Origin of the sequence: Micromonospora sp. CB01531, assembly GCF_001905095.1 — a bacterium.
Taxonomy (GTDB): domain Bacteria; phylum Actinomycetota; class Actinomycetes; order Mycobacteriales; family Micromonosporaceae; genus Micromonospora.
In genome coordinates, this window is the sequence record NZ_LWLS01000067.1 from 1 (window position 1) to 57,671 (window position 57,671).

At 72.8% G+C, this 57,671-nt stretch carries 44 protein-coding genes, 1 tRNA gene and 2 pseudogenes (1 of these 47 running past the window's edge); 32 read left to right on the forward strand and 15 right to left on the reverse strand.

Features of this window, described 5'->3' with window-relative positions:
• Nucleotides 1-1,254: 1,254 nt before the first annotated feature.
• Entirely contained in the window at nt 1,255-2,967 is a 1,713-nt protein-coding gene (locus A6A27_RS16775) for a beta-N-acetylhexosaminidase (RefSeq protein WP_241825304.1), read from the reverse strand.
• A 372-nt stretch (nt 2,968-3,339) separates the two neighbouring features.
• Between A6A27_RS16775 and ppdK the strand changes: the two genes are divergently transcribed.
• The 4 genes from ppdK to A6A27_RS16795 all read left to right on the forward strand — a co-directional run bounded on the left by ppdK (nt 3,340) and on the right by A6A27_RS16795 (nt 8,853).
• Nucleotides 3,340-6,048, forward strand: a complete 2,709-nt coding sequence (gene ppdK, locus A6A27_RS16780; protein WP_073835557.1) for a pyruvate, phosphate dikinase — start codon at nt 3,340-3,342, stop codon at nt 6,046-6,048.
• A gap of 131 nt (nt 6,049-6,179) precedes the next feature.
• Nucleotides 6,180-6,533 (forward strand): VOC family protein, encoded by a 354-nt coding sequence (locus A6A27_RS16785; protein ID WP_073835558.1) that lies wholly within the window; start codon nt 6,180-6,182, stop codon nt 6,531-6,533.
• Between the two features lie 57 nt (nt 6,534-6,590).
• Complete coding sequence (locus A6A27_RS16790; RefSeq protein ID WP_073835559.1) at nt 6,591-7,832, forward strand: deoxyguanosinetriphosphate triphosphohydrolase; 1,242 nt, start codon at nt 6,591-6,593, stop codon at nt 7,830-7,832.
• Between the two features lie 181 nt (nt 7,833-8,013).
• Nucleotides 8,014-8,853: a siderophore-interacting protein gene (locus tag A6A27_RS16795; RefSeq protein ID WP_073835560.1), complete on the forward strand. Its 840-nt coding sequence runs from the start codon at nt 8,014-8,016 to the stop codon at nt 8,851-8,853.
• A 61-nt stretch (nt 8,854-8,914) separates the two neighbouring features.
• On the opposite strand, the gene A6A27_RS16800 is transcribed toward A6A27_RS16795, so the two are convergent.
• The gene (locus A6A27_RS16800) at nt 8,915-9,571 is read right to left on the reverse strand and encodes a hypothetical protein (RefSeq protein ID WP_073835561.1); all 657 of its coding nucleotides are present in this window, start codon (nt 9,569-9,571) and stop codon (nt 8,915-8,917) included.
• 135 nt (nt 9,572-9,706) lie between these two features.
• Between A6A27_RS16800 and A6A27_RS16805 the strand changes: the two genes are divergently transcribed.
• Genes A6A27_RS16805 through A6A27_RS16815 form a run of 3 tightly spaced genes read left to right on the forward strand, consistent with a single transcriptional unit; the run spans nt 9,707 to nt 11,818 of the window.
• Nucleotides 9,707-10,684 (forward strand): ABC transporter ATP-binding protein, encoded by a 978-nt coding sequence (locus tag A6A27_RS16805; RefSeq protein WP_073835562.1) that lies wholly within the window; start codon nt 9,707-9,709, stop codon nt 10,682-10,684.
• Nucleotides 10,681-11,532 (forward strand): ABC transporter permease, encoded by an 852-nt coding sequence (locus A6A27_RS16810; RefSeq protein WP_073835563.1) that lies wholly within the window; start codon nt 10,681-10,683, stop codon nt 11,530-11,532. Before A6A27_RS16805 ends, A6A27_RS16810 begins: the two co-directional genes overlap by 4 nt.
• A gap of 10 nt (nt 11,533-11,542) precedes the next feature.
• Entirely contained in the window at nt 11,543-11,818 is a 276-nt protein-coding gene (locus A6A27_RS16815; RefSeq protein WP_073835564.1) for a helix-turn-helix transcriptional regulator, read from the forward strand.
• 49 nt (nt 11,819-11,867) lie between these two features.
• Here A6A27_RS16815 and A6A27_RS47495 read toward each other — a convergent pair.
• Nucleotides 11,868-13,267, reverse strand: a pseudogene (locus A6A27_RS47495) (low temperature requirement protein A).
• Between A6A27_RS47495 and dnaG the strand changes: the two are divergent.
• Nucleotides 13,176-15,071, forward strand: a complete 1,896-nt coding sequence (gene dnaG, locus A6A27_RS16830; protein ID WP_073835566.1) for a DNA primase — start codon at nt 13,176-13,178, stop codon at nt 15,069-15,071. The pseudogene A6A27_RS47495 and the gene dnaG overlap by 92 nt on opposite strands.
• Nucleotides 15,072-15,608: a hypothetical protein gene (locus A6A27_RS16835; protein WP_073835567.1), complete on the forward strand. Its 537-nt coding sequence runs from the start codon at nt 15,072-15,074 to the stop codon at nt 15,606-15,608.
• A 3-nt stretch (nt 15,609-15,611) separates the two neighbouring features.
• On the opposite strand, the gene A6A27_RS16840 is transcribed toward A6A27_RS16835, so the two are convergent.
• From A6A27_RS16840 to A6A27_RS16860, 6 genes and pseudogenes are all read right to left on the reverse strand, one after another.
• Nucleotides 15,612-16,580 (reverse strand): TAXI family TRAP transporter solute-binding subunit, encoded by a 969-nt coding sequence (locus tag A6A27_RS16840; RefSeq protein ID WP_073835568.1) that lies wholly within the window; start codon nt 16,578-16,580, stop codon nt 15,612-15,614.
• Nucleotides 16,577-16,969: a roadblock/LC7 domain-containing protein gene (locus tag A6A27_RS16845; protein WP_073835569.1), complete on the reverse strand. Its 393-nt coding sequence runs from the start codon at nt 16,967-16,969 to the stop codon at nt 16,577-16,579. The genes A6A27_RS16840 and A6A27_RS16845 overlap by 4 nt, the downstream gene beginning before the upstream one ends.
• The gene (locus A6A27_RS16850; protein WP_443189976.1) at nt 16,966-18,300 is read right to left on the reverse strand and encodes an ATP-binding protein; all 1,335 of its coding nucleotides are present in this window, start codon (nt 18,298-18,300) and stop codon (nt 16,966-16,968) included. The genes A6A27_RS16845 and A6A27_RS16850 overlap by 4 nt, the downstream gene beginning before the upstream one ends.
• Before the next feature lie 222 nt (nt 18,301-18,522).
• Nucleotides 18,523-19,376: pseudogene (locus A6A27_RS47500) on the reverse strand (nitrate- and nitrite sensing domain-containing protein); the annotation flags it as partial.
• Between the two features lie 64 nt (nt 19,377-19,440).
• The gene (locus tag A6A27_RS16855) at nt 19,441-20,460 is read right to left on the reverse strand and encodes a TAXI family TRAP transporter solute-binding subunit (protein ID WP_073835570.1); all 1,020 of its coding nucleotides are present in this window, start codon (nt 20,458-20,460) and stop codon (nt 19,441-19,443) included.
• Nucleotides 20,457-22,649: a TRAP transporter permease gene (locus A6A27_RS16860; protein ID WP_073835631.1), complete on the reverse strand. Its 2,193-nt coding sequence runs from the start codon at nt 22,647-22,649 to the stop codon at nt 20,457-20,459. Before A6A27_RS16860 ends, A6A27_RS16855 begins: the two co-directional genes overlap by 4 nt.
• A 406-nt stretch (nt 22,650-23,055) precedes the next feature.
• Between A6A27_RS16860 and A6A27_RS16865 the strand changes: the two genes are divergently transcribed.
• On the forward strand, nt 23,056-23,988 hold the full coding sequence (locus tag A6A27_RS16865) for an ABC transporter ATP-binding protein (protein ID WP_073835571.1): 933 nt from the start codon (nt 23,056-23,058) through the stop codon (nt 23,986-23,988).
• Between the two features lie 84 nt (nt 23,989-24,072).
• Here A6A27_RS16865 and A6A27_RS16870 read toward each other — a convergent pair whose 3' ends face one another.
• Nucleotides 24,073-24,309, reverse strand: a complete 237-nt coding sequence (locus A6A27_RS16870) for a flavin reductase (protein WP_073835572.1) — start codon at nt 24,307-24,309, stop codon at nt 24,073-24,075.
• A 428-nt stretch (nt 24,310-24,737) separates the two neighbouring features.
• On the opposite strand from A6A27_RS16870, the gene A6A27_RS16880 reads away from it, so the two are divergent.
• From A6A27_RS16880 to A6A27_RS16970, 19 genes are all read left to right on the forward strand, one after another.
• Complete coding sequence (locus A6A27_RS16880) at nt 24,738-25,541, forward strand: helix-turn-helix domain-containing protein (protein ID WP_241825295.1); 804 nt, start codon at nt 24,738-24,740, stop codon at nt 25,539-25,541.
• Entirely contained in the window at nt 25,532-25,723 is a 192-nt protein-coding gene (locus tag A6A27_RS16885; protein ID WP_073835574.1) for a DUF397 domain-containing protein, read from the forward strand. The genes A6A27_RS16880 and A6A27_RS16885 overlap by 10 nt, the downstream gene beginning before the upstream one ends.
• Nucleotides 25,724-26,506: 783 nt before the next feature.
• The gene (locus A6A27_RS16890; RefSeq protein ID WP_073835633.1) at nt 26,507-27,301 is read left to right on the forward strand and encodes an ABC transporter permease; all 795 of its coding nucleotides are present in this window, start codon (nt 26,507-26,509) and stop codon (nt 27,299-27,301) included.
• Between the two features lie 11 nt (nt 27,302-27,312).
• Complete coding sequence (locus tag A6A27_RS16895) at nt 27,313-28,122, forward strand: ABC transporter permease (RefSeq protein WP_073835575.1); 810 nt, start codon at nt 27,313-27,315, stop codon at nt 28,120-28,122.
• A gap of 61 nt (nt 28,123-28,183) precedes the next feature.
• On the forward strand, nt 28,184-29,245 hold the full coding sequence (locus A6A27_RS16900; RefSeq protein WP_073835576.1) for a YihY/virulence factor BrkB family protein: 1,062 nt from the start codon (nt 28,184-28,186) through the stop codon (nt 29,243-29,245).
• Between the two features lie 306 nt (nt 29,246-29,551).
• On the forward strand, nt 29,552-30,730 hold the full coding sequence (locus A6A27_RS16905; RefSeq protein ID WP_073835634.1) for an ROK family protein: 1,179 nt from the start codon (nt 29,552-29,554) through the stop codon (nt 30,728-30,730).
• Between the two features lie 118 nt (nt 30,731-30,848).
• A complete protein-coding gene (locus A6A27_RS16910) occupies nt 30,849-32,462 on the forward strand; it encodes a sugar ABC transporter ATP-binding protein (protein WP_073835577.1) in 1,614 nt (537 codons plus the stop codon).
• Nucleotides 32,459-33,571 carry an ABC transporter permease gene (locus tag A6A27_RS16915; protein WP_073835578.1) on the forward strand — a complete coding sequence of 371 codons (1,113 nt, stop codon included), beginning with the start codon at nt 32,459-32,461 and terminating at the stop codon, nt 33,569-33,571. Before A6A27_RS16910 ends, A6A27_RS16915 begins: the two co-directional genes overlap by 4 nt.
• Before the next feature lie 92 nt (nt 33,572-33,663).
• Nucleotides 33,664-34,716 (forward strand): substrate-binding domain-containing protein, encoded by a 1,053-nt coding sequence (locus tag A6A27_RS16920; protein WP_073835579.1) that lies wholly within the window; start codon nt 33,664-33,666, stop codon nt 34,714-34,716.
• Nucleotides 34,717-34,769: 53 nt separating this feature from the next.
• Nucleotides 34,770-35,942 carry a Gfo/Idh/MocA family protein gene (locus A6A27_RS16925; protein WP_198940339.1) on the forward strand — a complete coding sequence of 391 codons (1,173 nt, stop codon included), beginning with the start codon at nt 34,770-34,772 and terminating at the stop codon, nt 35,940-35,942.
• 262 nt (nt 35,943-36,204) lie between these two features.
• Nucleotides 36,205-37,353, forward strand: coding sequence for an inositol-3-phosphate synthase (locus tag A6A27_RS16930; protein WP_073835581.1), 1,149 nt, complete (start codon nt 36,205-36,207; stop codon nt 37,351-37,353).
• Nucleotides 37,350-38,243: an SCO3242 family prenyltransferase gene (locus tag A6A27_RS16935; protein ID WP_073835582.1), complete on the forward strand. Its 894-nt coding sequence runs from the start codon at nt 37,350-37,352 to the stop codon at nt 38,241-38,243. The genes A6A27_RS16930 and A6A27_RS16935 overlap by 4 nt, the downstream gene beginning before the upstream one ends.
• Nucleotides 38,240-39,289 (forward strand): sugar phosphate isomerase/epimerase family protein, encoded by a 1,050-nt coding sequence (locus A6A27_RS16940; protein ID WP_083672647.1) that lies wholly within the window; start codon nt 38,240-38,242, stop codon nt 39,287-39,289. The genes A6A27_RS16935 and A6A27_RS16940 overlap by 4 nt, the downstream gene beginning before the upstream one ends.
• Before the next feature lie 32 nt (nt 39,290-39,321).
• Nucleotides 39,322-39,942, forward strand: a complete 621-nt coding sequence (locus A6A27_RS16945) for an EboA domain-containing protein (protein ID WP_073835583.1) — start codon at nt 39,322-39,324, stop codon at nt 39,940-39,942.
• Nucleotides 39,942-40,793 (forward strand): TatD family hydrolase, encoded by an 852-nt coding sequence (locus A6A27_RS16950; protein WP_073835584.1) that lies wholly within the window; start codon nt 39,942-39,944, stop codon nt 40,791-40,793. Before A6A27_RS16945 ends, A6A27_RS16950 begins: the two co-directional genes overlap by 1 nt.
• On the forward strand, nt 40,793-41,980 hold the full coding sequence (gene eboE / locus A6A27_RS16955) for a metabolite traffic protein EboE (protein WP_073835585.1): 1,188 nt from the start codon (nt 40,793-40,795) through the stop codon (nt 41,978-41,980). The genes A6A27_RS16950 and eboE overlap by 1 nt, the downstream gene beginning before the upstream one ends.
• A gap of 76 nt (nt 41,981-42,056) precedes the next feature.
• Nucleotides 42,057-43,451, forward strand: coding sequence for an alkaline phosphatase family protein (locus tag A6A27_RS16960; RefSeq protein WP_073835586.1), 1,395 nt, complete (start codon nt 42,057-42,059; stop codon nt 43,449-43,451).
• Entirely contained in the window at nt 43,448-44,515 is a 1,068-nt protein-coding gene (locus A6A27_RS16965; RefSeq protein WP_073835587.1) for a polyprenyl synthetase family protein, read from the forward strand. Before A6A27_RS16960 ends, A6A27_RS16965 begins: the two co-directional genes overlap by 4 nt.
• 234 nt (nt 44,516-44,749) lie before the next feature.
• The gene (locus A6A27_RS16970; RefSeq protein WP_073835588.1) at nt 44,750-45,760 is read left to right on the forward strand and encodes a sugar phosphate isomerase/epimerase family protein; all 1,011 of its coding nucleotides are present in this window, start codon (nt 44,750-44,752) and stop codon (nt 45,758-45,760) included.
• 86 nt (nt 45,761-45,846) lie between these two features.
• On the opposite strand, the gene A6A27_RS16975 is transcribed toward A6A27_RS16970, so the two are convergent.
• The 5 genes from A6A27_RS16975 to A6A27_RS16995 all read right to left on the reverse strand — a co-directional run bounded on the left by A6A27_RS16975 (nt 45,847) and on the right by A6A27_RS16995 (nt 53,984).
• Complete coding sequence (locus A6A27_RS16975) at nt 45,847-47,388, reverse strand: M28 family metallopeptidase (RefSeq protein ID WP_143194034.1); 1,542 nt, start codon at nt 47,386-47,388, stop codon at nt 45,847-45,849.
• Nucleotides 47,389-47,542: 154 nt separating this feature from the next.
• The gene (locus A6A27_RS16980) at nt 47,543-48,724 is read right to left on the reverse strand and encodes an ROK family transcriptional regulator (protein WP_073835635.1); all 1,182 of its coding nucleotides are present in this window, start codon (nt 48,722-48,724) and stop codon (nt 47,543-47,545) included.
• Nucleotides 48,725-48,835: 111 nt separating this feature from the next.
• A complete protein-coding gene (locus A6A27_RS16985) occupies nt 48,836-49,909 on the reverse strand; it encodes a sugar phosphate isomerase/epimerase family protein (RefSeq protein ID WP_073835590.1) in 1,074 nt (357 codons plus the stop codon).
• 87 nt (nt 49,910-49,996) lie between these two features.
• A complete protein-coding gene (locus A6A27_RS16990; RefSeq protein WP_073835591.1) occupies nt 49,997-53,332 on the reverse strand; it encodes a ThuA domain-containing protein in 3,336 nt (1,111 codons plus the stop codon).
• A gap of 265 nt (nt 53,333-53,597) precedes the next feature.
• A complete protein-coding gene (locus tag A6A27_RS16995) occupies nt 53,598-53,984 on the reverse strand; it encodes a hypothetical protein (protein ID WP_073835592.1) in 387 nt (128 codons plus the stop codon).
• Nucleotides 53,985-54,268: 284 nt separating this feature from the next.
• Between A6A27_RS16995 and A6A27_RS17000 the strand changes: the two genes are divergently transcribed.
• The 3 genes from A6A27_RS17000 to A6A27_RS17010 form a co-directional block, all read left to right on the forward strand.
• Nucleotides 54,269-54,341: transfer RNA gene (locus A6A27_RS17000), tRNA-Asn, on the forward strand.
• A gap of 168 nt (nt 54,342-54,509) precedes the next feature.
• Complete coding sequence (locus tag A6A27_RS17005) at nt 54,510-56,648, forward strand: MMPL family transporter (protein ID WP_073835593.1); 2,139 nt, start codon at nt 54,510-54,512, stop codon at nt 56,646-56,648.
• Nucleotides 56,638-57,671 carry the 5' portion of an NAD(P)/FAD-dependent oxidoreductase gene (locus A6A27_RS17010; protein ID WP_073835594.1) on the forward strand. Its footprint extends 208 nt past the window's final position, so the window shows 1,034 of its 1,242 coding nt (coding positions 1-1,034); it begins with the start codon at nt 56,638-56,640; the stop codon falls past the right edge of the window. The genes A6A27_RS17005 and A6A27_RS17010 overlap by 11 nt, the downstream gene beginning before the upstream one ends.

Genomic DNA, 57,671 nt, shown 5'->3' on the forward strand with positions numbered 1-57,671 from the left:
GCAACTGGTGAAGTTCCCGGACGCTCACTAAGAAACTTAGGGAGTCGGGGCAGGATGATCTTGTCGATGGGGCTTCATCGGATCGCGATCCCGCAGCTCAGCCACCTGACAACGCATGTCAGCAAGGCTCGTTTGGGGCCTCGAATCGCCGACACCCCCAACCGAGCACCCAATGCCGTACCCAGCCGAGCCCCCACACGCGAGCAGACAACCACAGGGCCGGCTCGGCCGCGACGAGCGCCCAGGACAGACCCTTTTCGACCCGGCTCGCAGGGGTCGCCGCATAGCCGCAGGCCACCGCGACGGTCCGGGATTCCACACCGCTGATGCACCCTTGTCAGCCTTCGTCAGGGCCGACGGCGCCGCCGACCTGAACTGCCCCGGGTTCCATGGAAACCAGCTGCTGGCCCACCCGTCGGGTCAGGTCCTGTGAGGTCGCGTCAGGTTCTGTCAGACAGCGGCTTGCTGACAGCAGCGCTCGCTCGCCTCACAGAGACGGCGCACTCTGACCGGAATCGCGGGCCGTGGTCCCGTCACGCGGAATCCTGCCCGTCAGCGCGTAGCTGTCAGGCGAGGGCCATACGGGACAGCGGCATCCATGAGCGGTCAAGGCTTGGGCGGCGGTCCGGGCGGCCGGGACCAGACCGACGATCTGCAGGCCTCGGTCCCGGACCGGTGTGTGTCGCCCGCCCGCCCGTCCGGGACCGTCGAACGCCGTCCGGGACCGCCGAGCGCTGGTCCGCCGAGGCGGGACCGCGACGGTGGTGTCCCGGACTGCGGGCGTGTCTGCGCGGACCCGCAGAGCCGGTCCGGGGACCGGCCCGCTACAGCCCAAGATCGACTGCCAACGATGAGCGCCCGGTCTCCCCGGGTAGACCGAGCCGTAGCTCTGCATGCCGGCGCAGCCTGCGGACCTTGCTGTCGCATACGGCGACGGTCTCGGGCAGGTTGTCGGCCACCTCGACGCTGTTGCCACCGTCGTCGCTGCTGCGGGCGCAGGTCCACCCGGTGCACGTCAGCTCAACTCAGGGCACTGTTCAGGCACCTAACGGCGCCGGCCGACGAACTAAGCCAGACTGCTCCGGAAGCAGTGCCAATTCCGCAAAGTCTTCCCGTGCCCTCCGATAGTCGCCTGTGAGCATGAGCAGATTCGCCGGGTCGAGGCGGGATCGCCACGACCCGGCGATCTTGGGCGCGGCTGCCCGATCGCCGGCGCCCGCCAGGGGCGGGCGCGGCGTGGGTGGGTGTGGCGGGTCAGCTGGAATGGGGCGCCTCGTCCCGGGAGTGCTGGGTCGGGATCGGGTGGGTGGACGTCGCCGGCCAGGGGATCTCCGGGGCGGGATGGAAGGCGATCCCGGCGGCGGTCCAGCGCGGGCCGTGACCGGCCAGCCGGTCCCGGAACGCGGCCCAGTCGTGCGTCGACCGGGGGGACCAGCCCAGCTCGGCGATGGCGGGCAGGCGCGGGAAGAGCATGAACTCCACCTCGGCCAGCGTGGTGACCGTCTCCGTCCAGAGCGGTGCCTCCACCCCGAGCACGGCCTCGGCCGGTACGCCGGTCAGGTGCGTCCCCGGATCCCAGTCGTACGCCCGCCGCACGTCGATCAGGCCGGCCCAGTCGTGCCCGATGGGAGTGTCCGGGGCGTACTTCATGTCCAGGTAGACGCGGTTGCCGGGGGAGAGGATCACGCGGGCGCCGCGGCGTACCGCGTCGGCGGTCTCGGGGTCGTCGCCGTTGGTGCCCCACCACTGGAGTACCCGCCCGTCGGCGTGCCCGGTCGGGGCGAGCTGGTGCCAACCGACCACGGTCTTCCCGGTCGCCGCCACCAGCGTCTGCGCCCGCTCGATGAAGCCGCGGTAGGTGTCGGCCGGCACCTTGAACGCCTCGTCGCCGCCGAGGTGCAGCCACGGCCCGGGGGTGAGCGCGGCCACCTCGCCGACCACATCGGCGACGAAGGCGTACGTCCGCTCGTCGGCGGGGTCGACGTAGCTGAAGCCGACCTCGGTGCCGGTGTACGGCGGCGGCGGGGTCTTGCCGGGCGCCAGCTCGGGGTATGCGACCAGCGCCGCGTTGGTGTGCCCGGGCAGGTCGATCTCCGGCACCACGGTGACGTGGCGGCGGGCGGCGTACGCGACGATCCGCCGGTAGTCGTCCTTGGTGTACCAGCCGCCGGGCCCGCCGCCCACCTCGGTGCTCCCGCCGACCTCGGTGAGTCGCGGCCAGGAGTCGACCGTGATCCGCCACCCCTGGTCGTCGGTGAGGTGCAGGTGCAGGTGGTTGAGCTTGTACCGGGCCAGGTGGTCGACCACCCGCAGCACGTCGTTGGCGGGGAAGAAGTGTCGGGCCACGTCGAGCATCGCCCCTCGGTACGCGAACTGCGGCCGGTCGACGATGGTGCCGCCGGGCACCACCCAGCGCTCGGCGACCGGGGTGGCGCTCTCCACCGCCGCCGGAAGGAGCTGCCGGAGGGTCTGCACGCCGTGGAACAGGCCGGCTGCGCTGCCGGCGGTGATCCGGACCTCGGCGCCGGTCACGTCGAGCCGGTAGCCCTCGTCGCCGAGCGCCTCGGCAGCCGCGCGGCCCGTCCCGGCAGCGTTCGCGCCAGCCGGCGCCGATGCCGCTGCGCCGACGGGGCCCGCCGCGTCGGTGGACGTCGCCACGCTGGTCAGGGTGAGCACGAGCGAACCGTCGGCCCGAGCGGCGGAGTCGGTGACCGGGAGCGGGTAGCCGGTCGCCGGGCGGAGCAGCTCGGCGAGCTGTTCGGCGACGTCCCGGGCGGCCGGGTCGGCGTCGACGCGGATCACCGCGTCCTCGGCGAGCCCGAAGTCGGCCGCCGGGTCTGGCGTGACCAGCTCGGGGGCGGGCACCACGTCGGCCAGCCGTACCTGCGCGGGTGGGGCGAGCAGCTCGCCGGCCGCGCGGGCCGCGGTCCGGGCCAGGTCGGCGGCGGCCGGCTGGCGGGAGGACAGGCCGACCGGGTCGAGCGGCTCGGGACCGGTCTCGGACGGGGCGGCGGGGGTGGTCGGCACGGTGACGGCTCCCGGGTGTATTTGCGCGGGATATGGCAAAGGCGAGGTTCGGCGGAACCAGTGCCGTCAAGAGTACGAGAGGAATTGGAATTGCGTGATCCTGCGCATGGAAGCGTTCCCAAAAGCCGGTACGGACGCGGATAGTGGTGACGGCTGTGCCGATTGTCACCGAACGGTCCCAGCCCCCTCGATGTTCGCTTAACCTTCGCCCACCGGCCGCTGACCACACCGGGATTACCGGTGGTCGGTCTCGGGGTATGTCCGAACTGAACCTTCGTTAAGTGTCAATTCCGGCGCGCGTGGGAGGCTCTGGTGGCAGCGCAAGAGACGGTCGATCACAAGTACGTCTACGACTTCGCCGAGGGCAACAAGGACCTCAAGGATCTGCTCGGCGGCAAAGGGGCCAACCTGGCCGAGATGACCAATCTCGGGCTGCCGGTGCCGCCCGGCTTCACCATCACCACCGAGGCCTGCAAGGCGTACCTGGCGACCGGCCGGGAGCCGGACGGGCTGGCTGGCCAGGTCGAGGCGCACCTGGAGGCACTGGAGCGGGAGATGGGCCGCCGGCTCGGCGACGCGGACGACCCGCTGCTGGTCTCGGTCCGCTCCGGGGCCAAGTTCTCCATGCCCGGCATGATGGAGACCGTCCTGAACGTCGGCCTCAACGACCGCAGTGTCATCGGACTCGCCACCCGGGCCGGCGGCAACGACCGGTTCGCCTGGGACTCCTACCGCCGCCTGATCCAGATGTTCGGCAAGACCGTCTGCGACGTGCCGGGCGAGGAGTTCGAGCACGCCATCGACGACGCCAAGCGCGCCAAGGGTACGGACAACGACCTGGACCTGGACGCGGACGACCTGCGCGGGCTGGTCGACACGTTCAAGAGAATCTTCGCCAAGCACACCGGCCGGGAGTTCCCGCAGGAGCCCCGGGAGCAGCTCGACCTGGCCATCCACGCGGTCTTCGAGTCGTGGAACGCCGAACGCGCGGTGGTCTACCGGCGGCAGGAGCGCATCCCGGCCGACCTGGGCACCGCGGTCAACGTGGTGGCCATGGTCTTCGGCAACCTCGGCGCCGACTCGGGCACCGGCGTCGCCTTCACCCGCGACCCGGGCAGCGGCGCCCAGGGCATCTACGGCGACTACCTGGCCAACGCGCAGGGTGAGGACGTGGTCGCCGGCATCCGCAACACCGTGCCGCTGGAAGAGCTGGAGCGGATCGACAAGAAGTCCTACGACGAGCTGCTCGACTACATGGCCCGGTTGGAGGAGCACTACAAGGACCTCTGCGACATCGAGTTCACCATCGAGCGCGGCAAGCTCTGGATGCTCCAGACCCGGGTCGGCAAGCGCACCGCGGCGGCGGCCTTCGTCATCGCCGGCCAGCTCGTCGACGAGGGTCTGATCGACCTGGACGAGGCGCTGCACCGGGTCAACGGCGCGCAGCTCGCCCAGCTGATGTTCCCCCGGTTCCAGCTCGACCACGATTACGAGCCGGTGGCCAAGGGCATCGGGGCCTCACCCGGCGCGGCGGTCGGCAAGGCGGTCTTCACCTCCGCCCGGGCGGTCGAGCTGGCGGCCGAGGGCGAGGCGGTGATCCTGGTCCGCCGGGAGACCAACCCCGACGACCTGAACGGGATGATCGCCGCCAAGGGCATCCTCACCTCGCGCGGCGGCAAGACCAGCCACGCGGCCGTGGTGGCCCGGGGCATGGGCAAGACCTGCGTGTCCGGCGCGGACGAACTCCAGGTCGACATCCCGGCGAAGCGGTTCACCGTCGCCGGGCAGACCGTCAGCGAGGGGGACGTCGTCTCCATCGACGGCACCACCGGCAAGGTCTACCTCGGCGAGGTGCCGGTCATGCCGTCCGAGGTGGTGCAGTACTTCGAGGGCACCCTCGACGCGGAGCGGACCGACCACCCGCTGGTCCGGGCCGTACACCGGATCATGACCCACGCCGACGCCAGGCGGCGGCTGGCGGTCCGGGCGAACGCCGACACCGGTGCGGATGCGGCCCGGGCCCGGCGGTTCGGTGCCCAGGGCATCGGCCTGTGCCGCACCGAGCACATGTTCCTCGGCGACCGGCGGGAGCTGGTGGAGCGGCTGATCCTGGCCTCCGGTGACCAGGAACGGCAGCAGGCGCTGGCCGCGCTGCTGCCGTTGCAGCGGGAGGACTTCGTCGAGATCTTCCGCGAGATGGACGGCCTGCCGGTCACCGTGCGGCTGATCGACCCGCCGCTGCACGAGTTCCTGCCCCCGCTGGAGCAGCTCGCGGTCAACGTCGCCGTCGCTCAGGAGCGTGGCGAGGACGTGGCCAAGGAGGAGGCGCTGCTCGCCGCCGTCCGGCGGATGCACGAGGAGAACCCGATGCTGGGCCTGCGCGGCGTACGGCTGGGTCTGGTCATCCCCGGCCTGTTCGCCATGCAGGTCCGCGCGATCGCCGAGGCCGCCGTGACGGTCGTTCGGGCCGGCGGGTCGGCCTGCCCGGAGATCATGGTCCCGCTGGTCGGCGCCGTGCAGGAGCTGGAGACGGTACGCGCTGAGGCCGAGAAGATCATCGCCGAGGTGGTCGGCGACAGCGGCGTCGAGGTGCTGATCGGCACGATGATCGAGGTGCCCCGGGCGGCGCTGACCGCCGGGCAGATCGCCGAGGCGGCGCAGTTCTTCTCGTTCGGCACCAACGACCTGACCCAGATGGGCTGGGGCTTCTCGCGGGACGACGTGGAGGGCGCCTTCTTCTGGCGCTACCTGGAGCTGGGCATCTTCGGCATCTCGCCGTTCGAGTCGATCGATCGGGAGGGCGTCGGCCGGCTGGTCCGGATCGCGGCCGAGGAGGGGCGGGCCGCCCGGCCCGGGCTGAAGCTCGGCGTCTGCGGCGAGCATGGCGGCGACCCCGACTCGGTGCACTTCTTCCACGAGGTCGGGCTTGACTACGTCTCCTGCTCCCCCTTCCGCGTCCCGGTGGCCCGCCTGGAGGCTGGCCGAGCCGCCGTGGAAACCCAGGGCTCCGACTCCCGCTGAGCCCGGTCGGGGGGCCGCCGGCGCGCCGGTCGGCGGCCCCCCGACGGGTTCCCCGCCTCGCCCGGCGCGCCGTCCGGCGGCTCCGGGCGTAACCTGGGCTCGCTCGTGTCGATCAGCAGAAGGGTGGCCGCATGACCAGCGTCTGGGAGAACCTGACCGTGGACGCCCAGGACCCGTCGCGGCTCGCCCACTGGTGGGCCGAGGCGCTCGGCTACCAGGTGGTGAGCGAGAAGCCGGACGAGGTGGAGATCCGCCGGGCGCCGGACCAGCTCCCCGGCATCGTCTTCGTCCCGGTCACCCAGGCGAAGGAGACCAAGAACCGGCTGCACCTCGACCTGCGCCCGGCGAACCAGGAGGCGGAGGTCGAGCGGCTGGTCGACATGGGAGCCCGGCACGTGGACATCGGCCAGGGCGACGTCGGGTGGACCGTGCTGGCCGACCCGGAGGGCAACGAGTTCTGCGTGCTCCGTGAGCGCGAGGAGTGAGCCGGTTTTGCGAGCCCGCAGTCGCGAACAGAGGTGGCGCGGGCGAGAGGATGACGGTTGAGCGCGCGTCCCGGCGCTGAGGACGGGGCGCGCTTCGTCGTCGAGCCGCCCAAGGACACCGGGTACGGGCGGTCGCCGTACGAGCGGGACCGGGCGCGGGTGCTGCACTCGGCGGCGTTCCGCCGGCTCGCCGCGAAGACCCAGGTGCACACCGCGGGCACTGACGACTTCCTGCGTACCCGGCTGACCCACTCGCTCGAGGTGGCGCAGATCGCCCGGGAGATGGGCGCCCGGCTCGGCTGCGACCCGGACGTGGTGGACACCGCGGGACTGGCCCACGACCTGGGGCATCCGCCTTTCGGGCACAACGGCGAGGATGCCCTGGACGTCATCGCCGCCGGCTGCGGCGGCTTCGAGGGCAACGCGCAGACGCTGCGGGTGCTCACCCGGCTGGAGGCCAAGGTGCTCGGGCCGGACGGCCGTTCCGCCGGGCTCAACCTGACCCGGGCCTCCCTCGACGCGGTCAGCAAGTATCCCTGGGAGCGCCGGCCGGGTGAGCGCAAGTTCGGCGTGTATGCCGACGACCGCCCGGTCTTCGACTGGCTGCGCGCCGGGGCTCCGCCCGGCGGTCGGCGCTGCCTGGAGGCGCAGGTGATGGACTGGGCCGACGACGTGGCGTACTCGGTCCACGACGTCGAGGACGGCATCCACGGCGGGTACGTCAGCCTGCGGCCGCTGCTGGCCGACCCCGAGGAGCGGCGGGCGCTCTGCGCCGACGTGGCGGCGACGTACTCCGGGGAGGCCCCCGAGGACCTGCACGAGGTCCTGGTCGAACTGCTCGCCGAGCCGGCGCTCGCCCCGCTCGCCGCGTACGACGGCAGCCATGGGGCCCTGGCGGCGTTGAAGGCGACCACCAGCGTGCTCACCGGTCGCTTCGTCGCCACCGTGGTGGCCGCCACCGAGGACCGGCACAGCCCCGGCCCGCACCGCCGGTACGCGGCCGATCTGGTGGTGCCGCGTCGGATCCGGGCGCAGTGCGCGCTGCTCAAGGGCATCGCGTTGCGCTACGTCATGCGCCGCCCCGGCGCCGGCACCCGGTACGCCCAGCAGCGGGAGATCCTCGCCGAGCTGGTCGCCGTCCTGGTCGACCGGGCGCCGGACGCGCTTGACCCGGTCTTCGCGCCGCTGTGGCGGGAGGCGCCCGATGACCTCGCGCGGCAGCGCGTGGTGATCGACCAGGTGGCCTCGCTCACCGACCCGGCCGCCCTGGCCTGGCACGTCCGCCTGGTCCGCCGCTGACCCGCGCCGCGCCCGCGGCCCGCGGCCCGCGGCGAGATCCGCGCAACATGCCGGAAGTTGCTGCCTTTCCGTGTCGGCAAGTGCGCACATCCCCGATCCTGTCCGGATCCCGCCGGCCCCGGCCTGGGCAGGGGCACGGGCGGAGGTGGCGGGGCCGGGGACTTAGGCTAGCCTAAGTGGCATGACGCAGCGCCCGAAGAAGGTCACCGCCGCCACGGTCGTACGGACCGAGCGGCCCACCCCGCACCTGGTCCGGCTGGTGCTGGGCGGGGAGGAACTGGCCGGCCTGCCGGTGGGCGCGTACACCGATCACTACGTCAAGTTCGTCTTCCCGCCGGCCGGGGTGAGCTATCCGCACCCGACGGACCTGGCCACCATCAAGCGGGAGTTCCCGGCCGCGCAGTGGCCGCGGCTACGGGCGTACACGGTGCGGGCCTGGGACGCGGCGGCCGGCGAACTCACCGTTGACGTGGTGTACCACGGCGACCAGGGGCTGGCCGGGCCGTGGGCGGCCGGCCTGCGCCCCGGCGACCGGGTGCTGTTCACCGGCCCCGGCGGGGCGTACGCCCCAGACCCGACGGCCGACTGGCACCTGTTGGTGGGGGACGAGAGCGCGCTGCCGGCGATCGCCGCCGCCCTGGAGCGGCTGCCGGCCGGCGCGCCCGCGAAGGTCTACCTCGAGGTCGGCGGCCCGGCCGACGAGCTTCCGCTGACCAGCCTGGGTGCGGTCGAGCTGTGCTGGCTGCACCGCGCCGGCCGCCCGGTGGGCGAGGCGCTGGTCGAGGCGGTCCGGGCGCTGGACTTCCCGTCCGGCCGGGTGCACGCCTTCGTCCACGGTGAGGCCACCGCCGTCAAGGAGTTGCGCCGGCTGCTGCGCGTCGAGCGCGGGGTGCCCCGGGAGGCGTTGTCCATCTCCGGCTACTGGCGGCGCGGCATGGACGACGAGGGCTGGCGCTCCACCAAGGCCGCCTGGAACGCTCAGGTGGAAGCCGAGGAAGTCACCGTCGCCCTGCCCGCCTGAGTCCGCGTCGCGCCGCGTGGGGGCCGTCGTCGATCAGGTGGGCCGCGGTCAACGCTCGTGATCAACCAGCCACCCGCGAGGGCGAGGTGAGCGAGCGGGTGGTGAGGACGGTGTCCACCTGGGCGGCGGAGCGGGCGATGCGGCGGCGGATTGCGCGCAGGTGCCCGGCGACCGAGGCGGCCGCGACCACCATCGCGACCAGTGCCGCCACCCAGACCGGCACGCCGAGCAGCAGCACCGCCATGGTGGCGGCGAGGGCGACCAGCACGCTGTTCACCAGCGCGATCATGCCGGCCTGGCTGACCAGGTCGCGGAACCAGTGCCGGTGGAACGGCTCGGGCGCGAACGGACCCGCGTCGTCCAACGTCGGCATGATGATGAACGGGATCAGGCTGGGCGCGCGGCGGGCCAGGTAGGTGCGGAGCACGGTGGCCGCGACCGCGTACCGGCGGCCCCGGTCGTTCAGCTCGACCTGGCGGGCGAAGACGAAGACCCCGAGCAGCAGGACCAGCAGGCCGAGCCCGGCCAGCACCGCCGGGCGGATCTGGCCGTCGGGCCGGCCGGTGCTGATCAGCCCGGCCGATATGGCGGTTGCTCCCGACGCCACCGCCAGGAAGAAGGTGAACCGGGCGGTGGACTGGTCGTGCACCGTGCGGCTCAGCTCGCGCAGGTGCTCGTACTCGGCGAGCGCGATGCTCAGCTCCGTGTCGTCGGCCATCTGGCGCTCCCCTCCCCGATCGATCGCGGGTATCACCGTAGCCAAGATCGGCGAGAGTGGTGGCGGTGACCTGTCGCGCTTCCGACGGGGAGCGGGTGTGCCTCGATATATAGTAGGGATGCTACATTTCGCGGTATGACTGCGGTCGAACTGCCGGGAGTCGCCCCGACTCCCCACCCGCCCGACGAGGAACTGGTCCTCGACGTCCGCGACCTGCGCATGCGGTACGGCACCGTCGACGTGCTGCACGGGGTCGATCTCACCGCTCGGCGCGGCGAGGTGCTCGCCCTGCTCGGGCCCAACGGCGCCGGCAAGACCACCACCATCGAGATCCTCGAGGGCTTCCGGATGCGCTCGGCGGGAGAGGTCCGCGTCCTCGGCGTCGACCCCGGCCGGGGCGACGAACGCTGGCGGGCCCGGATGGGGGTGGTGCTCCAGTCCTGGCGGGACCACGGCAAGTGGCGGGTCCGGGACCTGCTGGCCCACCTGGGCACCTTCTACGCGCCGTACGCCACCGACCGGATCATCCGGCCCTGGCCCGTCGACGAGTTGCTGGACGCCGTCGGCCTCACGCCGCACGCGAGCAAGCGGGTGCACCAGCTCTCCGGCGGCCAGCGCCGCCGGCTGGACGTGGCGGTCGGCATCGTCGGCCGCCCGGAGCTGCTCTTCCTGGACGAGCCGACGGTCGGCTTCGACCCGGCCGCCCGGCGCGAGTTCCACGACCTGGTGCACCGCCTCGCCGACCTGGACGAGACCACCATCCTGCTCACCACGCACGACCTGGACGAGGCGGAGAAGCTCGCCGACCGGATCCTCATCCTGGCCGGCGGCCGGATCATCGCCGACGGCTCGCCCGACGAGCTGGCCCGCCGGGTGGCCGGGGACGCGGAGATTCGGTGGACCCGGGACGGCGAGCGCTTCGTGCACGTCGCGGCCGACGCCACCGGCTTCGTCCGCGACCTGCTGAACGAGCACGGCGACGGCGTGCAGGAGCTGGAGATCCGCCGGGCCAGCCTGGAGGACGCGTACATGGCACTGGTCTACGAAGAGGAATCCGGGGTCCGGGCCGGCACGGCGGCGGCCTCGGTGTGGCGGCAGGGGAGTACGTCATGAACCCGACCACGGCGGCCGTCCGGGCCGGCGTCCAGCGCGGCGCGATCGAGCTGCGCAACAGCTTCACCAACGCGCAGGACCTGTGGAACTACTTCTTCCCGACCATCATCCTGCTGGTCACCATGTTCTTCATGCGCGGGGCCTCCGTGCCCGGCACCTCCTTCTCCCTCGGCGCGCGTACGCTGCCCAGCGCGCTCGGCATGGGGCTCGCGTTCGGCGGGCTGCTCGGGCTGTCCCAGCAGCTCATCGTCGACCGGGAGGACGGCACGCTGCTGCGGGCCAAGGCGACGCCGAACGGCATGCTCGGCTACCTGATCGGCAAGATCGTCATGCTCTCGGCGGTGGCGATGATCGGGTTCGCCCTCCAGCTCACTCCGGCGCTGTTCTTCCTGGACGGGATCCGGCTCACCGATGGCGGCGCCTGGCTCACGATGGCCTGGGTGGTGCCGCTCGGGCTGGTGGCGACCCTGCCGCTGGGCGCGGTGATCGGCTCGCTGATCGAGAACCCCCGAAACATGGGCCTGGTGGTGCTGCCGATCTTCGGCCTCATCGCACTCTCCGGCATCTTCTACCCGGTCAACGGCTACCCGGGCTGGCTCCAGGCCGTCGCCCAGGCCTTTCCGATCTACTGGCTAGGGTTGGGGATGCGCTCGGCATTGCTGCCGCCGGAGTTGGCCGCCGTCGAGCTGGGCGGGTCCTGGCGGCACGTGGAGACGTTTGGCGTGCTGGGTCTCTGGGCCGTGCTCGGGCTGACCCTGGCCCCGGTCGTGCTGCGCCGGATGGCCCGCCGCGAGTCCGGTTCCCGGGTCGCGGCCCGCCGGGAGAAGGCCATGCAGCGGGTGGTGTGAGAGGGCATCGATGAGTGAGACCGTGCACAACCGGATCGCCGTGCTGCGCGCCGAGCGGGGCATCTCCCGGCGGCAGCTCGCCGACGCGCTGGGCGTGCACTACCAGACGGTGGGCTACCTGGAACGGGGCGAGTTCCGGCCCAGCCTGCACCTGGCACTGCGGATCGCCGCGTACTTCGAGGTGCCGGTCGAGGTGGTCTTCTCCATCGAGCCGTTCCCGCGGATCGGGGAGGGCGCGGGGGCGGGCCGGTCGGCCCGACCCGCCCGCTCCGGCCCGGCCGGCTGACGGACACCGGCGCAGCGGCCGACGAGATCGCCGACGCCGGGCCGTCCGGTCACGACGCCTTCGCCATGCCGGTGAGGTGCCGGGTGAGCAGCACCGCGTAACCGCCGAGCGTCGCGGCGACCAGCAGCAGCATGGGGAGCGGGCTGGCCACGGCGGCGGCGATGGCGGTGACCGACCCGATCCCGCCGCCGGTCAGGGCGAGCCGGCGGGCGCCCAGCCGCCGCAGCGACAGCCAGTGCAGCCCGAGGCCGCAGAGCATCCACCCCACCAACGAGCCGGCCAGGATCAGCCGCAGCGCCGGCGGGATCGTCGGCGCCTCCGCGTCGATCTGCCGGATCACCTCCCCCAGCGACCAGCCGAGCAGCAGCAGCGCGCTGCTCATCGGGAGGTGCAGGTAGGCGTACGCCTGCCCGCCGCGCAGCCGGGCCAGCGCCAGTCCGGTGTTGACGAAGGTGGTGTAGACCCACCACACGGCCGCCGGTACGGCGAACGCGGCGGCCGCGGCGACGGCCAGCCGCGGCCCGGGGTGGATCGGGACCGCGGCAAGCACGTTCGCCAGGGCGCTGCCGAGCACGATGATGGAGAACTGGCCCATCCGCTCGGGGAGGTGCACCACGTCGACCGGAGACCGGCTGAGCCGGCGCAGCCCCAGCCAGGGAGTGGCCAGCTCGACGGTCATCGCCACCGCCCAGACCGCAGGCCGGACGGGCGCCGGTACGGCCAGCGAGGCGAGCCAAACCACCCAGCCCGCGCCGAAACCGGTGAGGTAGACGTTCGTCACCTCGCGGGCCGCGTCACTGCTCGGCCGGACCCGGAGTAGAGCAGCAGCAGGACGCCGCGGACCACAAGGTAACCGACCGGCAGCAGGACGGAGTGTGGCGCCCCGGCCACGCCCAGAGTGAGCGCCCCGGCGCCGGCCACGGCCACCAGCACCAGCAGCCGGTGCTGGGTGTCGTCCGGGTCGTACCGGGTGTCGTAGAAGACCTGGCCCGCCCAGGCGAACTGCAGCACCACGAAGAGCCCGCCGGCGGCCAGCAGTGCCGTGGGGCTGGGCACGAGCCGGTGGCCGAGCCGGCCGACCACGGCGGCCGTCGCCAGGACGAAGACCAGGTCGAAGAAGAGCTCCAGCCAGGTTGCGTGCCGCTGGCCGGCTTCGTCCGGTGCACGGCGCGAGGGCCGGAGGACGAACCGGGCGGCCAACCGGCCCCGGCCACGGCGCACCGTGGGCGCGTACCCGTCGCACGTCTTCGATGATCGCGGACGCGGAGCGGCCCGCGGGACGTAACCGCCGAGCCCACGCGGCATTCGCCACACCTGCCGTCCCCCGGTCGCCGGATCGTCGGTCCCGCAGGGCAGGATGTACGCCGAGGGGGTGGCGGAGATGGCGGGGCGGATCCGGGACGAGGACATAGCGCTGGTCCGCGAGCGCACCTCGATCGCCGAGGTCATCTCCGACACGGTGACCCTCAAGTCGGCCGGCGGCGGCAACCTGAAGGGGCTGTGCCCGTTCCACGACGAGAAGAGCCCGTCGTTCAACGTCTCGCCCGCCCGCAACGTCTGGTACTGCTTCGGCTGCGGGGCAGGCGGCGACGCCATCAAGTTCCTGATGGACGCCGAGCACCTGAGCTTCGTGGAGTCCGTCGAGCGGCTGGCCGACCGCGCCGGCATCCAGCTCCGCTACGTGGAGGACGACCGGTCGGCCCCGCGACGTGACCGGTCGCAGCAGGGGCAGCGGCAGCGGCTGGTCGCCGCGCACGCCGCCGCCGTCGACTTCTACCGCGCCCAGCTCAGCACCGCCGGCGCCCGCCCGGCCCGGGAGTTCCTGGCCCGGCGCGGCTTCGACCGGGCCGCCGCCGAGCGCTACGGCTGCGGCTTCGCCCCCGACGCCTGGGACCTGCTCACCAAGCACCTGCGGCAGCAGGGCTTCACCCACGACGAGCTGGTCACCGCCGGGCTGTCCCGCCCGGCCCGCTCGGGCTCCCTGATCGACCGGTTCCGCCGCCGGCTGCTCTGGCCGATCCGCGACCTCACCGGCGACGTGATCGGCTTCGGCGCCCGCAAGCTGTTCGACGACGACGACGGCCCGAAATACCTCAACACCCCCGAGACGCCGATCTACAAGAAGTCGCACGTCCTCTACGGCATCGATCAGGCCAAGCGGGAGATCGCCAAGCAGGGCAAGGTGGTCGTGGTCGAGGGCTACACCGACGTGATGGCCTGTCACCTGGCCGGGGTGAGCACCGCCGTGGCGACCTGCGGCACGGCGTTCGGCGCCGACCACATCGGCGTGCTGCGCCGGCTGCTGCTGGACACCGACGCGGTGGCCGGCGAGATCATCTTCACCTTCGACGGGGACGCCGCCGGTCAGAAGGCCGCGCTGCGCGCCTTCGAGGACGACCAGCGCTTCGTCGGCCGGACCTTCATCGCGGTCAGCCCCGACAACATGGACCCGTGCGAGCTGCGCCTGGCCAAGGGGGATCTGGCGGTCCGCGATCTGGTGGCCCGCCGCGAGCCGCTGGTCGACTTCGCGCTCCGCCACGTGATCAACCGGTACGACCTGGACACCGTCGACGGCCGGGTGGAGGCGATGCGCCGGGCCGCCCCGCTGGTCGCCAAGATCAAGGACCGGGAGAAGCGCCCCGAGTACGTCCGCAAGCTCGCCGGCGACCTCGGCATGGAGATCGAGCCGGTGCAACGCGCGGTGCTGACCGCCGCGTCCGGGCACCCGGCCGGGGAGCCTGCCGCTCCGGCCCGCTCCGGCCCGGCCGCGCCGACGGTGGACAGCCCGCAGTCGATGGTCGAACGGGAGGCGCTGAAGCTCGCCCTCCAGGAGCCGGTGCTGGCCGGCCCGATGTTCGACGCGGTGGAGGCTGGCGAATACCGGCACCCGGTGCACGTGGCGGTGCGGGCGGCCATCGCCGCGGCCGGCGGGGCGGCGGCGGCCACCGGCGGCGCGGTCTGGATCGAGCAGGTCCGGGACGCCTGCGACGACCTGGCGGGCCAGGCGCTCGTCGGCGAGCTGGCCGTCGAGCCGTTGCGCATCGACGGCGAGCCCGACCCGCGCTATGTCACGGTGACCCTGGCCCAGCTCCAGTGGGGCTCGGTGACCGGCCGGATCAAGGACCTCAAGTCGAAGATCCAGCGGATCAACCCGGTGAGCAACAAGGACGAGTACTTCGCGCTTTTCGGTGAACTGCTCTCGCTGGAGCAGCACGCGCGGGCGCTACGCGAGCAGGCCGCCGGAGGGCTGTGAATGGGACTGTTCAACCGCAAGCCGAAGCTGCCGCCCGCCGCCCGCCCGCCGCTGGCCGCCGAGGAGCGGGTGCTCGCCTGGGCCGCCGCCGGCAACGGCGAGGGCGACGGCGTGCTGGTCGCCAGCAACCTCGGGCTCTGGCTGCCCGGCCGGGGGCACCGGATCGGCTGGCACGACATCCTCAAGGCGGTCTGGTCGGGGCGCGAGCTCACCGTCACCCTGGCCGAGCGGGTCGCCGAGCGGGACGGCTACCTGGTGGTGGCGGACTGCCCCGCCGAGACCTACCTGCTGCTCGACCCGGGCGACCTGCCGCACCAGGTGCGGGCCCGGGTCACCCGCTCGGTGGCGTACACCAGTCACCACCCGGTGCCTGGCGGCGCCGGCCGGATCGCCGCCCGCCGGGTGCCCGGGGTGGACGGGCTGACCTGGACGGTCCGCTACGACCCGGGCACGCCCGCCGACGACGAGGCGGTGGCCGTCGAGACCGACCGGCTGGTCGCCGCCGCCCGGTCGGCCACCGCCCCCGCCGACGTCTGAGCCTCACCCGGTGCGGTAGTAGCGGGCCGCGCCCGGATGCAGCGGGATCGGGTCGGTGCCCGCCGCGCTCTCTCGGGTGAAGTTGGCCGCCTCGGGATGCACCATGATCAGCTCGTCCTGGTGCGCGAAGAGCACCCGGGTCAGGTCGTACGCGAGCTGGTCCGGCATGTCCGCGGCGACCAGGATCACGTTCGACACGGTGATGGTCGGGGTGGCCGCCGGGGTGCCGTAGGCCTCCTTCGGCAGGGTCGCCGTGGTGTAGACCGAGCCGTACCGGGCGGCGAGCGGCTGGACCAGGTCGGTGAGCGGGAGCAGTTGGAACGTCCCCGGCGCGCCGGCGAGCAGATCCTTGATGCCCGGCGTGGGCAGGCCGCCGGAGAAGAACATCGCGTCCAGGGTGCCCGCCCGCATCCGCTTCACCGTCTCCGGCAGCGACAGGTTGGCCCGCTGGATGTCCCGGTCCGGGTCGATCCCGGCGGCGGCCAGCAGCCGCCCGGCGATGATGTCGGTGCCGGACTTCGGCGAGCCGGTGGAGACCCGCTTGCCGCGCAGTTGGGCGAAGCGGTCGATCTTCCCGCCGGTCCGGACGATCACGTGGGTGTAGTTGCGGTAGACCCGGGCCAGCGCCCGTACCGGCAGCGGTTGGCCGTCGAACACGCCCCGCCCGTTGACCGCGTCCGCCGCCGTGTCGGCCAGGCTGAAGGCGATCTCCATGTCGCCGCCGGCGAGCCGGTTGATGTTCTCCACCGAGGCGCCGGTGGGTTCCGCCCATGCCTCGTAGCCGGGCAGGTGCCGGCTGATCATGTCCGCGTAGCCGCCGCCGAGCTGGTAGTAGACGCCGGTGGTGTTGCCGGTGGCGAGGAAGATCCGCCCGCCGTGCCACGCCCGCGGCCCGGGGTCGGCCGTACCGCAGCCGGCGACCAGAGCCGCCAGCAGCAGGGCGGCCGCCAGCCGAAGCGGGCGGCCGGTCACGGGCGGGCCGCCGGTTCCAGCGCCTCCGCCACCCGCTGGACCAGTATCGCCGTCTCGTAGCCGACCTGGCCCAGGTCGCAGCCGGGCGCCGCGAGCACGCCGAGCAACGCCCGCTCGCCGACCGCCATCACCAGCAGCACCCCGCCGTCCATGTCGAGGATCTGCTGGCGTACCCGGCCGGCGGACATCAGCCGGGCGGCGCCCACGCCCAGGCTCGCCAGCCCGCTGATCACGGCGGAGAGCTGGTCCACCTGCTCGACGGAGAGGTCGGGGGAGGCGGCCAGCCGCAGCCCGTCCTGGGACACCGCGAGGGCGTGCGACACGTCCGGCACCCGCTCGGCGAAGTTCGCCAGCAGCCAGTCGAGTCCGGCGGTCACGGATGAGGTCATGGGTTTCTCCCGGTGGGTGTGGTGTTCGGGGTACGCCGCATCGCGCTGGCCACGCCCTCGGCGAGCGCGGACAGGCGGGCCCGCACCACCTCCGGGTCGAGCAGGTCGTCGGCGGGCCGGGGCGGCGGGCTGGTGGCGGGCAGGGCTACGGGCAGCTGACCGCCCCGGGTCCGGCGCGGCAGCGCGGCCCCGGTGGCCGGTGGCGGCGCCGGCGAGCCGCCGGCCGGGCGGACCGGGGTGGCGCCGGGCGCCAGGATGGCGGCGCCGGGCGGTGGCACGGCGGCGACACCGCGCGCGGCCGGCGGGCGGGCCCCGCTCACCGGTACGGCGATGGTGGGCGCGTCGGGCGGGCCGGCCGGATGCGGCGGGAGGGTGACCAGATCGCGGGCGTCGGTCACCGGCGTGGAGCCGGCGGGCTCGGACCGGAACCAGGGCGCGTCGCGGCCGGCGGTCGGCCGGCGGTCGGCCCGCCGGGTCGCCGACTCGACCCGGGTCAACGCGGACTCGGGCACCTCCACCTGGGCGACCGTGCCGGTGTCGGTGTGGTGCAGCTGCACCCGGATCCCGTGCCGGGCGGCCAGGTGGGCCACCACGTGCAGGCCCATGCTGCCGGCCGCGGCGCTGGAGAGCGTGGCCGGCGCGGCGAGCCGTTCGTTGATCTCGGCCAGCCGGCTCTCGCCGATGCCGATGCCCTGGTCGTGCACCCGCAGCGTGACCCCGTCGACGGTGCGCCGCCCGTCCACCAGCACGGGCGCGTCCGGCGGGGAGCAGACGGTGGCGTTCTCCAGCAGCTCGGCGAGCAGGTGCACCAGATTGCCGACCGCCGCGCCGTGCACCGCCGCGGTCGGCACGTCCACCTCCACCCGGGGGTAGTCCTCGATCTCGGAGGCCGCCGCCCGGACCGCGTCGTCGAGGAGCAGCGCCCCCTCGTGGCCGCGGCCCGGCTCGCCCCCGGCGAGGACCAGCAGGTTCTCCCCGTTGCGGCGCAGGCGGGCGGCGAGGTGGTCCAGCGCGAAGAACCGGGCCAGCGCGTCCGGGTCGGTCTCCTCGCGTTCGAACTCGTCGAGCAGCCGCAGCTGGCGGGTGATCAGCGTACGGATCCGGCGGGCCAGCGCCTCGGCCATCCGGGTCACGTCCAGCCGCAGCTCGGCCTGCTCGCCGGCGAGCCGCAGGGCGGCCTTGTTCACCGTGTCGAACGCCTCGGCCACCTGGGCCACCTCGTCGCGGCCCCGGCGGATGCCGGCGGTCAGCCGGGTCGCTGTGCCGTCGCCCGGGCAGCCGTCGCCCGCGGCGATCGCGGTGATCCGTTCCGGCAGTTCCCGGTTCGCCATGGTGAGCGCGGCGACCCGCAGCCGGCGCAGCCGGCGGCTGGTGCGTACCGCCAGCAGCACGGCGGTGAGCAGCGAGGCGAGCGCGACGGCGGTGCTCCCCCCAGCGGTGAGCAGGGCGCGCTGCCGGGCGGTCCGGGCCAGCGCGGCGGCGTCCCGGTCGAGGCCCTCGGAGAGTTCCCGGCCGAGCAGGTTGTACCGGCGGATCGTGCCGCTCTGCGCCACGTACCAGGCGTCGCCGTCGGTCTTCAGCGCCTCCGGCCCGCCGTCGGTGTCCAGCACCTCGTCCCGCATCCGGCGGGCCGTCTCGACGTCGCCGCCGGCCAGGCGGTACCAGGCGGCGCGTGCCGGGCCGGTGGCGATCCGGAGGAACTCGGCCTGGCGCTGCTCCCGGGCGCCGCGCAACCGGCCGAGCCGGACCAGCTCGCCCCGGGCCAGGACGCCCCGGACGAAGACACCGCGCAGCAGGTCGCGTTCCAGGGCCGCCAGGTGCTCCTGGGTGGCCATCGCGGCCACCTCCCGGGCGCCGTTGGCCAGCTGGCGTCGCGCAGCTGGGCCGGCAGGGCGTCGGCGACGGCGAGCAGCGAATCCACCAGCGTCACGTACGCCGGGTCGCCGCTGTCCCCGGCCAACGCGAGCCGGCGAGTGGGGTCGAGCTGGCCGAGCTGGCCGTCCGCGTCGTTGAGCGCCGGAGCCAGGTCGGGGGCGGCCCGGCGGGCCTCGCCGCTGGCGGACCGGTAGTGGTCGACGGCGGCGTCCACCCGCCGCCGTTGGGCGTCGACCAGCGGCCGGCCGGCCGTGCCACCGCGCTGGCGCAGCGCCGCCGTCTCGCCCAGCTCGCGTTCCAGCTCGTGCACCAGCCGTACGGTCGCGGTGGCCGTACCGGCGAGGACGCGGGCCCGGTCGGCGTCGGCGGAGGCGGCCAGCGCGGCGTCGGTCTGGACGGCGCCGAGCACCAGCAGGCCGACCGTCGCCACCAGGATGGGCGCGAGCAACTGGGTGCGCACCGACCAGAGCCGGTGGGTGTGGCCCGGCGGGCGGTGGTGCCGGCGTACGCGGCCGGGGAGGGGGAGCGGCACGGGGTCTCCCGGTCGGGGTAGGACGCCGGACCCGGACGTGGCGTCCGGGCCCGGCGTCGTCGGGTCAGCTCGCGCCCAGGTCCTTGAGCGCCTTGTCCGCGCCCCGGTGCAGCGGCACCGGTTCGGTCTTGCGGGCGTTCTCCAGGCCGATCGCCTTGGCGGCCGGGTTGGCCTGGGCGAGGGCGTCCTTCTTCTCGAAGACGGTCCTGGTGATCGCGCAGGCCACGTTGGCGTCGAGGTTGTCCCGGACCAGCAGCACGTTCGGCACCAGGATGGTCGGGGTGTCCGCGGCGGTCCGGTAGACGTCCTTGCCGATGGTCCCGGCCTGGTACGCCGGGTTCAGCTCGGCCATCTTGGGCAGCAGCGGGCTGAAGTCGAGGAACTTGACCTTGTCGCCGGAGGTGGTGAAGAGGTCGGTGAGGCCGCCGGTGGGCAGGCCGCCGGACCAGAAGAAGCCGTCGATGCTGCCGTCCTTCATGCCGTCGACGGTCTTGGTCAGGTCGAGCCGCTGCGCCTGGATGTCCTTGGCCGGGTCGAGGCCGGCGGCGGTGAGCAGCCGGTTGGCGATGACCTCGGTGCCGGACTTGGGCGAGCCGGTGGAGATCTTCTTGCCCTTCATGTCGGCGACCGAAGTGATCCCCGCGTCGGCCCGCACGACCACCTGGGTGTAGTTGTCGTAGATCCGGGCCAGCGCCTTCACCGGCTGCGGGGCGCTGAAGCTGCCCTTGCCCTGTACCGCGTTGACCGCGGTGTCGAAGAGCGAGAAGGCGACGTCGTACTGGCCGGCGACGAGCTGTTCGACGTTCTGCACCGAGGCGCCGGTCTCGGCGGCGGTCCCGGTGAGCTTGCCGTCGGTGGTGGCCGAGAGCTGGCCGGCCAGCGCGTTGCCGACGACGTAGTAGACCCCGGTGGCGTTGCCGGTGGCGATGCCCACCCGGGTGTCCTTGGTGACCTTGCAGGTGACCTCGCTGGCGGCGTCGTCCGTCGCCGCCCCGTCCTGCCGGCCCCCGCACCCGGCGGCACCGGCCGCGATGAGGGCCAGCACGCCGATGCCCGCGGCAACCCGCGAGTTGATCCGTGTCATTCTCTCTCCTCCCCAGGAACCAGCTGTTTCGGCACCGACGGGCCGCCGGCGCGGCCGGCGGATCCACGTCGGACGAGCACACCCGCCACGGTCAGCGCGGCCAGCACGGCGCCGATCGTGACGGGCACGGGTTCGAGCCAGAGCAGCACCAGCCCGGCGACCGCGCCGACGATCCGCTCGGGCACGCCGGCCGGGCCGACGCCGGGCAGCCAGCCGCCGGCCGCCACCGCCAGCACGGTGACGCCGAGCGCGGAGACCATGCCGGCCACCAGGATCCGTTCCGCCCCGCCGATGCCGAGCAGCCCGAGACCGGTCGGCGTGATGACGAAGGCGATCGGGATCAGGTACGCCGGCAGCGCGTACCGGAGGGTCTGCCACATGGTCGGGACCAGCCGGCCGCCGGTCACCGCGGCGGCGGCCACCGCGGCGAGCGCGGTCGGCGGGGAGACCTCGGACAGCACCGCGAAGTAGAAGACGAACATCGCCGCGGCGGGGGCGGCGACGCCGAGGTTGAGCAGCGCCGGGCCGATGATCACCCAGCCGATCACGAACGAGGCGGTGACCGGCACGGCCAAGCCGAGCAGGCTGAGCGCGACGGCGGCGAGCAGCGCGGTGAGTGCCAGCACCACGGCCGGCTCGGAGCTGACCGCCTGCGCCCCGCTCACCAGCAGTGCGGCGGCCTGCGGGCCGAGGCCGGTCTTGGTGGTGGTGGCGGTGATGATGCCGGCCGCGGCGCAGACCGCGCTCACCGCGAGCACCCCGCGTACGCCGCCGCGCAGCGCCTCGACCAGGCGGGCCGGGGTGAGCCGGTGGCGTCGGTCCAGGAAGGACAGCGCGGCGGCCAGCACGGTGGCGATCACCACGGCGCGGGTCGCCGAGGCGCCCGTCGCGAGCACCACGATGATCACGATGAGCGAGAGGAAGTGGTATCCGAAGCGGGCCAGCAGGCGCCAGGCGGAGCCGCTGTCGATGACCACCGCGCGGACGCCGGAGCGCCGGGCGTCGATCTCGACGGAGAGCAGGATGCCCAGGTAGTAGAGGATCGTCGGCACGGTCGCCCAGCCGAGGACCTGCAGGTAGGACACGCCCAGGTATTCGGCGATGATGAAGGCCGCCGCGCCCAGCGTCGGCGGGGACAGGATCGCGCCGACTCCGGCGGCGGCCAGCATGCCCCCGGCCCGCTCGGCGGGGTAGCCGGCGCGACGCAGGATCGGCCAGGTGACCGCGCCGATGCTGACCGTGGTGGCCGCGCCGGAGCCGGACACGGTGCCGAGCAGGAAGCCGGAGGCGACGGCGGTCCGGCCGGCGGCGGTACGGGAGCGGCGGAACGCGGCGGCGGACAGCTCCACGAAGAACCGGCCGGCCCCGGACAGGTCGAGCACCGCCCCGTAGATGGTGAAGAGCACGATGTACGAGGCGGCCACGTCCAGCGGGGTGCCGTAGAAGCCGCTGTCGGAGTTGTAGAACGCGTCGATGAGCTGCCCGAAGTCGAGCCCGGCGTGGGCCACCGCCCAGGACTGCGGCAGCAGCCCGCCGTAGTAGCCGTAGGCCAGGAAGAGCAGGCAGACGGCGGGGAGGATCCAGCCGGTGGTCCGCCGGCACGCCTCCAGCAGCAGGAGCATCAGCACGGTGCCCATCGCCACGTCCAGCGGCACGAGCAGGCCCTGCCGGTCGAGGAACGCGTCGTACCCGCCGCCGCCCGCGCCCAGCGTCACCGGCAGCACCGGGTAGAGGCAGCTCACCAGCGCGGCCAGGGCCAGCAGCCAGTCGACGAGGGTGAGCCCGCCGCGCCGCGCGTCGTCGGCGGCCGGTGGTGCGGTCGCGCCGTCCGCCACCGGGTCGCCCGCCGCCGGGGCGGTCGCGGGCCGCCGCCGCGGCGGCCGCACCCCTGACGGGTACGCCAGGAAGACCATCGGCAGAATGCCGGTCAGGAAAATGATCAGGTAGTACTTGCTGCCCTGAGGGAGCGGAAAGAACACCTGCCAGAGGGCGAGCAGTGCGACGGCGACCGTGACTCCGGTGAACAGCAGCCCGACCGGTCCGGACAGGACCCGTCCCGGCTTTTCGTCCTCGAACTGGGCGGCGAGTTCCCGGGTGTCGGGGGGTGCCGCGAGCGATGCGTCGTCGGCCCGCCGCGGCTCGTCGACTGCCCCGTCGTCGGGCGGGAGCGAAACCGGGACATTGTCCAACTTGGACGCGCTGTCCTGCGGGTCCGTGGGCAGGGGCGTCGGCGCGGAGCCGTCGGACGGGCGAACGGGCGACACGAGGGGGCATGATACGCGAATAGTTCACATTATGGAACCATTGCCCGACGTGATTGCGCCAAGTAACGAGAATGCGCGGCAATTACTCGCTGCACGCTTGTTTCGGAGCGATTTTCACGAATGTGTAGGCGGTCGACATTGCCGAGGGCTGGCTTTTGCCTGATGATCGGAGCGATCTGTCCGCAATGGCGGGTGATGTCCAGGTGAACGGGCTGGCGGTGCCGGCCGCTGCGGCCGTCACTCCGAGTGATCGACGCTACGCCCAGTGTCCGGCATCCGTGGCGGCGGTTAACCGGTCGAGTCTGTCGGACCCGGCCGCTAGGGTCGGCCGGTGACCAGTGCTCAACCACTCATCCAGGCGCGGGGGCTGGTGAAGCGGTTCGGCGACTTCACCGCCGTCGACGGCATCGACGTGGCGGTGCACCCGGGCGAGGCGTTCGGCTTCCTCGGGCCGAACGGGGCGGGCAAGTCCTCCACCATGCGCATGATCGGCTGCATTTCCCCGCCCTCCGACGGGGAGCTGAGCATCCTCGGCATGGACCCGGTCCGTGACGGTCCCGCGATCCGGGCCCGGCTGGGCGTCTGCCCGCAGCTCGACAGCCTCGACCCGGAGCTCACCGTCCGGGAAAACCTGACCACCTACGCCCGCTACTTCGGCATCCCGCGCCGGATCGCCCGCGAGCGGGCCGCCGAGCTGCTCGACTTCGTCCAGCTCGCCGAGCGGGCCGAGAGCAAGGTGGAGCCGCTGTCCGGCGGCATGAAGCGCCGGTTGACCATCGCCCGCGCGCTGGTCAACAACCCGGAGATCGTGCTGCTCGACGAGCCCACCACCGGTCTCGACCCGCAGGCCCGGCACCTGGTCTGGGAGCGGCTGTTCCGGCTCAAGCAGCAGGGCGTCACGCTGGTCCTCACCACGCACTACATGGACGAGGCGGAGCAGCTCTGCGACCGGCTGGTGGTGATGGACGGCGGCCGGATCGTGGCCGAGGGGTCGCCCCGCACCCTCATCGAGCGGCACTCCACCCGCGAGGTGGTCGAGCTGCGCTTCGCCGCCGAGTCGCAGGAGATGTTCGCCGGCAAGCTGAGCGGGCTGGGGGAGCGGGTCGAGGTGCTGCCCGACCGGATCCTGCTCTACGTGGCCGACGGCGACGCGGCGGCGGCCGAGGTGAGCGCCCGCGGCCTCGTGCCGGCCAGCGTCCTGGTCCGGCGCAGCAGCCTGGAGGACGTCTTCCTCCACCTCACCGGCCGCACCCTGGTCGACTGAGGCGCGTGCCGCCGATCGTTGACGCCCAGACCGCAGTCGTGGCGGCGTGTCGAGCTGCTGAGCTGTCAGCGATCACGGTTCGGCTCAACGGGCTCTGGCCCAGGTCAGGAAGCGGTCGGTCAGTCGCTGCGGCGGGAGCTGGCCAGTCAGGTCGGTCATGGCCTCGTGCATCAGCGTGCCGAGGTAGATCAGCAGGCCGGTCCGGTTCTCGCGGTACTCGCCGAGCAGCGCCAGCCGGGCCGGGGAGCACGGCCACGCGGCGCCGCACACCCGGCATCGCCAGGACGGGCGCGCCGCGACGTGCGGGCGGTAGCGCGGCATCAGTGCGTACCCTCCTCGGGCCCGCGCGGCGACGGTAGCCAGCGGCCCCCGTTCGCCCGCCACTCCTGGGCGCGAGTCAGCCGGCCCGGGCGGCCCGGGCCGTCAGTCGGGAACACCTCGGTCGGTGCGGTCGCCCACGTCGGGCGCGCGTTGGGGGTGCGCCGGGGGAGCGTGGTGGGCGGTGTCGGGCGGCAGCGCCAGAACCTGAGTCGCATGGGTGAGCCTCCGTCGAGGTGGGAGGAGGCGCCCTGGACCTCGTTGTCCGCAGGGCGCCCCCGGCCTGGTTCCGCCCGCCGTCCGATCCCGTGAGCGGTTCCGCTGCGTGACAGTCTGCTGAGGACACGACTACGGTGGGAGGTCCCGCGCGCCGACGACCAGCGCGTACGGCGGCCGGCCCGAGGCGGTACGAAGATGTACGGAGGGTGTCCGTGGAAAGCTCGTCCATGCTGGACCACTTCGCGGAGGAACTGCGGCTCGCCCGGGCCACCAGTGGCATGTCGCAGAGCGCGCTGGCCGAGGCGTTGAGCTATTCGGGTGCCCTGGTCGCCAAGGTGGAGACCTCCGAACGCCGGCCGAGCCTCGACTTCGCGCGCCGGTGCGACACCGTGTTCGGCGCGGACGGGCGGTTCGAACGCATCCAGCGGCGGATCAGCCGGGAGACCGTGGTCCCGTGGTTCCGCGACTGGGCCGGGATCGAGGCGGAGGCGACGGCGCTGCGCTGGTTCGAGCCGTTGTGCGTGCCCGGTTTGCTCCAGACCGAGGAATACGCTCGCGCGTTGCTTTCTGGCGGCGGGCTGTTCGCGACGGACGAGATCGAGCAGCAGGTGGCGACCCGGCTGGACCGTCAAGCGGTCCTCACCCGCGACAGGCCGCCACTGCTCACCGCCGTCGTCGACGATTATGTGCTGCGCCGCCGGATCGGTGGGCCCGACGTGATGCGTGAGCAGTTGCAGCACCTGGTGAAGCTGGGATCCACGCTGCCCCGGGTCCGCATCCACGTCGTACCGGTGTCGGCCGGGGCATACCCTGGACTCGCTGGACACTTCGTGATCGCCACCTCCCCAGCCGGGGAAGACATCGTCTACCTGGAGGGGCAGCGGCACGGGCAGGCGGTCGACCGGGCCGACTTCGGGCAGGAGATGGTCGAGGTGTGGGAGTCGATCCGCGGTGAGGCACTATCGCAGCAGCAGTCCCTCGACTTGATAGCGAAAGTGGCGGAGACATGGAGTTGACCGGCGCCCGGTGGCGCAAGAGCACCCGTAGTAGCGGCCAGGGCGGGGCGTGCGTGGAGGTGGCCGACAACCTCCCCGGCCTGGTCGCCGTACGTGACTCCAAGGACCCGAGCGGCCCGGTGCTGGCCTTCGGCCCCGAGTCCTGGCGCGCGTTCGTCGCGCGGGTCGCCGAGCGGCCGTAGCGCGGCCGAAATCGACAGCGGTCGCTTCAAGGGCGTCCAGGGTAGGTGGAGTCTGGGATGGCAGCGTTCTTAGATCCGTCCGCAATTCTCGCCGAGCGGTACCGCTTGGAGAGAGTCAACCTGGAGCAACTGAACCAATCGTCCGGTGGCCGCTTCGCGCGCTTGCGCTACTGGCTTGGTCGAGTGCGATTGGAGATCGTCTTCAACCGACTGGCAAACGTGTCGGTCTGGTTCGCGTCACGTCGGTAGTCCCGCACGCCATCACCTGTTGCCTGACTGACGATCCGAGAAGCCGCGCAGGTCGCCATCGACCTGTCAGCTCGGCGGGTCGCCAGGCGGAGGGGCCATGGGTCTCAGCCCTGGCCTGGTTCTTCTGCCCGTTTCGGGGACCAGCCTGCCGTTCGCCAGCTCTGCCATTGCGCAGGGGACGCTACGAACTTGATGACGTAAACGATTCAGCCGGGAGGGTCCGCCGGCAGAATCCCGGCGGTGAATCGTCTGCGTCATCAAGTTTGTAGCCGGAGCGGGATCATGGCGCGGGACGCGGTCGGCGCAGCCGCCGGCAGGCGCCCGCAGCCACCGGCAGGTCTCGCAGCCAGCCGCAGCTGCCCGCACGCCCGCAGCCAGCAGCAGCCGGACCCACGCCGCCCGCAGGTGCCGACGGGCCTGTGCAGGAGCGGAGAAACCGGCGCGACATCAGCGATGACCCGTCATAGGGTGGCCGGCGGTCTTGTCGTACCCGAGCGGTAGGAACGACGTGGACGGCGGACGGGGGTGGTCGACGTGAGCGTGGCGGAGCGGGCCGGGCCGGCGGTGCCCCGGGTGCCGGCGCTGGCGGTGCTCGCGCACTACCTGGTCGGCTACCGGCGCACATGGCGGGCGAGCGTCTTCTCGTCCTTCCTGCTGCCGGTGCTCACCGTGCTCGGCTTCGGCGTCGGCGTCGGCGCGTACGTCGACCGGGGTGTCGGCGGGGTGCCCTACCTCCACTGGCTGGTGCCCGGCCTGATCGCCTCCACCGCGCTCCAGATCGCGGTCGCCGAGTCCACCTGGCCGGTGCACAGCAACTTCCGCTGGATCCGGACCTACCACGCCCAGGTGGCGGCGCCGCTGCGGATCGGCGACATCCTCGCCGGCCACCTCGCCTACGTGCTGTTCCGGGTGCTCACCAGCACGGCGGCGTTCCTGCTCGTGACGGCCCTGTTTGGGGCGCTGCGGTCGCCCTGGGCGGTGGCCGTGCTGCCGGTGAGCCTGCTGCTCGGCCTGGCCCTCGCCGCGCCGACCTTCGCGTTCAGCGCCGCCGTACCCAGCGACAGCTACCTGGCCCTGCTGTTCCGCTTCGCGATCATCCCGATGGCCCTCTTCGCCGGGGTGTTCTTCCCGGTCGAGTCGCTGCCGGCGGGGCTGCGCCAGGTGGCCTACGCGACCCCGCTCTGGCACGGCGTGGACCTCTGCCGGGCCGCCACGCTGGGCGTCGCTCCGCAGTGGTCGATCACGGGTCACCTGCTCTACCTCGCCGCCTGGGCCGCCGCCGGCGGGCTGCTGGCCCGGCGTGTGTTCCGCCGCTCGCTCGTCGTCTAGGGGAGGATGTCGTGGTCAGTCTCGTCCTGCCCCGGCTGGTCAGCTTCGAGGGGGCACCGCGCCGCTCCGCCTCGGTCGCCGAGCGCAACCTCACCGCGCTGCGGAGCGCGTACTGGCTGGTGCTGCTCTCCGGTTTCCTGGAGCCGGTGCTCTACCTGTTCTCGATCGGGGTCGGGGTGGGCGCCCTGGTCGGCGACCTCACCCTGCCCGGCGGGCAGGTGGTGTCGTACGCCGCGTTCGTGGCCCCGGCGATGCTCGCCTCCTCGGCGATGAGCGGTGCGCTGTCGGAGACCACCTTCAACTTCTTCGGGAAGATGAAGTACATGAAGCTGTACGACGGGATCATCGCGACCCCGGTGCAGCCGTTCGAGATCGCCCTCGGCGAGCTGGGCTGGGCGATGATCCGGGGCAGCCTCTACTCCGCCGCCTTCCTGGTGATCATGGTGGCGATGGACCTGACCACCGCCGCGCGGGCGGTTCTCGCCTTCCCGGCCGCGGTGCTGATCGGCTTCGCGTTCGGCGCGCTCGGCATGACCGTCTCCACCCTCCTGCGTAGCTGGCAGGACTTCGACCTGATGGGATCGGCCCAGTTCACCCTCTTCCTCTTCTCCGGCACCTTCGTGCCCGCCGAGGCCTATCCGGCCGCGCTGCGTTGGGTGGTCGAGGTGACCCCGCTCTACCGGTCGGTGCACCTGATCCGGGAGGTCTGCGTGGGGATGTCCGGCTGGTCGTGGCTGCCGGACGTGGCATACCTGCTGGCGCTGACCGCCGGGATGCTCGCGCTCGCCTCCCGGCGGATGGGGAGGTTGCTCTACAAGTAGGCGGTTAGCCGGCCTGCCGTCGGGCACTCGTGGGGACAACGCCGACCACGAGGGAGGGCCGATGGCCACCGACGAGTCTTCCGCCCGGAGCGGGCGGGACCGTGACGATTCGGGCAACACCTCGGGCGGACGGGACGGCTCGGGGCGGACCGGGCCGGTCGGCCCGGACGAGGGCCCGGAGCGCCCGGCGCAGTTGCCGGGCGCCGGGTGGCAGGCGGCGCTCAGGCGCACGGTCCGGGAGTTTCAACAGGACAACCTGACCGATCGGGCGGCCGCGCTCACCTACTACGGGGTGCTCGCGATCTTTCCCGGCATGCTGGCGCTCATCTCGGTGGTGGGCCTGCTCGGCCCGGGTGCCGTCAAGGGCGTCAGGGACACCCTCGACCAGACGGCGCCGCAGCCGACCATCCGGCACATCATCGACATCGCGATCGCCCAGGCGGGCAGCTCGGGCGGCCTGGCCAGTATCGCCGCGGTCGTCGGTGTGCTGGGCGCCTTCTGGTCGGCCTCCGGCTACATCGCCGCGTTCATGCGTGCCTCCAACACGATCTACGACGTGCCGGAGGGCCGGCCGATCTGGAAGACGCTGCCGATCCGGCTCGGGGTGACCGCCCTGGTCGGGGTGATGCTGCTGGCCGCCTCGGTCATCGTGGTCTTCACCGGCCGGCTGGCCACGCAGGTGGGCAGCGCGATCGGCCTGGGCTCGACGGCCGTGACCGTATGGAACATCGCCAAGTGGCCGGTGCTGCTGATCCTGGTGAGCCTGATGTTCGCCATCCTCTACTGGGCCTCGCCGAACGCCCGCCACGGTGGCTTCCGCTGGGTGAGCCCCGGCGGCGTGCTGGCCGTGGTGATCTGGCTGGTCGTGTCCGCGCTGTTCGCCCTCTACGTGGGGAACTTCGGCTCGTACAACAAGACGTACGGGTCGGTGGCCGGCGTGATCGTCTTCCTGATCTGGCTCTGGCTGACCAACATCGCCATCCTGCTCGGCGCGGAGTTCGACGCCGAGCTGGAGCGGGGCCGCGCCATCGCGGCCGGGCACCCCGCCGAGTCGGAGCCGTACGTCGAGCTGCGCGACGACCGCAAGCTCAGGAAGAAGCGCACGCCCCCCACCGGGCGCTGACTCCGCCGCGCCGTCCTTCCGCCGCTCCCGCCGCTCCCGCCGCGGCCCGGGCCGGCGGCGGTCGGGCGCACCGTGGTTCGGCCAGATGGCCGACCAGGCGCTGTCGGGCGGTCACGCCACGCTGTCCATTGATCTGAAGAGGATCACGCTTTTCGTGATCCACACCCCGGCTTTTGTTCACATGGACAAAAGTTTGGATCAGATGTGCCGAAGCTATGGACACGTGACCCGGAAGACTCCTACTGTGTCGGACACGACACGTCGCCGTTGCGTCGATGTGAACCACTCCGATGCGGAGGTGTGCCGGTGCGGACTGTGGACCCCCTGCACGTACGACTCCTGCGACTGCTCCGGGACGAAGGGGCGGTGTCCCGGGCCGAGCTCGGCGACCGCCTGCAGATGCCCCGCCCCCGCCTGCTCGCCGAGTTGGAGCGGCTGGTCGGGCTCGGTTACGTCGCCGAGGCGGGGCTGGCCGCGTCCCGTGGCGGACGGCGCTCCACGCTGGTCGAACTGAGCCCGCACCTGCGCTTCGCCGCGGTCGACCTGGGCGCCAGCTCGATCGACGTCGAGGTGGTGAACGGCCGGCTCGAGCCGGTGGCCGCGTACACCGAGGCGGCCGACATCCGCTCCGGCCCGAAGGTGATCCTGCAGCGGGTCAGCGAGCTGCTGCACAAGGCCAAGGTGGACGGCGCGTACGAGCGGCTGGACGCGGTGGGCATCGGCGTCCCCGGGCCGGTGAGCTTCCGGGACGGCGTGCCCGTCTCGCCGCCGATCATGCCGGGCTGGGACCGCTTCCCGGTGCGCGAGGTGCTCACCCGCGAGCACGGCTGCCCGGCGGTGGTCGACAACGACGTGAACATCATGGCGATCGGTGAGCGGCACGGCGGCGTCGCCCACTCGGTGGACGACTTCCTGCTGATCAAGATCGGCACAGGTATCGGTTGCGGCATCTACCTCAACGGCGAGGTCTACCGGGGCACCGACGGGTGCGCCGGCGACATCGGCCACATCCAGGTCGACCCGAACGGTCCGATGTGCTCCTGCGGGAACCTCGGCTGCCTGGAGGCCGTCTTCAGCGGTGCCGCGCTGGCCCGGGAGGCCACCGCGGCGGCCCGGGCGGGGGTCTCCCCGGCACTCGCCGACCGGCTGGCCGCGCGGGGCGCGGTGACCGCGCTGGACGTGGCGCAGGGGGCGGTCGAGGGGGACGTCACCTGCATCCAGCTCATCCGCGACGGCGGCCGCCGGGTCGGCAGTGTGCTGGCCGGGCTGGTGAGCTTCACCAACCCGTCGATGATCGTGATCGGCGGTGGGCTCGCCCAGCTCGGCCACATCCTGCTCGCCGAGATCCGCAGCGTGGTCTACCGCCGGTCGCTGCCGCTGGCCACCGGCAACCTGCCGGTCGTCCTCTCCGAGCTCGGCCACCGGGCCGGGGTCGCCGGCGCCGCCGTGCTCGCCAGCGACCTGGCCTTCGGGGAGGCGTCGTGAGCGCGAGGAGTGAGCCGGGTTTGCGAGCCCCGCAGTCGCGAACTGAGGAGGCGTCGTGACTCAGCACGAAGACGGGGCCGTTCCGGGACGGCGCGGGGCCGGTGGGGCCGGCCAGGGGATGCGCGCCGTCCCGGAACCGCCCGCCGCGCCAGCGGACAGTAAGGAGGCCGACGTGACAAAGCCGCTGGTGGCGGCCCCCGCAGACACCGTCGCGGGCGAGGTGGTCCTGCGCCTCACCGACGTCGTCAAGACCTTCCCGGGGGTACGCGCGCTGGACGGGGTGCAGCTGGAGGTCCGGGCCGGCGAGGTGCACTGCCTGCTCGGTCAGAACGGCGCCGGCAAGTCCACCCTGATCAAGGTGCTCGCCGGGGTGCACCGGCCGGACTCCGGCGAGGTCGAGTGGCGCGGTGAGCCGGCGAGCTTCGCCAACCCGCAGGCCGCGATGCGGGCCGGGATCGCCACCATCTACCAGGAGCTCGACCTGGTCGAGGACCTGTCGGTGGCGGAGAACGCCTTCCTCGGCCACGAGCCGCGCCGGCTCGGCTTCGTCCGCCGCGGCCACATGGCCCGGCGTACCCGGCAGATCCTGGCCCGGCTCGGCCACCCGGAGATCCCGCCCGGCCGGCTGGTCCGGCACCTGCCCGCCGCCGGCAAGCAGATCGTCAGCATGGCCCGGGCGCTCTCCCACGAGGCCCGACTGATCATCATGGACGAGCCGAGCGCGGTGCTCGCCCACGACGAGGTGGGCAACCTGTTCCGGATCATCCGGGAACTCACCGCGCAGGGCATCGCGGTCATCTACATCTCGCACCGGCTGGAGGAGATCCGCGAGATCGGCGACCGGGTCACCGTACTCAAGGACGGCCGGACCACGGCGGCGAACCTGCCGGCCCGCGACACCCCGACCAACGACCTGGTCGCCCGGATGACCGGGCGGACCATCGAGTACGTCTTTCCGGAGCGCCCGGCCGACGAGACCGCCGGCGCGGAGCTGCTGCGGGTCGACGGGCTGACCCGGTCCGGGGAGTTCGCCGACGTGTCGCTGGCCGTGCGGGCCGGGGAGATCGTAGGCATCGCCGGGCTGGTCGGTTCCGGCCGCTCGGAGCTGTTGGAGACCATCTACGGCGCCCGGCGGGCGCACGCTGGCACGGTCCGGATGGGCGGCCGGACGCTGCGCCCGGGCAGCGTAGGCGCGGCGGTACGGGCCGGCATGGGCATGGCCCCGGAAGAGCGCAAGAGCCAGGCGCTGCTGCTCGGCGAGCCGATCTATCGCAACGTCACCCTGGCGACCTTCGGCCGGTACGCACGCCTCGGCTTCACCGACGCCCGCCGGGAACGGGCCGAGGCGGAGCAGATCGCCGACTCCCTGGAGCTGCGGCCCCGCGACGTACGTCGCCCGGTGCGCACCCTCTCCGGCGGCAACCAGCAGAAGGTGGTGGTCGGCCGGTGGCTGCTCGGGGACACCCGGCTGCTGCTGCTCGACGAGCCGACCCGGGGCGTGGACGTGGGCGCCCGGGCCGAGCTGTACCAGGTCATCCGGGCCCTCGCCGCGCGGGGCGTCGGGGTGCTGCTGGTCTCCAGCGAGGTGCCCGAGGTGCTCGGCCTGGCCGACCGGGTGCTGGTGATGCGGGAGGGCCGGGTGGTCCGGGAGGCCCCGGCCGGCGAAATCGACGAGAACACCGTGCTCGACCTCGTCATGGCGGGGTCCCTCATGGAAGGCGCGCCGGCATGACCGAGACGACACCTACGGCCACACCGGAACGGGCGGCGGGTCTGCCGGCCCAGTCGCCGCCGGTCGACCCGGCCGGGACCGCGAAGTCCGAGCCGCCGGCCCGGCTCTCCTGGTGGCGCGGTGACGGGGGCGAGGGAGCCCGGCGCAACCTCGGCCTGCTGGCCACCCTGCTGGTGCTGGTCGTCATCGGCATCCTCACCCGGCCCGACCTCTACGGCAACGCGAGCTGGGTGTGGGGCAACACGCTCACCATCCTCAAGCTCGCCTCGGTGGTCGGGGTGGTCACCGTCGGGATGACCTTCGTGATCATCGGTGGCGGCATCGACCTGTCGGTCGGCGCGATCGTCGCGCTGGCCGGGGTGTGGTCCACCACGCTCGCCACCCAGAGCTACGGCGCCGGCGGCATGATCTTCAGCGCGCTGACCGTCGGGCTCGCGGTCGGCCTGGTCAACGGCCTGCTCATCTCGTACGGGCGGCTGGTGCCGTTCATCGCCACGCTGGCCATGATGGTCGCCGCCCGCGGCCTGGCGGCCGAGATCTCCGACAAGCAGACCCAGGTCTCGAACGACACCTTCATCAACGGCATCGCCAGCACGAACGTGCTCGGCATCCCGCTGCTGGTCTACATCCTCGCCGCGGTGGTGGTGGCCGGCTGGGTACTGCTCAACCGCACCACCTTCGGCCGCCGCACGGTGGCGGTCGGCGGCAACCCGGAGGCGGCCCGGCTCGCCGGCATCAACGTCCGCCGGCACACCCTGCTGCTCTACGCGCTCTCCGGGCTGTGCTGCGGCATCGCCGCGGTCATGCTCACCTCGCAGGCCACCTCCGCGCAGGCGGCCATGGCCAACCTCTACGAACTGGACGCGATCGCCGCCGCGATCATCGGCGGCACGCTGCTCAGCGGCGGGCGGGGGACGATCGTCGGCTCCCTGCTCGGCGTGATCATCTTCTCGACCATCACCAACCTCTTCGCCATCAACGGCCTCTCCACGGAGGCTCAGAACATGGTCAAGGGCGGCATCATCGTCGCCGCCGTCCTGGTCCAGCAGGTCCAGTTCGGCAGCCTCACCCAGTTCCTCCGCCGCAACCGGGCCACCAGCACCACCTGATCCGACCGCGACACCGGCGGCCACCTCGACAGCGACGGTGGCCGGGCCCAGCACACCCATTTTCACCCCACCACCTCATCCAGGAGGCCGTCATGACAACGCAGGGTCGCGACCTGTCGCGCCGCCGGCTGCTCTTCGGTGGAGCAGCGCTCTCCGCCGGCGTCGTGCTCGCCGGCTGCACCAGCAACGAGAAGGCGCCCACCGCCGCGCAGACCAAGGCCGCCGCGACCGGCGGCAACAGCGAGCCCGGCAAGAAGGTGACCATCGGCTTCTCCGCGCCGGCCGCCGACCACGGCTGGATCGCCGCGATCACCAACAACGCCAAGGCGCAGGCCGGGGCGTACTCCGACGTGGAGCTCAAGTCCGTGGAGGCCGGCGCCGACGCGGCGGCCCAGCGGGCGGCGCTCTCCACCCTGATCTCCCAGAAGCCCGACGTGATCGTGCTGCTGCCGCACGACGGCAAGGAGCTCAACGCGTTCGGCCTGGAGGCGATGAAGGCCGGCATCCCGGTGGTCAACCTGGACCGGGCCTTCCCCGACGCCCGGGCCTACCGGCTGCAGATCAAGGGCGACAACTACGGCATGGGGGTGGCCGCGGCCACCTACATCTACGAGCAGCTCAAGGCCAAGGGCGTCAGCAACCCGGTCATCGGCGAGATCCCCGGCATCGACTCGCTGGAGCTGACCCAGGAACGCTCCAAGGGCTTCGCCGACACCCTGGCGTCGTACGGGCTGAAGGTGGCCAACCGCCGGCCGGCCGAGTTCACCGCCGACTCCGGCCAGCAGGCGGCCACCGGCCTGTTCCAGGCGCTGCCCAAGATCGATGCGCTCTGGAACCACGACGACGACCAGGGCATCGGCGTCCTCGCCGCGGTCAACCAGGCCAACCGCAAGGAGTTCTTCATGGTCGGCGGCGCCGGCTCGAAGAAGGCCATGGAGGACATCCAGGCCGACAACACCGTCCTGAAGGCGACCGTCACCTACAGCCCGTCGATGGCCTCCTCGGCCATCTCGCTGGCCCGCCTGATCGGCCAGAACAAGGGCATGTCGGACCTGGTGGAACTCCAGGTCCCGAAGGAGATCGTGCTCGCCTCCGAGACGATCACCAAGGAGAACGCGGGCGACTACCTGAAGCTCGGGTTCTGATACACGGGGGGAGACCCACCTTGTCCAATCACGACAAAGTCCTGCGGGTCGGCATGGTCGGCTACGCGTTCATGGGCGCCGCGCACTCACAGGCGTGGCGCACTGTGAACCGCGTGTACGACCTGCCGGCGCGGGTGCGGATGGCGCTGATCTGCGGCCGGGACGAGCTGAAGGTGGCCGACGCCGCCGGCCGGCTCGGCTGGGAGGGGCACACCACAGACTGGCGGCGGCTCGTCGAGTCCGACGAGATCGACGTGGTTGACATCTGCACACCGGGGGACAGCCACTGCGAGATCGCCATCGCCGCGCTGGCCGCCGGCAAGCACGTGCTGTGCGAGAAGCCGCTCGCCAACACCGTCGAGGAGGCCCGGCAGATGGCGGCCGCCGCCGCTCAGGCCCGGGCTGCCGGGACCCGGGCGATGTGCGGTTTCAACTACCGCCGGGTGCCAGCGGTCACCATGATGCGGCAGCTCGTCGCGGACGGGCGGCTCGGCGAGATCCGGCACGTGCGCGCGGTGTACCTGCAGGACTGGATCGTGGACCCGCAGTTCCCGCTGGTCTGGCGGCTGCAGAAGGACAAGGCGGGCTCCGGCGCGCTGGGTGACATCGGTGCGCACATCATCGACCTCACCCAGTACGTCACCGGACAGCGGATCACCGGGGTCAGCGCGGTGACCGAGACCTTCGTCAAGGAGCGGCCGTTGCCGGCCGGGTCGAGCGGCCTGGCCGCGCAGGCCGACGGCCACGGCCAAGCGATGGGTCAGGTCACCGTGGACGACGCGGCGGCGTTCGTGGCCCGGCTCGACGGCGGGGCGCTCGCCACGTATGAGGCGAGCCGGTTCGCCACCGGCCGCAAGAACGCCCTCCGGGTGGAGATCAACGGCTCGCTCGGCACCCTGGTCTTCGACCTGGAACGCCTCAACGAGCTGGAGTTCTACGACGCCACCCGGCCCACCGCCGAGCAGGGCTTCACCCGGATCCTGGTGACCGAGGGGGACCACCCGTACATGTCGGCCTGGTGGCCGCCCGGCCACATCATCGGCTACGAGCACTCCTTCACCCACCAGATGCGCGACTTCGTCGAGGCGATCGCCACCGGCACCGACCCGGCGCCGTCGTTCGCCGACGCGTTGCAGGTCCAGCTGGTGCTGGACGCGGTGACCCGCTCGGCGGAGCTCGCCAGCTGGACGGAGGTGGAGCCGGCGCTGGCCGAAGTGGCCGCCTGACCCACGTGGCGCCTCGCGTTGGCTGGGGTGCCGCCTGACCCATGCGGCGCCCGTAGGGCGTCGCCCGAGGAGGTTTCCCGGAACCTGACCGGCGAGGGCCCGCCGCGGTTGCGCCCCGCGGGGGGGGATGAGGTCGGATTCCGGGGAACGTGCCACCGGAGCCCCTCCGGCGCGGCACGACCAAGCACGGCCCGCCGGTGCGGCCGGACCGGGATTCCCCGGCCGCACCGGCGGACCGACCCGACCCTGGGGAGGGAGCACGATGCGTACGGGTGTCTGGCTGGTGGGAGCGCGCGGCTCGGTCGCGACCACCAGCATCGTCGGGGCGCTGGCCCTGCGGGCCGGGCTCACCGACCCGACCGGTTGCGTCACCGAGCTGCCCGAGCTGCGCGGGCCCGCCCTGCCGGCCTTCGCCGACCTCGTCCTCGGCGGCCATGACGTGGTGGCCTGCCCGCTCAGCAAGCGGGCCGAGTCGCTCGCCGCCGCCGGGGTGCTGCCCGGCCGGCTGCTGGACGCCCTTGGCGGGGAGTTGGCCAGTGTCGAGGCGGCGCTGCGCCCCGCCCCGACCGAGGGCACCCAGGCCGAGCGGGCTGCCGTCGTGGCCCGCGACCTGACCGACTTCCGGAGCCGGCACGCTCTGGACCGGGTGGTGGTGGTCAACGTCTCCACCACCGAGCCGGCCGCCACCGCGCACCCGGCCCACCACGACCTCGCCGCGCTGCGGGACGCGCTGGCCGGCCCCGCCGAGGTGCTGCCGGCCAGCTCGCTGTACGCGTACGCGGCGCTCACCGCCGGCTGCCCGTACGTCGACTTCACGCCGTCCACCGGGGCCCGGCTGCCCGCGCTGGCGGCCTTGGCCGAGGAGCGCGGCCTGCCGTACGCCGGGAACGACGGCAAGACCGGGGAGACCCTGGTCAAGGCGGTGCTCGCGCCGATGTTCGCGATGCGGAACCTGGCTGTGCGCTCCTGGTCCGGGCTGAACCTGCTCGGCGGCGGGGACGGTGCCGCGCTCGCCGAGCCGGCCGCCAACGCCGCCAAGGTGATCAGTAAGCAGCGGGTGCTCGGCGAGACCCTCGGCTACGTCCCGCAGGGCGACACCCGGATCGACTACGTCGAGGACCTCGGCGACTTCAAGACCGCCTGGGACCTGATCACCTTCGCCGGCTTCCTCGGCACCCGGATGCGGATGGAGTTCACCTGGCACGGCTGCGACTCGGCGCTGGCCGCCCCGCTGGTGCTCGACCTGGCCCGGCTCACCGCCGCCGCGCACGCCGTCGGCCGCCGCGGCCCCCTCGCCGAGCTGGCCTTCTTCTTCAAGGACGGCATCGACGCGCCCGCCCATTCGCTCGCCGAGCAGTGGACGGTGCTGTGCGACTTCGTCGCAGGGCTGCACGCCGGAGCCGGGCGATGACCCGGCTGGCCGACCTCGCCGAACTGGTCCGGGCGCCGGCCGCGCTCTCCGTACCGGGGGACGTGGTGGCCGGCGCGGCGGCGGCCGGCGCACTGGACCGCCGGACGCCGGCCCTGGCCGGGGCGTCGGTGCTGCTCTACTGGGCCGGCATGGCCGCCAACGACTGGGCCGACCGGCGGTTGGACGCCGTGGAACGCCCCGAGCGGCCGATTCCCTCCGGCCGGGTGCACCCCGCCGCCGCGTTCGGCGTCGCCGCCGGCCTGACCGCCGCCGGGCTCGCCGTGGCCACGGCCGCCGGCGGCCGGCGGGCGGCCGCCGTCGCGGTCCCGCTCGCCGGCGCGATCTGGGGGTACGACCTGCTCGCCAAGAACACCGCCGCCGGCCCCGCCGTGATGGCCGCCTGCCGGGGCCTGGACGTGCTGCTCGGCGCGAGCCCCGGCGCCGGCCGGAGCGCGCCGCGCGCCGCCGGCCGGGTCCCCTCGGCCCGGCGGGGGTTCGTCCGGGCGCTGCCGGCGGCGCTGACCGTCGCCGCGCACACCTGGACGGTCACCGCGCTGTCCCGCCGCGAGGTGTCCGGCGCCGACCGGCGGCTGCCCCAGGCCACCCTGGCCGGCACCGCCCTGGTCGCCGCCACCGCGCTGAGCCGTACCGAGCCGGTCCCCGCCGTGCTCGCCGCCGGCTACGCCACCAGCTACGGGTCGGCGCAGGTCCGGGTGCTCGCCGATCCGTCACCGGCCCGGGTCCGCGCCGCCGTCGGCGCGGGCATCACCGGACTGCCCGCGTTGCAGGGCGCGCTGACCGCCCGGGCCGGCGCCCGACTGCTCGGCCTCGCGGTGGCCGCCGCCGCTCCGCTCGGCCGCCGCCTGGCCCGACTGGTCTCGCCGACATGACCGGCCGGCCGGCGCCCAGCCCGCCATCCCCGTCCGTGCCGCACGGCGCCCCGCCGACGGCGGACGCCGGGGCTGCGCCGGCCGGCCGCGGGGCCCCGTCGGACCCGGCCGGGCTCCGCTTCGGGTACGGGACCAACGGCTTCGCCAACCACCGGCTCGACGACGCGCTCGGCGTGCTCGCCGGCCTCGGCTACCAGGGGGTGGCGCTCACCCTCGACCACGACCACCTCGACCCGTTCGCGCCGGAGCTCGGCCGCCGGGTGGCCGCGGTGCACCGCCGGCTGACCGCGCTCGGCCTGGCCGTGGTGGTCGAGACCGGCGCCCGCTACCTGCTCGACCCGTGGCACAAGCACGCCCCAACGCTGCTGCACGACGAGCCGGCGCTGCGGATCGAGTTCCTCCGCCGGGCCGTGCGGATCGGCGCGGACCTGGGCGCCGAGGCGGTCTCGTTCTGGGCCGGCGTACGCCCGCCGGAGGTGCCGGAGTCGGTCGCCTGGGACCGGCTCGTCGCCGGCTGCGCCACGGTCTGCGCCGAGGCCGCGGCGGCCGGCGTGCCACTCGGGTTCGAGCCCGAGCCGGGCATGCTGGTCGAGGACATCGCCGGCTGGCACCGGCTACGGGACGCGCTCGGCGCGCCGCCCGGCTTCGGCATCACCCTCGACATCGGACACTGCCGCTGCCTGGAGCCGCGGCCGGTGCCCGACTGCGTGACTGCGGTCGCCGACCACCTGGTCAACGTGCAGATCGACGACATGCGCCGAGGCGTGCACGAGCACCTGGAGTTCGGCACCGGCGAGATCGACTTTCCGCCGGTACTGCGCGCTCTCGCCGACGCCGGCTACCGCGGCCTCGTGGCCGTGGAGCTGCCCCGGCACTCGCACGCCGCGCCGGCGGTCGCCGCCCGGTCGATCGAGTTTCTGCACGCCGCCGCCGGGACCGACCGGCCCCGGAAAACCGACTCGGACCCTTTGCTATGCAGCCACGGAGGCAACACGTCCGGACCGCGGGTGCTGCGTAAGGGGCTGCAGAGCAAAGGCGGTGGCTGAGCACCTGCCACCCGGCTCAGAGGGGAGACGGAATGACACCCGACCGACTGCGCGCCGCGCTGCGGGGCGCACCCGATCCGCAGTGGCTGGACGCGGCCCTGCGCCGCGTCGCGACCGAGCCCACGGCGATCGCGCGCCTCTTCGCCACCGCCGCCCGGCGGTGCGGTCGGGGGCCGCTGCCCGATCCGCCGGGCTGGACGGTCGACGAGGCGGCCCGCGCGCTGCTGCTCACCGCGCTCCCCGCCGACCACGCGGCGGTGGCCGACTCCCTCTACCAGCACGGCGACGCCGCCGAGAAGCGGGCCGTGCTGCGAGCGCTGCCGCTGCTGCCGATCGGGGCGGCCTGCGTGCCGCTGCTGCACGACGCGATCCGCACCAACGACACCCGGCTGGTCGCCGCCGCGCTCGGCCCGTACGCCCGGCACCTGGAGCAGCCGGCCTGGCGGCAGGCCGTGCTCAAGTGCGTGTTCACCGGCGTACCGCTGGCGGACGTGGACGACCTGCACGGCCGGGCGGACGGCGAACTGGCGGCGATGCTGGCCGCGTTCGCCGCCGAGCGGAACGCGGCCGGCCGGACCATGCCCGCCGACGCCACCGCCCTGCTCGACCGGCTCGGCGCCGGCTCGCACCCCACCACCGCCAGGGAGGCGTGATGCGCATCTTCGACCCGCACATCCACATGACCTCACGCACCACCGACGACTACGAGCGGATGGCCGCCGCCGGGGTACGCGCGGTGGTGGAGCCGGCGTTCTGGCTCGGCCAGCCGCGCACCAGCGCCGCCTCGTTCGTCGACTACTTCGACTCGCTGATCGGCTGGGAGCCGTTCCGGGCCGGGCAGTTCGGCGTCCGGCACCACGCCACCGTGGCGCTGAACCCGAAGGAGGCCAACGACCCCCGCTGCCGCCCCGTGCTCGACCTGCTCCCGCGCTACCTGGACAAGGACGGCGTGGTAGCGGTCGGCGAGATCGGCTACGACTCGATGACCCCGGCCGAGGACGCCGCCTTCGCGGGGCAGCTCGCCCTGGCCGTCGGGCACGACCTGCCCGCCCTGGTGCACACCCCGCACCGGGACAAGGCCCGCGGCGTCGAGCGCACCCTGGCGGTGGTCGCCGAGTCCGGCATCGACCCCGGGCGGGTGCTGATCGACCACCTCAACGAGGTCACCGTGAAGCTGGTCCGGGACACCGGCTGCTGGCTGGGCTTCTCGATCTATCCGGAGACGAAGATGTCGCCGCCGCGGATGGTCGAGCTGCTGAAGACGTACGGGACCGAGCGGATGGTGGTCAACTCGGCCGCCGACTGGGGGCGTTCCGACCCGCTGCTCACCCGGGCCACCGGGGAGGCGATGCTGCTCGCCGGGTTCACCGAGGACGACGTGGACCGGGTGCTCTGGCGCAACCCGGTCGAGTTCTACGGCCAGTCCGGAAAGCTGGACCTCACCGACGTGGACGCGCCCGCGCCCACCTTCGCCGGCAACTCCATCCTGCGCGGGGGCGAGTGATGCGCTTCCACCATGCCGACGGCAGCACCGTCCACCTCGGCTACTGCACCAACGTCCACCCGGCCGAGGACCTGGCCGGGATCCTCGCCCAGCTCGACACGTACGCCCTCCCGGTCCGCCGGGCGCTCGGCACCGACCTGCTCGGGCTGGGGCTCTGGCTGGCCGCCCCGGTGGCCGCCGCGCTCGCCGCCGACCCGGCGGCCCGCCGCCGGCTCCGGCACGAGCTGACCGTACGCGGGCTGGAGGTGGTCACCCTAAACGGCTTCCCGTACGCGGCCTTCCAGGCGCCCGTGGTGAAGGGCGCGGTGTACCACCCGGACTGGACCACCCCGGAGCGGCTCGGGTACACCCTGGACCTGGCCCGGGTGCTGGCCGACCTGCTCCCCGAGGACGCGGCCCGCGGCTCGATCTCCACCCTGCCGCTGGCCTGGCGTACGCCGTGGGACGCCGCCCGGGCCGACGCCGCCCGGCGCCGCCTCGACGAGCTGGCGGCCGGGCTCGCCTCGGTGGAGCGGGAGACCGGGCGGACCATCCGGGTCGGCTTCGAGCCGGAACCGGGTTGCCTGGTGGAGTCCACGGGACAGGCGCGTGAGATATTCTCAACCATGGATTCGGACCGGCTCGGGATCTGCCTCGATCTGGCCCACCTCGCCTGCGCCTGGGAGGAGCCGGTCGAGGCGCTGGACCGGCTCCGGGCCGCCGGGCTGCCGGTGGTCAAGGTGCAGGTCTCCGCCGCCGTCGAGGCGGCCGATCCGGAGGGTTCGGCCGAGGCGCTGCGCCGTTGGGTGGAGCCGCGCTTCCTGCACCAGACCCGAGCGGCCGGCTGCGCTGAGGGTAGCGACCCGGCCGACCCGGCGTACGCCGCCGACGATCTCGACGCCGCCCTCGACACCCGGCTGCCCGGGCCGTGGCGGGTGCACTACCACGTGCCGCTGCACGCCCCGCCCGAGCCGCCGCTGCGGTCCACCCTGCCTGTGCTGCGGGCCGCGCTCGCCGCGTTGTACGCCGGACCGGTCGCCGGCTGCGAGCACCTCGACGTCGAGACGTACACCTGGGGGGTGCTGCCGGCGGCGCGCCGGCCGCGTACCGACGCGGAGTTGGCCGCGGGGATCGCCGCCGAGCTGGCCTTCGCCCGCGACGAGCTGGTCGGGCTCGGGCTGGCCACGACGGCGGGGGTGGCGGCATGAGCGAGGGTCAGCGAGCGAATCATCGACACGGTGCCGTGGTGTCTCATGGCGGTGCCGAGCGAAGCGAGGTGCCGGCATGAGCAAGCGGCTAGTGGTCATCGACGTGGTGGGGCTGACCCCGCGCCTGCTGGCGCACATGCCCCGGCTGCGCGCGGTCGCGGAGTCGGGCTTCTCCGCCGAGCTGGGCACGGTGCTGCCTGCGGTCACCTGCTCGGTGCAGTCCACCTTCCTCACCGGAGAACCACCGGCCGGCCACGGGATCGTCGGCAACGGTTGGTACTTCCGGGATCTCGGCGAGGTGCTGCTCTGGCGGCAGCACAACGCCCTGGTCGGCGGGGAGAAGCTGTGGCAGGCGGCCCGCCGGGTCGAGCCCGGCTACCGGGTCGCCAACGTCTGCTGGTGGTACGCGATGGGCGCCGACGTGGACTGGACGGTGACGCCGCGCCCGATCTACTACGCGGACGGGCGCAAGGAGCCGGACTGCTGGACCGATCCGCCCGAGCTGCACGACGCGCTCACCGACGCGCTCGGCACCTTCCCGCTCTTCACCTACTGGGGGCCCGGGGCGGGGCTGCCGTCGTCGCGGTGGATCTGCCGGGCGGCCGAGCGGATCCTCGCCGAGCACGCCCCGGACCTGACCCTGGTCTACGTCCCGCACCTCGACTACGACCTGCAGCGGTTCGGCCCGTCCTCGCCGCAGGCCGCCGCCGCGGCGGCCGAGCTGGACGCGGTGCTCGCCCCGCTGCTGGACGCCGCGCGGGAGCGGGACGCCACGGTGGTGGCGCTCTCCGAGTACGGCATCACCGACGTCTCCCGCCCGGTCGACGTCAACCGCCTGCTGCGGTCCGAGGGGCTGCTGCGGGTCTACACCCAGGACGGCATGGAGTACCTCGACCCGTGGACGTCCCGGGCCTTCGCGGTCGCCGACCACCAGGTCGCGCACGTCTACGTGAAGGACCCGGCCGACGTGCCGGCGGTGGCGAAGCTGTGCGCCGGGCTGCCCGGGGTGGCCGAGGTGCTGGACGCCGCCGGGCAGGCCGGCTACGGGCTGGACCACGAGCGCTCCGGCGAGCTGGTGCTGGTGGCCGAGCCGGACGCCTGGTTCACCTACTACTACTGGCTCGACGACGCCCGCGCGCCCGACTTCGCCCGCCTCGTGGAGATTCACCGCAAGCCCGGCTACGATCCGGCCGAGCTGTTCTTCGACCCGGCCGCCCCGGGTGCCGCGAAGCGCCGGGCGGCGGTGGCGCTGGCCCGCAAGAAGCTCGGCATGCGCTACCTGATGAGCGTGGTGGGGCTGGACGCCGGGGCGCGGGCGGTCCGCGGCTCGCACGGCCGGCTGCCGGCCGACCCGGCCGACGGGCCGGTGCTGCTCTGCTCCGACCCGACCGCGGCCCGGGACCGGGTCGCCGCGACCGACGTGAAGGCCCTGCTGCTCCAGCTCGCCGGACTGGCCCGGGAGGCACCATGACCGTCACCGTCGCATCGACCGACCCGGCCCTGCTGCGGGATCGCTTCGACGCCGCGCTCGCCGCGTTTCTGAGCGAGCGGCGGCCGGGTCGGTCGGACGACGGTACGGGGGCCGTCCACGCCGTGCTGCGCCGGTTCGTTCTCGCCGGTGGCAAGCGGCTGCGGCCCCTGTTCTGCTACTGGGGCTGGCGCGGCTTCGGCGGCCCGGACGGCGCCCCGATCGTGGTCGCGGCGGCGGCGCTGGAGCTGTTCCACGCCTTCGCCCTTATCCACGACGACATCCTCGACGGCAGCGACCTGCGGCGGGGCCAGCCGTCGGTGCACCGGGTCTTCGCCGAGCTGCACACCCGCTCCGGCTGGCACGGCGACCCCGCGGCGTACGGCCGGGACGCCGCCCTGCTCTGCGGCGACCTCTGCGCCGCCTGGTCGGGCCAGATGTTCCACGACTGCGGGTTCGAACCGGCGCAGGTCCGCCGCGGGCTCGCCGTCTTCGCGCGGATGCGGGCGGAGGTGATCGCGGGGGAGTATCTGGACGTGGTCTCCGCGGTCGGCGACGGCTCGGTGGCCTCCGCCCTCGCCGTGGTCCGGATGAAGACGGCCCGGTACACGGTGACCCGCCCGGTGCAGATCGGCGCCGCCCTGGCCGGCGCCGACCCCGCCGTCGTGACGGCGCTGGCGGAGTTCGGCGACCCGCTCGGGGACGCCTTCCAGCTTCGCGACGACCTGCTCGGCGTCTTCGGCGACCCGGCCGTCACCGGTAAGTCGAACCTGGACGACCTGCGGGAGGGTAAGTCGACCGTGTTGCTGGCGCTGGCCCGGGAGGCGGCCGGCCCGACGCAGGCGGCGCGACTGCGGGCGCTGGTCGGAGACCCGGAGCTGGATCACGGGGGCGCGGCCGAGGTGCAGGGGATCATCGAGGCCACCGGCGCGCGGGAGCGGGTCGAGGGCATGATCCGGGCCCGCGTCGACCAGGCCCGCGCCGCGCTGGACCGGACACGGCTGGCCGAGCCCGCGCGGTCGGCACTGGTCGAGCTGACCTCCCGGGCCGCGCACCGCCGGCACTGAGCCGGAAGGTGGGGCGCCCGGTTGGACACCCCGGTCAGGTAGGGCCTTCCGCGAGCGGGGCGGCGGAAATAGAGTGGGGGCGGCGACCGCGAGGTGGCCGGTGACCCGACGGGAGGCGCAACCCGTCGGGCCTCAGGCGCGACCGCGCCCACCGGTGCCCGTCGGGGTCGTCAGCATCCGGTCGCCCTCGCCCGGCCTGCAACGGAATCCCCCATCACACAGGGGAGAAGGACAATGGCGCGACCCATCACGCTCTTCACCGGCCAGTGGGCCGATCTTCCGTTCGACGAGGTCTGCCGGCTCGCCGCCGAGTGGGGGTACGACGGCCTCGAGATCGCCTGCTGGGGCGACCACTTCGAGGTCGACAAGGCCCTCGCCGACGAGTCGTACGTGGACCGGAAGCGGGCCACCCTCGCCAAGCACAACCTCCAGGTCTTCGCCATCTCCAACCACCTGGTCGGGCAGGCGGTCTGCGACCACCCCATCGACGAGCGGCACCAGGACATTCTGCCCGCCCGGATCTGGGGCGACGGCGAGCCGGAGGGCGTCCGCCGCCGGGCCGCCGAGGAGATGAAGGACACCGCCCGGGCGGCGGCGAAGCTGGGGGTGCGGACGGTGGTCGGGTTCACCGGCTCATCCATCTGGCACACGTTGGCGATGTTCCCGCCGGTGCCGCCGGCGATGATCGAACGCGGTTACCAGGACTTCGCCGACCGGTGGAACCCGATCCTCGACGTCTTCGACGAGGTGGGGGTCCGTTTCGCGCACGAGGTGCACCCCAGCGAGATCGCGTACGACTACTGGACCACCAAGCGGACGCTGGAGGCGATTGGCCACCGCCCCGCGTTTGGGCTGAACTGGGATCCGTCCCACTTCGTCTGGCAGGAGCTGGACCCGGTCAACTTCATCTTCGACTTCGCCGACCGGATCTACCACGTCGACTGCAAGGACGCGAAGGTCCGTACCGGCGACGGGCGGCGCGGGCGGCTCTCCTCCCACCTGCCATGGGCGGACCTGCGGCGGGGCTGGGACTTCGTCTCCACCGGCCACGGGGACGTGCCGTGGGAGGACTGCTTCCGGGCGTTGAACGCGATCGGCTACGACGGCCCGATCTCCATCGAGTGGGAGGATGCCGGCATGGACCGGCTGGTCGGTGCGCCCGAGGCGCTCCAGTTCGTCCGCCGGCACGCCTTCGACGCCCCGGCCGCCGCCTTCGACGCCGCCTTCAGCAGCAACCGCGACTGACCGGTCCGGCCGCCACGAACGGGCGGGAGGCGACCGAGGTCGCCTCCCGCCTGTTCAGGTCAGTGCCGGTCTGGTTGGCCGGACGGTTACTGCGTGACCTCGTGCTCGTGGTCGTGCAGGCCACCGCCGCCGCTGTCCCCGGCACCCGGTCCCTTGCCCTGGACCGGCGCGCGCAGGCTGCTGATGTCGAAGGCGTACGTGATCACGGCGTGCGCGATCGCGTCCGACATCTCCTCAAGCGCCTGCTTGTTGATGTTGTTGATCGTGTCGCAGGCCTGGTGGTAGCACGAGTCGTACGGCATGCCCGGGGTGCCACCGAAGACCGCCGCCTCGTCCGCGGTCTTGATCCCTTCGCCGCCGGTGAACAGGCCACCGGACGGGATGTCCACGCCCGCGGCGATGAACGGCCCGTAGTCGCTCCGCCCGGAGAACGGCGTCTCCCGCGATGCCAGCCCCTGCGAGGCGAAGTAGTCGTGGAAGAGCTGCTCGATGGCGCCCGAGCCGGCCGGCCCGGCAGCGGACCCGGTGCCGACCGGGAACGCCGAGTTGTTGCCGTCGTACACGAAGCGCACGTAGTTGGGCGAGCCGACCATGTCGAAGTTCAGGTAGAGAGCGATCTTCTTACGCTCCGCGGCCGACAGGTTGGCAACGTAGTGCTCCGAGCCGACCAGGCCGGACTCCTCGGCCGCCCAGAGGGCGAAGCGGACCTTGTTCTTCGGCTTCACCTTGTGCATCTGCGTGGCGATCTCCAGCAGGGAGGCGCTGCCCGAGCCGTTGTCGTTGATGCCCGGGCCGGCGGAGACCGAGTCCAGGTGGGCACCGGCCATCACCACGTTGTTCGGGTCACCCGAGTCCGACTCGGCGATGAGGTTCTCCGCGGTGGCCGTACCGCGGAAGGTGCTGGCCTTGACCCGCAGCGTCAGGCCACTGGGGACCTGCGCCACAAGCTGCTGGCCGAGCTCCTGGGTGATGCCGGTCGCCGCGAAGTCGAGCGTGAAGTCCTCGCCCAGCGTCCCGTTCAGACTGCCGGTGGTGTTGTTGTAGATGATGGCGGCGGCCGCCCCGGCGTTGAACGCGTTCCTGGCCTTCAAGCCGAAGCCGCAGGAAAAGGTCTCGGTGCTTCCGCCGCGGCTGATGAGGACGATCGTGCCGGCGTTGGCCGGGCCGAAGTCCGTCGAGTTGCAGCCGAAAGCGGAGCCGGTCGGCACCGACGCCCGCGCGGTCACATCGCCGCTGCCCGAGTAGCTCATCAGCACGTTCGGCAGGTCGGCGGCCGGCGACGGGGACACCCGCTGCAGCAGGCCGGGACCGTGCGAGATGAACGTCTGGTACTGGAACGACTGCCGGCTCACCTGGAGGCCGGCCGCGCGGAGCACGCCTTCGGCGTAGTCGACCGAGCGGTCGTAGCCGGCCGAGCCGGCCACCCGCGTACCACCGTTCTCGTCGGCGATTCGCTGCAGGGCCGTGAGGTGCTTGATGATGCCGTCGGCGGTGACCGCCGCCCGCAACTTCCGTGAGTTGTTGTTGTTCGGTTCGGCGTGCGCTGCGGGCGCCGCGCTGGCGACGCCGACCAGCACCGCGGTCGCGGTTGCCAGCACGCCGCGCTGCCAGGCATTTCGGGAGACCACGTTGTCCTCCTATTGGCCAACAGGCTCACCGGATGCCGGTGAGCCCTGGGAGAGTCCGGTGAGCATAGCCACGGAAGTGATTTTCCGCACGCCCTCGGGACGTGAATGTGCCCTCCACCCAGGCCGTCGGGCGGGGCAGCCGAGCCGGCGGTGCTCAGCAGGCCGCGAAGACCTGGTCGCTGATCAGGCGAGCGCCACCGATCAGGGCGGCCCGGTCGTCCAGGTCGGAGAGGACGATCGGCATGCTGCCGGTGGCCAGCGGCGTCGAGCGTCGGTAGACCACGCCGCGGATCTCGGCCAGCAGGACGGGGCCGATGCCGGGCGCCGCGCCGCCGATGATCACGATGGCCGGGTTGACGAAACTGACCAGGCTGACCACCACCTGCCCGAGCCGGCGGGCGGCGTCGCGGACCAGCGTCTGCGCGACCGGGTCCCCGTCGGTCACGGCCCGGCCCACGTCGGCCGTGGTCAGCGGGCCGGTCGCCGCCAGCCGGTCGCCGAGCGCCGTCGAGCGCCCGGCCCGCGCGGCGGTCACCGCCTCCCGCACCAGCGCGGCATCCCCGCAGTACGCCTCCAGGCAGCCGGTCTGGCCGCAGCCGCACAGCGGCCCGTCCTCGGCGAGCGGGAGGTGACCGACGTCGCCGGCCCCACTGGCCGCGCCCCGGTAGAGCGCACCGTCGAGGATCAGCCCGCAGCCCACCGCGTTGCCCAGCTTGACGTAGAGGAAGTCGTCGAATGCCCGGCCGGTGCCGGCGTGCAACTCGCCGAGCGCCATCACGTTGGCGTCGTTGTCGACCTGCACCGGGCAGCCCAGCTCGGCGGCGATGGTGTCGCGGACCGGGAACTGGTGCCAGCCGGGCAGGGCGGGCGCGACGGCCGGCGCGCCGGCCCGGACCGTGACCGGCCCGGGCAGGGCCACGCCGACCCCGGCCAGCTTGGCCAGCCCGGCCTCGGCGCGGAGCTTGCCGAGCACCTCGACCGCGCGGCTCACCGCCGCTTCCGGGCCGACCCGTACGTCCAGCGGCTCGGCGTACCGGGTGAGCAGGGTCAGCTCGCCGTCGGTGAGCGCCACCTCGAGCCGCCCGTCACCGACGACCACCGCGCCGAACCGGACCTGCCCGGCCATCCGGAGCAGTGACGACCGCCGCCCGCCCCGGGACGCGGCCGGCCCCGCGGTCTCCACCAGGCCCTGCGTGGTCAGCCGGTCCACCTCCGCGGCGAACCGGGCCCGGGGCAGGCCCAGGGCGTCCGCCAGCTCCACCCGGGAGCGCGGGCCGTCACGCAGCAGCCGCAGCAGCCTTGTCTGGTCCGCGATCTCCGGTCCCACCATCGTCATCGCGATCACCCCCCGCTCCGAATGTGCCATACGTGCGTCACGGCGGCGTGACGCGAGGGGGCCGCCCCCGGTTTCCCGGGAGCGGCCCCCCTTGCGGTCGAACAGGTCGGGTCAGCCCCGCAGGCTCGACATGTGCCGGTAGCTGATCTCCGCGTAGCGCAGCGACCGGCCCGGGTCGGCGCTGCCACCGGGCGCGGTGTCCTGCTCCCACATCGGGTTGTGGTAGCCCTTGGCGCCCATGTTGGCGAAGAAGCCGCCGTAGTCGATGTCGCCCTGGCCGAGCGGCACCATGTCGTACCCGTTGGTGGTGCCCGTGTTGATCTTGCCGTCCTTGGCGTGGAACAGCGGGAACCGGTTGGTCCGGGCGGCCACGGTGGCCAGCGGGTCGAAGACGTTGGTCTGCGTCACGCCGTCCGGGTCGGTGTAGCTGCGGTACCGGTACTGGGCCACGTGCGCCCAGTAGATGTCCATCTCGAACCAGACCCACTCCGGGTTGGTGAGCCCGAAGAAGTACTCCAGCTTGCGGACGCCGGAGGACCGGGTCGGGCGGCCCAGCGCGTCCAGCGGCCCGCTGTCCAGCAGGAAGTTGTACGCCGCGTCGTGGTTGTGGGTGTAGAGCTTCAGCCCACGCGCGGCGGCCATCTCGCCGAAGGTGTTCCACCGGTCGGCGGCGGCGTCCCAGTCGGCCTTGTAGTTGCTGCCGGTCGGGTCGCTGCCGGTGCCGATGTGGGTCATGCCGAGGATCTCGGCGGTGTCCAGCGTTTGCTCGAACTGGGCGATCGTGGTCGGGGTGACCGTGCCCGGGACCGAGGCGTGCGAGCCGTTGGCGCGCAGCCCGTTGTCGTCGAGGATCTTGCGGATCTCCGTCGGGGTGATCTGCCGGCCGAGGATCGAGGTGTGCTGGGTGTAGCCGGCGAACTCGACCTCCTTGTAGCCGATCTCGGCGAGCCGGCCGAGCACCCGCTCGAAGCCGAACGGCACACCGCTGCCGTCGTCGGCGGCGCTGATCCGGTCACGGACGCTGTAGAGGATGATGCCGCGCTTGCCGGGCGGGACGAGTACGCCGTTGCTCGCCGCGGTGGCCGAGGGGGCCCAGCCGGCGGCGCCGACGGCGACCGCCCCGGCCGCCCCGGCGATGGTGCCGAGCATCCGTCGGCGGCTCATCCCTTGTGTGCTGTCGTTCATCTCGGGCTGCCTTTCTCAGGTGATGGGTGGTGTTGGAAGGGGAGTCGGGCCGGGTGGGGCCGCCCGGTGGACGGCCCCACCCGGGCGTCACGGCGTGACGCCGATGCCCTGGCCGGTGAACTCGACCCAGTTGAGGTTGCCGAAGCCGCTGGTCGGCCCGCCGGAGACGGTGGTGAAGACCAGGTAGAGCTTGTGCGTCCCGCCCGGGTCGGTGATCGGCACGGTGGTGCTGGTGAAGGCGTTGTTACCGCTGGTCGCGTTGACCGTGGCGGTGGTCAGCAGCGGGCCGGTGGGGGAGTCCAGGCGGAACTGGACGCCGAACCGGGGCTGCCCGGCGGTGGCGGCACTGCCGCCGGAGGTGCGCAGCGTGATCGACTGCATGTTCTTCAGGTTGACGGTGTTGTTGATCGCGATCCAGTCACCCGGGTCGAGGCCGCCGCGCTGCTGCCCGCCACCGGTGTCGGCGGTGGTGGCGACCGTGGTGCCGGACTCCTCGGTGGCGAACTCGACCTCCTGCCGCTTGGCCTGGATGATCTGCTGGTCCACCGTGGTCAGCGCCGGCTGGCCGTTGGCGCCCTTGTCGGTGTACGACGCGCTGACCACGCCGTAGATGTAGCCGCCGTGCGAGGCGTCGTCCGCCTCCGTGGGCAGCACGCCCGAGCAGCCGAACTGGTTGGCCTCACCGTGCCCGTGGGTGTCGTGGCCGAGCACGAAGGTCACCTCGACCTTGCTGCAGTCGATCGGCCCGTCCTCCGGGTCGGTGACGGTGACCGTCCACGGGATGTCGTCGCCCCAGCTGAAGAAGCCGCCCTCGAGCGGGGTGTTGACCGTGACGGTCGGCGCGGTGTTGCCGACGGTGATCGTGGTGTTCGCCGACGCCGTCTTGCCGCTGGAGTCGGTCACCGTCAGGCGGGCGGTGTAAACCCCGTTGGTGGTGTAGGTGAACGACGGGTTCGGGTCGATCGAGTCGGTGGTGCCGTTGCCGTCGAAGTCCCAGGCGAACCGGATCGAGTCGCCCGGGTCCGGGTCCTTCGAGCCCTCGCTGGAGAACGAGACCGTGAGCGGCGCGCGGCCGTTGGTCGGGGTCGCGTTCAGCACGGCGGTGGGCGCCCGCAGGCCCTTGACGTAGCTGAACTTCAGCATGGCCGCGTCCGGGTTGATGTTGAAGAATCCGTCGCCGTAGGTCAGCAGGTAGAAGTTGCCGTCCGCGCCCCAGCGCATGTCCATCGGGTTGTCGCAGAGGAACGGCTTGGCCGGGGTGGTGGGCGCCTGCCCGCAGTTCAACACATTGTTGATCTTCAGGATCTCACCCTGGTCGTCCAGCCGGATCTCCTTGAGGGTGTCCCGGGTGAACTCGCCGAAGAAGATGGCGTTGTCGTAGTACTCGGGGAACTTCGTCTCCGACCTCAGCTCCGGGTCGTAGTCGTACTTCGCCGCACCGTGCGGGCCGACACCACCGGTGCCCAGCTCCGGGAAGAGCACCGGGCAGGTCTGCGTCGGAGTCGACAGGTAGGACTCCGGGCAGGGGGTCGGCGCCTGGAACGAGTACCACAGCTCAGACTTCTCCACCTTCGGCAGGTCGGTCAGGCCGGTGTTGTGCCGGGAGGTGTTCTTCGGCGCCGCGCAGTCGAACGGCGCGACCGGCGAGATGGGGTTCGTGGTCCAGTTCATCTCGATGTACGGCAGGTTCGGCTGCACGCACATCGGCCAGCCGTAGTTCGCCGGCTTGTCGACCACCATCATCCGACCCGTGCCCGCCGGCCCGCGCCCGACCTGGGCGACCGAGGAGTCGGGGGAGTAGTCGGTGATGTAGGCGACGTCGTTCTTGTCGAGGGTGATCCGGAACGGGTTCCGGAAGCCCATCGCGTAGATCTCGGGCCGGGTCTTCGCCGTGCCGCCCGGGAACAGGTTGCCCGCCGGCACGGTGTACGAGCCGTCCGCGCCCACCGTGATCCGCAGGATCTTGCCCCGCAGGTCGTTGGTGTTGGCCGAGCTGCGCCGGGCGTCCACGAAGGGCGCCTGGTAGACGCCGGTGGCGCTGACCGAGTCGTTGTGCGGCGAGAAGCCGCCGGAACCGCCGCCGCCGGCCGGGGTGTCGTCCCCGGTCACCAGCCAGAGGTTGTTCTTCGAGTCGAACGCGATGTCACCGGCCACGTGGCAGCAGGCGCCCCGGTCGACCGGCACCTGCATGATCTTCTGCTCGGTGCTCAGGTCGAGCGACGGGTTCTCCCCGTCGACGAACTTGAACCGGGAGAGCTGGAAGTAGCCCTGCCACACGTCCCAGGCGTGCGGGTCGGTGCTGGTGGTCGGCGCGGCCCCGGTGGGGGTGTTCAGCGGGGGCGCGTAGTACAGGTAGACCCACTTGTTGGTGGCGAAGTCGTTGTCGATCGCCGGGCCGTACATCCCGTCCTCGCTGTGGGTGTAGACCGGGATCTGGGCCAGGATGGTGGTCTGGTTGGTCTCCGGGTTGTGCAGGCGTACGCCGCCGCGCCGGTCGGTCTGGAGCACCCGGCCGTCGGGAAGGACGTCGAAGCCGATCGGCTCGTTGACGTTGGGCTGCGCCCCGACCACCGTCATCTGGTAGTTGGCCAGCACGGTCGCGCCGCAGTCGCCGTTGGTCACGCCGGCCGCCCACTGGATCGCGCCGCCCAGGTGGGCCCGCAGGTCGGTGCTGTTGTAGCTCTCCGGGGTGGCGCCGAGTCCGGTGTAGAACGACCGACCGCCCTGGTAGTCCTTGCACCAGGTGACCGGGTGGTCGAAGCCCATCGTGCCGCCGGTGTACGTCTTCTCGTCCACCGTGGCCAGCACGTGCGAGACGCCGCGGACGTTGGCCGCGAAGTTGTACCACCGGTCGGTGGTGTTCCACCGCTGCGGCAGCGTCTTCGAGGCCGGGTGGACCCGGTCGGCGACGGTGACGGTGGCCTTGCTGCTCGCCGACGGCGCGCCGGTGGCCCGGGTGCCCAGCACGTCGGTGAGGAAGGACCAGGTCGGGTTGGCCTCGATGGCGGAGTGCACGCCGACGAAGCCGCCGCCGTCGCGGTAGTACTGCTCGAAGGCCGCCTGCTGGGCGTCGTTGAGCACGTCGCCGGCGGTGTTGAGGAACACCACGGCGCGGAACTGCTTCAGGTGTGGCTCGTCGAACTTGCGGGCGTCGTTGGTGACCTCGACGGTGAAGCGCCGTTCTTGCCCGAGTTGCTGGATGGCCTGCACGCCGGCGGCGGTGGCGGCATTGTTGCCGCTGGCCGACCGGGTGAAGACGAGCACCTTGTACTGCATGCCGTTGCTGTTGGGTGCCGGGGCATTGAGCACCGGCGCGGCCTGGGCCGGGGTCGGAGCCTGCTCGGCCGTCGCGACGAGCGTCGCGCCGACGAGGGCGAGCAGGCTGAGGTGGGTGGCGGCCCTGCGGCCGAAGGGTCTGCGCATCGAACCTCGCTCTGGTCGGGCGGGTCCGCCTCAGCGCGGGACGAGAGCTGAGGAGGTCGCTGATGTGGTGACGAGAGCCTGGCCAGGTTCTACGCGAGACGATATTTGCGGACGCGATCAAAGAGAAGAGGTCGGAGCCAAAAGTTTTCTATGAATCGCTCCGACTTTTGTTCAGGATCAGCAAAAGTGGGAAGGTTGGGTCCCGTCCGGACAGACGAGAACGGGCCGGTCGCCCGATGGCGACCGGCCCGCTGCCCTGATTGCGTCAGGAGCTGCTGCCGGACGGCTTGGTGCTCCCGCTGCTGGTCGACGCGTTCGGCCCGCCGCCCGATCCCGTACCGGCCGAACCGGACTTGGCGCCGACGGAGGCCGGCGTCCCGGCGAACGGCTTGTCGGCCGAGGTGAGCCCCGGCTTGCCGCCGTTACCGCTGGTCAGCTTCTCGCCGAGCTTCGTCTGCCCCAGCCTGTCCTTGCCCTCGGCATAGAGCCGGTTCGCCTGGGCCTGCGCCACCCCCGCCGCCTCCTGGACGGTCGGGTGGTCGAGCACCTTGCGGCCCCGAACCACGAGCTCGTCGTACTTCTCCCGACCGGCACGGGCGCCCAGGACGAATCCCGCAGCCAGCCCGCCAAGAAACATGATCTTTCCGCGCATGGCGGCTCCTTCCGTACCTGACGCGCCGCCGTCCCCGATCGGGCGTTGCCGACCGGGACCGACCATCTCGCGCCTGCGTCCTCTGTCGGCGGCTAACTACCCATCCTGCTCTCCGCTCATGCCTCCATGTGCCCAGATGGCGATTTGTCCGTATTGATGGTTGATCGTGTCGCCCGGAAATGCCGCTGCGGATGGCGGTAACCCCCTGGCGCGCCACCCCCGGATGTCCTGTACTCTTGTCCCCGTCGCCCGGCGCGGAGAGATCCGAACCGGGTGATCTGCGGTCCCCCGTAGCTCAATTGGCAGAGCAGCCGGCTGTTAACCGGCAGGTTTTTGGTTCGAGTCCAAACGGGGGAGCTTCGCTCCACAGACGCCCGTCGACCCCAGGTCGGCGGGCGCTTCTCGTTTCCCTGCCCCGGCGTCGCGGGCAGTTTCCGCCCGAACGGTGCGCTCTGCCCGGCAGGATGGAGGTCGACTGGGACTCCCGCTGCGTCGGTTCGTGCGTCGGTTCAAAGGTGGGTGGAGATGGCCGGAGGACCGCACCGCTGGGCGGCAACGCTGATCGCGGCGGCGGTCGTACTTGGTTGGCTCGTCATCGGGGCGATCGCCGGACCGTACTCGGGGAAGCTCGGCGACGTCGCCACCAACGACAACGCGGCCTTCCTGCCGGCCGATGCCGAGGCGACCCGGGCGCAGGACCTGTCCGCCGCCTTCGTAACCAGGCAGACCACCCCCGCTCTGGTCGTCTACCAGCGCACCTCCGGCATCACCCCGGCCGACCAGCAGCGCGTCCGGGCGGACGTGGCCCGCTTCGCCCAGGTGCCGGGGGTGGTCGCCCCGCTACCGCCGCCGATCGTCAGCCAGGACGGCCAGGCGGTGCAGGTGATCGTCCCGATCGCCAGCGCCGAGGGCGAGCGGATCCGGCAGGTCGTCGACCAGTTGCGCGGCATCGCGGGCGCGGACCGGGACGGGCTCTCCGTGGACGTGGCCGGGCCGGCGGGCCTGCTCGCCGACCTGATCGAAGTCTTCACCGCCATCGACGGGCCGCTGCTGCTGGTCACCCTGGTGGTGGTGCTGGTGATCCTGCTGATCGTCTACCGCAGCCCGGTGCTCTGGATCTGCCCGTTGCTCGCCGCCGGCATGTCGTACGCGATGGCCTCGCTCTTCGTCTATCACCTCGCGAAGAGTGACGTCATCAAGCTGAACGGGCAGGCGCAGGGCATCCTCACCGTGCTGGTCTTCGGCGCCGGCACCGACTACGCGCTGCTGCTCATCGCCCGCTACCGGGAAGAGCTGCACCGGCACGAGCGTCCGTGGGACGCGATGCGGACCGCCTGGAAGGGCGCCGGCCCGGCCATCATCGCCTCCGGCGCCACGGTCATCCTCAGCCTGCTCTGCCTCCTGCTGTCCAGCCTCAACTCCAACCGCGCGCTCGGCCCGGTCGCCGCCGTCGGCATCGCCGCCACCCTGCTGGTGATGCTGACCTTCCTCCCGGCCCTGCTGCTGCTCGGCGGACGCTGGGCATTCTGGCCGCGGCGGCCCCGCTACGACCACGCCGACGCGCGTACCGAGCACCGCGTCTGGGGCCGGATCGCCGGCTTCGTCGCCCGGCGCGCGCGGCCCGTCTGGCTGGTCACCGCGGTGGTCCTGGCCGCCCTCGCCGGTGGCGTGACCCAGCTCGACGCCAACACCCTGGGCCAGTCCAGCCTGTTCACCCACCGCACCGACTCGGTGGCCGGGCAGGAGGTGATCGACCGGCACTTCCCGGCCGGCACCGGCAGCCCGGCCACCATCTTCACCACCGAGGCCACCGCCCGGCAGGTCGCCCAGGTGGCCCAGGGCGTACCCGGGGTGTCCGCGGTGCGCCCCGTCACCGGCCAGGGGCCGGGCGGGCCACCCGACCCGAACGCGCCGCCCAAAGTGGTCGACGGGCGGGTGCAGCTGGAGGCCACCCTCGCCGACCCGCCGGACAGCCACGCCGCCGAGCGAACCGTCCGCGACCTGCGCGAGGCGGTGCACAAGGTGCCTGGCGCCGGCGCCGTGGTGGGCGGCTTCACCGCCGTCAACGTGGACACCGCCGACGCCGCCGTCCGGGACCGCAACGTCATCATCCCGGTGGTGCTGCTGGTCATCGCGGTGATCCTGGCCCTGCTGCTGCGTGCCCTGCTCGCCCCGCTCCTGCTGATCGCCACCGTGGTGCTGTCGTTCCTGGCCACGCTCGGCCTCTGCGCGCTGATCTTCAAGTACGGCCTGGACTTCCCCGGCGTCGACCAGTCGTTCCCGCTCTTCGCGTTCGTGTTCCTGGTCGCCCTCGGCATCGACTACAACATCTTCCTGATGAGCCGGGTCCGCGAGGAGTCGGTCCGCCGGGGCACCCGGGCCGGGGTGCTGGCCGGCCTCGCCGTCACCGGCGGCGTGATCACCTCCGCCGGCATCGTGCTCGCCGCCACGTTCTCCGCGCTCGCCGTGCTACCGCTGGTGGTGCTCGTCGAGCTGGGCGTGGCGGTCGCCATCGGGGTGCTGCTCGACACCATCGTCGTCCGGTCCCTGCTGGTGCCCGCACTCGCGTACGACATCGGGCCGAAGGTCTGGTGGCCGAGCCGGCTGTCGCGGGCCAACCGGGACGGGGACCGGGCCGGGGCGGAGGTGAGGCATGCCCGCTGAGACCGACGTGGTCATCGTCGGTGGCGGCCTGGCCGGCCTCGCCGCGGCCCGGCGGCTGCACCGCGCCGGCGTGCCGTGGCGGCTGCTGGAGGCCGGCGACCGGCTCGGCGGGCGGGTCGCCACCGACGAGGTCGACGGCTACCTGCTGGACCGCGGCTTCCAGGTGCTCAACACCGCGTACCCGCGGCTCGGCGGCCTGCTCGACCTGGCCGCCCTGAACCTCGGCTGGTTCAGCGCCGGCGTGCTGGTCCGCCGCGGCGACCGGCTGGACCGGCTGGCCAATCCGCTACGCGAGCCCGCCGGCCTCGCCGGCACGCTGACCGCCGGGGTCGGGTCGCTGTCGGACCGGTTGCGCTTCGCCGGGCTCGTCACCGGCTGTGCCACCCTGCCGGTAGGCCGGCTGCTCACCGCGCCGGAGACCACCACCGAGGCGGCGCTGCGCCGGTCCGGCCTCTCCGACGCGATCATCGAGGAGCTGCTCCGGCCGTTCCTCTCCGGCGTCCTCCTCGACCGGGAACTGGCGACCTCCAGCCATGTGCTCGCCGTGACCCTGCGCTCGTTCGCCCGGGGGCGGATCGGCCTGCCCTCCCGGGGGATGGCGGCGCTGCCCCAGGCCGTCGCGGCCCCGCTGTCCACCGAGCTGATCGACCTGAACAATCCGGTCAGCGCGGTCGCGCCGGGCCGGGTCCGCACCCGGGCCGGCGACCTCCCCTGCCGCGCCGTCGTGGTCGCCGTGGACCCGCCGGCGGCGGCCACCCTGCTGCCCAGGCTCAACCGGGTACGCATGCACGGCTACACCACCTACTACCACAGCACCGACACCCCGCCCCTGGCCGAACCGATCCTGCTGCTCGACGGGGAACGGCGGGAACTGGTCGCCAACACCGTCGTGGTCAGCCGCGCCGCGCCCACGTACGCGCCGGCCGGGAAGCACCTGGTGGCCACCTCGGTGGTCGGGCCGCAGGCCCCGCCCGAAGCGGTCATCCGGCGGGAGCTGGACCGGCTCTACGGGCGGTCCACCGC

Bases quoted from the DNA above. Each gene is read 5' to 3' on its own strand.
- A6A27_RS16810 (WP_073835563.1), top strand. From the start codon at position 10,681: ATGAACCCGACCACGGCGGCCGTCCGGGCCGGCGTCCAGCGCGGCGCG.
- A6A27_RS16835 (WP_073835567.1), top strand. From the start codon at position 15,072: ATGGGACTGTTCAACCGCAAGCCGAAGCTGCCGCCCGCCGCCCGCCCG.
- A6A27_RS16855 (WP_073835570.1), bottom strand. From the start codon at position 20,460: ATGACACGGATCAACTCGCGGGTTGCCGCGGGCATCGGCGTGCTGGCC.
- A6A27_RS16805 (WP_073835562.1), top strand. From the start codon at position 9,707: ATGACTGCGGTCGAACTGCCGGGAGTCGCCCCGACTCCCCACCCGCCC.
- A6A27_RS16960 (WP_073835586.1), top strand. From the start codon at position 42,057: ATGAGCAAGCGGCTAGTGGTCATCGACGTGGTGGGGCTGACCCCGCGC.
- A6A27_RS16815 (WP_073835564.1), top strand. From the start codon at position 11,543: ATGAGTGAGACCGTGCACAACCGGATCGCCGTGCTGCGCGCCGAGCGG.
- A6A27_RS16990 (WP_073835591.1), bottom strand. From the start codon at position 53,332: ATGCGCAGACCCTTCGGCCGCAGGGCCGCCACCCACCTCAGCCTGCTC.
- A6A27_RS16935 (WP_073835582.1), top strand. From the start codon at position 37,350: ATGACCCGGCTGGCCGACCTCGCCGAACTGGTCCGGGCGCCGGCCGCG.
- A6A27_RS16930 (WP_073835581.1), top strand. From the start codon at position 36,205: ATGCGTACGGGTGTCTGGCTGGTGGGAGCGCGCGGCTCGGTCGCGACC.
- A6A27_RS16915 (WP_073835578.1), top strand. From the start codon at position 32,459: ATGACCGAGACGACACCTACGGCCACACCGGAACGGGCGGCGGGTCTG.
- A6A27_RS16910 (WP_073835577.1), top strand. From the start codon at position 30,849: ATGCGCGCCGTCCCGGAACCGCCCGCCGCGCCAGCGGACAGTAAGGAG.
- A6A27_RS16995 (WP_073835592.1), bottom strand. From the start codon at position 53,984: ATGCGCGGAAAGATCATGTTTCTTGGCGGGCTGGCTGCGGGATTCGTC.
- A6A27_RS16885 (WP_073835574.1), top strand. From the start codon at position 25,532: ATGGAGTTGACCGGCGCCCGGTGGCGCAAGAGCACCCGTAGTAGCGGC.
- A6A27_RS16920 (WP_073835579.1), top strand. From the start codon at position 33,664: ATGACAACGCAGGGTCGCGACCTGTCGCGCCGCCGGCTGCTCTTCGGT.
- A6A27_RS16845 (WP_073835569.1), bottom strand. From the start codon at position 16,969: ATGACCTCATCCGTGACCGCCGGACTCGACTGGCTGCTGGCGAACTTC.
- A6A27_RS17005 (WP_073835593.1), top strand. From the start codon at position 54,510: ATGGCCGGAGGACCGCACCGCTGGGCGGCAACGCTGATCGCGGCGGCG.
- A6A27_RS16940 (WP_083672647.1), top strand. From the start codon at position 38,240: ATGACCGGCCGGCCGGCGCCCAGCCCGCCATCCCCGTCCGTGCCGCAC.
- A6A27_RS16985 (WP_073835590.1), bottom strand. From the start codon at position 49,909: ATGAACGACAGCACACAAGGGATGAGCCGCCGACGGATGCTCGGCACC.
- eboE (WP_073835585.1), top strand. From the start codon at position 40,793: ATGCGCTTCCACCATGCCGACGGCAGCACCGTCCACCTCGGCTACTGC.
- A6A27_RS16870 (WP_073835572.1), bottom strand. From the start codon at position 24,309: ATGCCGCGCTACCGCCCGCACGTCGCGGCGCGCCCGTCCTGGCGATGC.
- A6A27_RS16970 (WP_073835588.1), top strand. From the start codon at position 44,750: ATGGCGCGACCCATCACGCTCTTCACCGGCCAGTGGGCCGATCTTCCG.
- A6A27_RS16965 (WP_073835587.1), top strand. From the start codon at position 43,448: ATGACCGTCACCGTCGCATCGACCGACCCGGCCCTGCTGCGGGATCGC.
- A6A27_RS16800 (WP_073835561.1), bottom strand. From the start codon at position 9,571: ATGGCCGACGACACGGAGCTGAGCATCGCGCTCGCCGAGTACGAGCAC.
- A6A27_RS16980 (WP_073835635.1), bottom strand. From the start codon at position 48,724: ATGACGATGGTGGGACCGGAGATCGCGGACCAGACAAGGCTGCTGCGG.
- A6A27_RS16950 (WP_073835584.1), top strand. From the start codon at position 39,942: ATGCGCATCTTCGACCCGCACATCCACATGACCTCACGCACCACCGAC.
- A6A27_RS16925 (WP_198940339.1), top strand. From the start codon at position 34,770: ATGGTCGGCTACGCGTTCATGGGCGCCGCGCACTCACAGGCGTGGCGC.
- A6A27_RS16850 (WP_443189976.1), bottom strand. From the start codon at position 18,300: ATGGCGAACCGGGAACTGCCGGAACGGATCACCGCGATCGCCGCGGGC.
- dnaG (WP_073835566.1), top strand. From the start codon at position 13,176: ATGTACGCCGAGGGGGTGGCGGAGATGGCGGGGCGGATCCGGGACGAG.
- A6A27_RS16795 (WP_073835560.1), top strand. From the start codon at position 8,014: ATGACGCAGCGCCCGAAGAAGGTCACCGCCGCCACGGTCGTACGGACC.
- A6A27_RS16945 (WP_073835583.1), top strand. From the start codon at position 39,322: ATGACACCCGACCGACTGCGCGCCGCGCTGCGGGGCGCACCCGATCCG.
- A6A27_RS16785 (WP_073835558.1), top strand. From the start codon at position 6,180: ATGACCAGCGTCTGGGAGAACCTGACCGTGGACGCCCAGGACCCGTCG.
- A6A27_RS16900 (WP_073835576.1), top strand. From the start codon at position 28,184: ATGGCCACCGACGAGTCTTCCGCCCGGAGCGGGCGGGACCGTGACGAT.